Origin of the sequence: Desertibacillus haloalkaliphilus (genome assembly GCF_019039105.1) — a bacterium.
Lineage (GTDB): Bacteria > Bacillota > Bacilli > Bacillales > KJ1-10-99 > Desertibacillus > Desertibacillus haloalkaliphilus.
Genome location: NZ_JAHPIV010000004.1, coordinates 1 through 57,671, shown reverse-complemented (window position 1 = coordinate 57,671; position 57,671 = coordinate 1). Strand labels below are relative to the sequence as shown.

General features: G+C 40.1%; 51 protein-coding genes and 2 other RNA genes (1 of these 53 running past the window's edge). 13 read left to right on the top strand and 40 right to left on the bottom strand.

What is annotated here, in order from left to right; genetic code table 11:
• The 16 genes from KH400_RS05575 to KH400_RS05500 all read right to left on the bottom strand — a co-directional run.
• A protein-coding gene (locus tag KH400_RS05575; RefSeq protein ID WP_217222761.1) for a rod shape-determining protein crosses the window boundary here: on the bottom strand, positions 1–886 show its 5' portion. Its footprint begins 161 nt before the window's first position; the window shows 886 of its 1,047 coding nt (coding positions 1–886); it begins with the start codon at positions 884–886; its stop codon lies beyond the left edge, outside the window.
• 433 nt (positions 887–1,319) lie between these two features.
• Complete coding sequence (locus tag KH400_RS05570) at positions 1,320–1,739, bottom strand: YuzC family spore coat inner layer protein (protein ID WP_217222759.1); 420 nt, start codon at positions 1,737–1,739, stop codon at positions 1,320–1,322.
• 155 nt (positions 1,740–1,894) lie between these two features.
• On the bottom strand, positions 1,895–3,031 hold the full coding sequence (locus KH400_RS05565) for a THUMP domain-containing class I SAM-dependent RNA methyltransferase (protein ID WP_217222758.1): 1,137 nt from the start codon (positions 3,029–3,031) through the stop codon (positions 1,895–1,897).
• A 147-nt stretch (positions 3,032–3,178) separates the two neighbouring features.
• An RNA gene (rnpB, locus tag KH400_RS05560) (RNase P RNA component class B) lies at positions 3,179–3,569 on the bottom strand.
• A 105-nt stretch (positions 3,570–3,674) separates the two neighbouring features.
• An RNA gene (gene rnpB / locus KH400_RS05555) (RNase P RNA component class B) lies at positions 3,675–4,064 on the bottom strand.
• An 85-nt stretch (positions 4,065–4,149) separates the two neighbouring features.
• Entirely contained in the window at positions 4,150–4,548 is a 399-nt protein-coding gene (locus tag KH400_RS05550) for a reverse transcriptase-like protein (protein WP_217222756.1), read from the bottom strand.
• Positions 4,549–4,755: 207 nt separating this feature from the next.
• Positions 4,756–5,478, bottom strand: a complete 723-nt coding sequence (locus KH400_RS05545; RefSeq protein WP_217222754.1) for an amino acid ABC transporter ATP-binding protein — start codon at positions 5,476–5,478, stop codon at positions 4,756–4,758.
• Positions 5,475–6,137, bottom strand: coding sequence for an amino acid ABC transporter permease (locus KH400_RS05540; protein WP_246589395.1), 663 nt, complete (start codon positions 6,135–6,137; stop codon positions 5,475–5,477). Before KH400_RS05540 ends, KH400_RS05545 begins: the two co-directional genes overlap by 4 nt.
• Positions 6,138–6,197: 60 nt before the next feature.
• Entirely contained in the window at positions 6,198–7,049 is an 852-nt protein-coding gene (locus KH400_RS05535) for a transporter substrate-binding domain-containing protein (RefSeq protein ID WP_217223122.1), read from the bottom strand.
• Positions 7,050–7,217: 168 nt separating this feature from the next.
• Positions 7,218–8,012 (bottom strand): nitrilase-related carbon-nitrogen hydrolase, encoded by a 795-nt coding sequence (locus tag KH400_RS05530; protein ID WP_217222752.1) that lies wholly within the window; start codon positions 8,010–8,012, stop codon positions 7,218–7,220.
• 14 nt (positions 8,013–8,026) lie between these two features.
• Positions 8,027–8,338 carry a cell division regulator GpsB gene (gene gpsB, locus KH400_RS05525; RefSeq protein WP_217223120.1) on the bottom strand — a complete coding sequence of 104 codons (312 nt, stop codon included), beginning with the start codon at positions 8,336–8,338 and terminating at the stop codon, positions 8,027–8,029.
• Positions 8,339–8,513: 175 nt separating this feature from the next.
• Positions 8,514–9,077: an SLOG family protein gene (locus KH400_RS05520; RefSeq protein WP_217223119.1), complete on the bottom strand. Its 564-nt coding sequence runs from the start codon at positions 9,075–9,077 to the stop codon at positions 8,514–8,516.
• 84 nt (positions 9,078–9,161) lie between these two features.
• Positions 9,162–9,404, bottom strand: coding sequence for a CotD family spore coat protein (locus KH400_RS05515; RefSeq protein ID WP_312889065.1), 243 nt, complete (start codon positions 9,402–9,404; stop codon positions 9,162–9,164).
• 115 nt (positions 9,405–9,519) lie between these two features.
• Positions 9,520–9,807: a hypothetical protein gene (locus KH400_RS05510; RefSeq protein WP_217222748.1), complete on the bottom strand. Its 288-nt coding sequence runs from the start codon at positions 9,805–9,807 to the stop codon at positions 9,520–9,522.
• Positions 9,808–11,085, bottom strand: a complete 1,278-nt coding sequence (locus KH400_RS05505; protein WP_217222745.1) for a ribonuclease H-like domain-containing protein — start codon at positions 11,083–11,085, stop codon at positions 9,808–9,810.
• Positions 11,075–13,366: a DEAD/DEAH box helicase gene (locus KH400_RS05500; RefSeq protein WP_217222743.1), complete on the bottom strand. Its 2,292-nt coding sequence runs from the start codon at positions 13,364–13,366 to the stop codon at positions 11,075–11,077. The genes KH400_RS05505 and KH400_RS05500 overlap by 11 nt, the downstream gene beginning before the upstream one ends.
• Before the next feature lie 148 nt (positions 13,367–13,514).
• Between KH400_RS05500 and KH400_RS05495 the strand changes: the two genes are divergently transcribed.
• Positions 13,515–14,030: a DUF3189 family protein gene (locus KH400_RS05495; protein ID WP_217222741.1), complete on the top strand. Its 516-nt coding sequence runs from the start codon at positions 13,515–13,517 to the stop codon at positions 14,028–14,030.
• Positions 14,031–14,091: 61 nt separating this feature from the next.
• On the opposite strand, the gene ilvB is transcribed toward KH400_RS05495, so the two are convergent.
• From ilvB to KH400_RS05475, 4 genes are all read right to left on the bottom strand, one after another.
• The gene (gene ilvB, locus KH400_RS05490; RefSeq protein WP_438821105.1) at positions 14,092–15,804 is read right to left on the bottom strand and encodes a biosynthetic-type acetolactate synthase large subunit; all 1,713 of its coding nucleotides are present in this window, start codon (positions 15,802–15,804) and stop codon (positions 14,092–14,094) included.
• Positions 15,805–15,892: 88 nt separating this feature from the next.
• Positions 15,893–16,966 carry a butyrate kinase gene (gene buk / locus KH400_RS05485; protein ID WP_217222737.1) on the bottom strand — a complete coding sequence of 358 codons (1,074 nt, stop codon included), beginning with the start codon at positions 16,964–16,966 and terminating at the stop codon, positions 15,893–15,895.
• A gap of 107 nt (positions 16,967–17,073) precedes the next feature.
• Positions 17,074–18,015 (bottom strand): phosphate acyltransferase, encoded by a 942-nt coding sequence (locus KH400_RS05480; protein WP_217222735.1) that lies wholly within the window; start codon positions 18,013–18,015, stop codon positions 17,074–17,076.
• A gap of 278 nt (positions 18,016–18,293) precedes the next feature.
• Positions 18,294–19,769, bottom strand: coding sequence for a protein adenylyltransferase SelO (locus KH400_RS05475; RefSeq protein ID WP_217222733.1), 1,476 nt, complete (start codon positions 19,767–19,769; stop codon positions 18,294–18,296).
• Between the two features lie 352 nt (positions 19,770–20,121).
• On the opposite strand from KH400_RS05475, the gene uvsE reads away from it, so the two are divergent.
• Positions 20,122–21,075 (top strand): UV DNA damage repair endonuclease UvsE, encoded by a 954-nt coding sequence (gene uvsE, locus KH400_RS05470; RefSeq protein ID WP_217223117.1) that lies wholly within the window; start codon positions 20,122–20,124, stop codon positions 21,073–21,075.
• Positions 21,076–21,261: 186 nt separating this feature from the next.
• On the opposite strand, the gene KH400_RS05465 is transcribed toward uvsE, so the two are convergent.
• From KH400_RS05465 to KH400_RS05445, 6 genes are all read right to left on the bottom strand, one after another.
• Positions 21,262–24,597: an S-layer homology domain-containing protein gene (locus tag KH400_RS05465; RefSeq protein WP_217222731.1), complete on the bottom strand. Its 3,336-nt coding sequence runs from the start codon at positions 24,595–24,597 to the stop codon at positions 21,262–21,264.
• A gap of 193 nt (positions 24,598–24,790) precedes the next feature.
• A complete protein-coding gene (locus KH400_RS05460) occupies positions 24,791–25,543 on the bottom strand; it encodes a ThiF family adenylyltransferase (RefSeq protein ID WP_217222729.1) in 753 nt (250 codons plus the stop codon).
• 3 nt (positions 25,544–25,546) lie between these two features.
• The gene (moaA, locus tag KH400_RS05455; protein ID WP_438821104.1) at positions 25,547–26,572 is read right to left on the bottom strand and encodes a GTP 3',8-cyclase MoaA; all 1,026 of its coding nucleotides are present in this window, start codon (positions 26,570–26,572) and stop codon (positions 25,547–25,549) included.
• A gap of 15 nt (positions 26,573–26,587) precedes the next feature.
• A complete protein-coding gene (locus KH400_RS26375) occupies positions 26,588–27,490 on the bottom strand; it encodes a substrate-binding domain-containing protein (protein ID WP_312889064.1) in 903 nt (300 codons plus the stop codon).
• A gap of 62 nt (positions 27,491–27,552) precedes the next feature.
• Positions 27,553–28,503 carry a molybdenum cofactor synthesis domain-containing protein gene (locus KH400_RS26370; RefSeq protein ID WP_312889052.1) on the bottom strand — a complete coding sequence of 317 codons (951 nt, stop codon included), beginning with the start codon at positions 28,501–28,503 and terminating at the stop codon, positions 27,553–27,555.
• Positions 28,504–28,515: 12 nt separating this feature from the next.
• Complete coding sequence (locus KH400_RS05445) at positions 28,516–29,748, bottom strand: molybdopterin molybdotransferase MoeA (protein WP_217222727.1); 1,233 nt, start codon at positions 29,746–29,748, stop codon at positions 28,516–28,518.
• Positions 29,749–29,902: 154 nt separating this feature from the next.
• On the opposite strand from KH400_RS05445, the gene KH400_RS05440 reads away from it, so the two are divergent.
• Together KH400_RS05440 and KH400_RS05435 are read left to right on the top strand one after the other, a co-directional pair.
• Positions 29,903–30,178, top strand: coding sequence for a ubiquitin-like small modifier protein 1 (locus KH400_RS05440; RefSeq protein ID WP_217222725.1), 276 nt, complete (start codon positions 29,903–29,905; stop codon positions 30,176–30,178).
• Positions 30,179–30,187: 9 nt separating this feature from the next.
• Positions 30,188–30,448: a MoaD-like domain-containing protein gene (locus KH400_RS05435; protein WP_217222723.1), complete on the top strand. Its 261-nt coding sequence runs from the start codon at positions 30,188–30,190 to the stop codon at positions 30,446–30,448.
• A 59-nt stretch (positions 30,449–30,507) separates the two neighbouring features.
• On the opposite strand, the gene KH400_RS05430 is transcribed toward KH400_RS05435, so the two are convergent.
• Entirely contained in the window at positions 30,508–32,331 is a 1,824-nt protein-coding gene (locus tag KH400_RS05430) for an aldehyde ferredoxin oxidoreductase family protein (RefSeq protein WP_217222721.1), read from the bottom strand.
• A gap of 179 nt (positions 32,332–32,510) precedes the next feature.
• Here KH400_RS05430 and KH400_RS05425 point away from each other — a divergent pair, with 179 nt between their 5' ends.
• The gene (locus tag KH400_RS05425) at positions 32,511–33,575 is read left to right on the top strand and encodes a ThiF family adenylyltransferase (protein WP_217222718.1); all 1,065 of its coding nucleotides are present in this window, start codon (positions 32,511–32,513) and stop codon (positions 33,573–33,575) included.
• 115 nt (positions 33,576–33,690) lie between these two features.
• On the opposite strand, the gene KH400_RS05420 is transcribed toward KH400_RS05425, so the two are convergent.
• From KH400_RS05420 to KH400_RS05400, 5 genes are all read right to left on the bottom strand, one after another.
• On the bottom strand, positions 33,691–34,425 hold the full coding sequence (locus KH400_RS05420) for an ABC transporter ATP-binding protein (protein ID WP_217222716.1): 735 nt from the start codon (positions 34,423–34,425) through the stop codon (positions 33,691–33,693).
• On the bottom strand, positions 34,422–35,120 hold the full coding sequence (locus KH400_RS05415; RefSeq protein ID WP_217222714.1) for an ABC transporter permease: 699 nt from the start codon (positions 35,118–35,120) through the stop codon (positions 34,422–34,424). The genes KH400_RS05420 and KH400_RS05415 overlap by 4 nt, the downstream gene beginning before the upstream one ends.
• A gap of 23 nt (positions 35,121–35,143) precedes the next feature.
• Positions 35,144–35,968: an ABC transporter substrate-binding protein gene (locus KH400_RS05410; protein ID WP_217222712.1), complete on the bottom strand. Its 825-nt coding sequence runs from the start codon at positions 35,966–35,968 to the stop codon at positions 35,144–35,146.
• 295 nt (positions 35,969–36,263) lie between these two features.
• Positions 36,264–36,872: a WxL domain-containing protein gene (locus KH400_RS05405; RefSeq protein WP_217222710.1), complete on the bottom strand. Its 609-nt coding sequence runs from the start codon at positions 36,870–36,872 to the stop codon at positions 36,264–36,266.
• An 80-nt stretch (positions 36,873–36,952) separates the two neighbouring features.
• Positions 36,953–37,996, bottom strand: coding sequence for a DUF916 domain-containing protein (locus KH400_RS05400; protein ID WP_217222708.1), 1,044 nt, complete (start codon positions 37,994–37,996; stop codon positions 36,953–36,955).
• 95 nt (positions 37,997–38,091) lie between these two features.
• Between KH400_RS05400 and KH400_RS05395 the strand changes: the two genes are divergently transcribed.
• The 5 genes from KH400_RS05395 (at position 38,092) to KH400_RS05375 (ending at position 43,634) form a co-directional block, all read left to right on the top strand.
• Positions 38,092–38,844 (top strand): WxL domain-containing protein, encoded by a 753-nt coding sequence (locus KH400_RS05395; RefSeq protein ID WP_217222706.1) that lies wholly within the window; start codon positions 38,092–38,094, stop codon positions 38,842–38,844.
• 208 nt (positions 38,845–39,052) lie between these two features.
• Complete coding sequence (locus KH400_RS05390; protein ID WP_217222704.1) at positions 39,053–40,717, top strand: FAD-binding protein; 1,665 nt, start codon at positions 39,053–39,055, stop codon at positions 40,715–40,717.
• Position 40,718: 1 nt separating this feature from the next.
• The gene (locus tag KH400_RS05385) at positions 40,719–41,018 is read left to right on the top strand and encodes a 2Fe-2S iron-sulfur cluster-binding protein (RefSeq protein ID WP_217222702.1); all 300 of its coding nucleotides are present in this window, start codon (positions 40,719–40,721) and stop codon (positions 41,016–41,018) included.
• A gap of 372 nt (positions 41,019–41,390) precedes the next feature.
• On the top strand, positions 41,391–42,521 hold the full coding sequence (locus KH400_RS05380; RefSeq protein ID WP_281418643.1) for an acyltransferase family protein: 1,131 nt from the start codon (positions 41,391–41,393) through the stop codon (positions 42,519–42,521).
• A 30-nt stretch (positions 42,522–42,551) separates the two neighbouring features.
• On the top strand, positions 42,552–43,634 hold the full coding sequence (locus KH400_RS05375; protein WP_217222698.1) for a serine hydrolase domain-containing protein: 1,083 nt from the start codon (positions 42,552–42,554) through the stop codon (positions 43,632–43,634).
• 83 nt (positions 43,635–43,717) lie between these two features.
• On the opposite strand, the gene KH400_RS05370 is transcribed toward KH400_RS05375, so the two are convergent.
• Positions 43,718–44,584 (bottom strand): polysaccharide deacetylase family protein, encoded by an 867-nt coding sequence (locus KH400_RS05370; protein ID WP_246589393.1) that lies wholly within the window; start codon positions 44,582–44,584, stop codon positions 43,718–43,720.
• A gap of 131 nt (positions 44,585–44,715) precedes the next feature.
• Positions 44,716–45,462, bottom strand: a complete 747-nt coding sequence (locus KH400_RS05365) for a YheC/YheD family protein (protein ID WP_217222696.1) — start codon at positions 45,460–45,462, stop codon at positions 44,716–44,718.
• 178 nt (positions 45,463–45,640) lie between these two features.
• Between KH400_RS05365 and KH400_RS05360 the strand changes: the two genes are divergently transcribed.
• Positions 45,641–46,807 carry a YheC/YheD family endospore coat-associated protein gene (locus tag KH400_RS05360; RefSeq protein ID WP_217222694.1) on the top strand — a complete coding sequence of 389 codons (1,167 nt, stop codon included), beginning with the start codon at positions 45,641–45,643 and terminating at the stop codon, positions 46,805–46,807.
• Between the two features lie 86 nt (positions 46,808–46,893).
• Here the strand turns inward: KH400_RS05360 and KH400_RS05355 are convergent, their stop codons facing one another.
• Positions 46,894–47,313, bottom strand: coding sequence for a hypothetical protein (locus KH400_RS05355; RefSeq protein WP_217222693.1), 420 nt, complete (start codon positions 47,311–47,313; stop codon positions 46,894–46,896).
• 231 nt (positions 47,314–47,544) lie between these two features.
• Here KH400_RS05355 and gnd point away from each other — a divergent pair, with 231 nt between their 5' ends.
• On the top strand, positions 47,545–48,960 hold the full coding sequence (gene gnd / locus KH400_RS05350) for an NADP-dependent phosphogluconate dehydrogenase (protein WP_217222692.1): 1,416 nt from the start codon (positions 47,545–47,547) through the stop codon (positions 48,958–48,960).
• 178 nt (positions 48,961–49,138) lie between these two features.
• Here the strand turns inward: gnd and KH400_RS05345 are convergent, their stop codons facing one another.
• Positions 49,139–49,762, bottom strand: coding sequence for a cyclase family protein (locus KH400_RS05345; RefSeq protein ID WP_217222690.1), 624 nt, complete (start codon positions 49,760–49,762; stop codon positions 49,139–49,141).
• Between the two features lie 18 nt (positions 49,763–49,780).
• Entirely contained in the window at positions 49,781–51,280 is a 1,500-nt protein-coding gene (gene zwf / locus KH400_RS05340) for a glucose-6-phosphate dehydrogenase (RefSeq protein ID WP_312889048.1), read from the bottom strand.
• Between the two features lie 252 nt (positions 51,281–51,532).
• On the opposite strand from zwf, the gene KH400_RS05335 reads away from it, so the two are divergent.
• On the top strand, positions 51,533–51,775 hold the full coding sequence (locus KH400_RS05335; RefSeq protein ID WP_312889047.1) for a DNA alkylation repair protein: 243 nt from the start codon (positions 51,533–51,535) through the stop codon (positions 51,773–51,775).
• Positions 51,776–52,158: 383 nt separating this feature from the next.
• Here KH400_RS05335 and KH400_RS05330 read toward each other — a convergent pair whose 3' ends face one another.
• From KH400_RS05330 to KH400_RS05320, 3 genes are all read right to left on the bottom strand, one after another.
• Entirely contained in the window at positions 52,159–54,018 is a 1,860-nt protein-coding gene (locus KH400_RS05330) for a site-specific DNA-methyltransferase (RefSeq protein WP_217222684.1), read from the bottom strand.
• A gap of 25 nt (positions 54,019–54,043) precedes the next feature.
• Positions 54,044–56,515: a DEAD/DEAH box helicase family protein gene (locus KH400_RS05325; RefSeq protein ID WP_217222682.1), complete on the bottom strand. Its 2,472-nt coding sequence runs from the start codon at positions 56,513–56,515 to the stop codon at positions 54,044–54,046.
• 129 nt (positions 56,516–56,644) lie between these two features.
• Entirely contained in the window at positions 56,645–57,619 is a 975-nt protein-coding gene (locus KH400_RS05320) for a group II intron reverse transcriptase (RefSeq protein WP_217222680.1), read from the bottom strand.
• Positions 57,620–57,671: the final 52 nt, after the last annotated feature.

The window sequence follows — 57,671 nt, the reverse complement described above, 5'->3', positions numbered from 1 at the left end:
AAAGGGCTCCTCCACCTGCTAGCACAACCCCTTGGTCGATGACATCTGAAGCCAATTCCGGAGGGATTTTTTCTAAGGTATTTTTGACAATTTCAACGATTGCATTCGTAATCACAATGAGTGCTTCGTAAATATCGGTAGATGAAACAGATACAATTTTTGGTAACCCTGTCACTAAATCAAGGCCTCTAATTTCTTTATATTCATCTTTATCTGGTTTCATCGCACTGCCAATTTCGATCTTTAACGTTTCGGCTGTTTGCTTTCCGATCCAAATGTTATATTTTTTCTTTACATGTTGAATAATCGCTTCATCCATATCATCGCCTGCAATTCGTAATGATGAGCTCGTGACAATGCCACCGTAAGAAAGGACACCAACTTCTGTTGAACCTCCGCCAATATCAATCACCATGCTACCGTTTGGCTCCCAAACAGGAAGTGAGGCCCCCATGGCAGCTGCGAATGGTTCTTCAATTGTATAGACGTTGTGAGCCCCTGCTTGTTTAGCAGCTTCATGGATGGCCCGTTTTTCTACTGGTGTCGTACCAACAGGGACACAAATCATGACATTCGACTTTCGCCAATTCATAACGTTCAATAGCTTCCCTTTATTCTCAAATGCTTTTTTCATAAAATAACGTATCATCGTTGCGGCAGTGTCGTAATCGGCAATGACACCGGATTGCATCGGTCGGACGGAAACAATATGGGATGAAGTACGGTCCGTTAATTGTTTTGCTTTTAAACCGATGGCCTCAACCGTTCCGGTATGCATATTTTTGGCCACGATCGATGGTTCACGTACGACAATACCGTTGCCTTTGACGTACACCAATGTGTTTGCTGTCCCTAAATCGATACCTATGTTATATCTCCCAAACATATCATTTCCCCTTACCTATTAAATTGTTTTAAACCTCTTGGTAAGATCTAAAATCACTTCATTTTATGTTTTATATGGGAAATAAAGAATAATTTCCTTGTTTATTTGTGTTTTCTTTTTCGGTAAAAAGTGACATTCCAAGTATTAAGCTTGTCTCGATGATTTGTACAATAAATATAATTCCTCCTAAAAAAGTAAGGCAGTCATATTGTATGGAGGAATTTTTAAAAAATAATAGGTGAATATTGTTAAAAGGAGGACAAAAAGAACCGCCAGCTAAAGTCGCAACGTCCTGTGTGTCGAACGTTTAAGAGGTGTAGCTAGGAGCCGCAGAACGTATACTAATTATCGCACGAGCAAGCATACGAAGAACATCGACAGTCATCTTTATCGGATTTTTTGAACACCCTTTACAAAGGGAAACGTTCACCATTTACCAACGAAGCCTCATCACAAGACGACAACAGTGCATACCGTTTACCTCCTGATTCATTTCAAAGGTAACAAGATCTGGGTTAAAAGATGTTTTGACCTCTGTTGGAATGCCGACCTCTTTAATCAGACGATCAACCTCATCGAAATCCGATCGCTGGGCAGCATCCATGATTTGATGAGAGAATTCCCGGTCATTTGAAATCGCGGTTGTTAGCCTACTAGCACTGTCAAGCAATTGCTGGGACGCTGAGGCGGAGTCCATAAATGATGAAGGATCAACGTCTGGGAAGGGACGTTTCCTACGACGATTTTGGTTATAAATCGGATCATACCTTATTACCTGTGGATGGAAGCACATACGTGTAGCAGGGAGATACATCGAAGGCAGAGCGAACGGATATAGATAATAACCATACATAGCGAATCTCCTCCTGTTTCTTACGATAGTTCACTTTATGTATCAAAGCATATCCATGTTCATCATGATTAACATTGTTTATTTTGAGGATTGTTTGACCTAAAAAAGAGTCACTTCAAAAGGTGCATACCTTTGAAGTGACTCTTTTATTTCGGTTACTTTTTCGGAGGCCTTGGCCCCCAATATTGGTAATAGTCTGTTTTGATATTTCCGTTGTAAAGTTTCCGTTTCTTTGTAGCTTTCTTACCGTAAAGATTTTCAAATCCCTCATGTGAGGTAAGAACATAGAATGACCATGTATCAAGTCGCTTAAAATTTTCACCCATATCTTGATACATTTGTTCAACTTGTTCACGTTCTCCAAGCCGTTCTCCGTAAGGCGGATTCGCAACAAGGCATCCATATTCTAAATTGGTTCGAAAGTCTTTTACTTGCATTTGCTTATATTGAATTAGATCTCCTAAACCAGCTTCCATTGAATTGTTCTTTGCTAATTCAACCATTTTGTGGTCAATATCTGAACCAAAAATTTGCAATGGCTGATCGTAGTTCGCAAGGTCTTCTACCTCTTGACGGGCTTTGTTCCAACGGTCATCCCCAATCCAGCTCCAGTCTTCAGAGACAAATTCTCTATTGAAGCCAGGGGCGATATTCTGACCAATAAGTGCAGCTTCAATTGGAAGCGTCCCTGACCCACAAAACGGATCTGCAAGTGGTCGGTCTGGATGCCAATTTGTGAGCTTAATCATCGCTGCAGCTAACGTTTCCTTTAATGGGGCTTGACTATGTAAATAGCGGTAGCCACGTTTATGTAATCCAGTACCAGTTGTATCAATGGTTAATGTGGCAACATCTTTATGAAGAGCAACTTCAATACGGTATAGTGCACCATCTTCTTTGAACCAGTCTGTTTTATACCGTTTCTTCATACTTTCAACGACTGCTTTCTTTACGATCGCTTGACAGTCAGACACACTAAATAATTTTGATTTTACAGAACGACCGATAACTGGAAATTCGCCATTCTCCGGAATAAGATCTGCCCATGGTAATTTTTTTGTTTTCTCGAATAGTTCATCAAACGTAAAGGCTTTAAATTCACCGACCTTTAGCTTGACTCGATCAGCTGTTCGTAACCATAAATTTGAGCGACATATAGCGCTTTCGTCTGCTTCATATGTAACTTTTCCATTGTCAACTTGAACATTTTCATATCCTAAATCGCGTACTTCTTGTGCAACTAATGCTTCAAGTCCCATTGTTGCGGTTGCTATTAACGTAACTTTTCCCATGTGTAAACTCCTTGTTATTCGATTCCATTTTAAACATGCTTCCCCTATTATAATCGTTCTATGTAGTGAATACAAACGGTGCTTTTAAGGCAAATAAAAAAGCCCTTTACGGATAAGGGCTTGCTGTAATCATAATCATAAAAAGCGCTCGATAAGCCATGTTTTGTCCCATCGTACTACAAACGGAATGACCCTCGTACTCCGGTGGCAATCATCTGTCTACAGGTGAAATGGATCACCTGTCCTTCTGTCTTCGTTGAGTTCCGTCAAGAAGGTGCCCCTACCAAATTTTGGGTTTCTCGCTCGAGGGGTTTACCTCGTTCCACCTCTTTCATTTCTGAAAGAGCTACGTCACTGTGGCACTTTCAAAGGATTCACACCATATCGGAATGACTTAGGTGCTTTCCTTGCCGTTAGTTCAGTTGAAACCGAACTACCCTAGCTTATTATTTCGCTAGGCACGAACACTACGACCATCTCAGGTCGTGCGAGCATGGACTTTCCTCTACATCAAAAGATGCAGCGATTACCTGAACGCTTTACGCTTATGATTAAAGACATATTCTATTATAACGATTACACTCACATTAAGCAAGTGGTAATTTCTGTTGTAAGTCTACAAGATAAAACTCGATAAATAACGTTCGATAAGCCATGTTTTGTCCCATCGTACTACAAACGGAATGACCCTCGTACTCCGGTGGCAATCATCTGTCTACAGGTGAAACCGATCACCTGTCCTTCTGTCTTCGTTGAATTCCGTCAAGAAGGTGCCCCTACCAAATTTGGGTTTCTCGCTCGAGGGGTTTACCTCGTTCCACCTCCTCCATTTCTGAAGGAGCTACGTCACTGTGGCACTTTCAAAGGATTCACACCATATCGGAATGACTTAGGTGCTTTCCTTGCCGTTAGTTCAGTCGAAACCGAACTACCCTAGCTTATTGTTTCGCTAGGCACGAACACTACGACCATCTCAGGTCGTGCGAGCATGGACTTTCCTCTACATCAAAAGATGTAGCGATTACCTGAACGTTATTAAATTTTATCTCTCGCTGTTGACAATAGTAAGTATAGCTTAGAGTTCTACGTAAGTTCAAGCGGGAATTGTTTCCATTCACTTACTCAGTGGTTTGATTTAATTGGATCGCACGTTTTGATAACTCGTCCGCTCGGTTTTGTTTACTTGGTACCCATTTCATAAAAAAGAGTTCGAGTTGCTCAATTTTTGCTAATGCTTCATCAAGCAGAGGTTTGTAGGTTTGGTTCTTTACATAACGCTTTTCTATCGCTGCGTCAATTAATTGTGAATCGGTACGAAACGAAACGGTCGTTATCCCTTCATGTATGCAAATGTCTAGAGCATGTAATAACGCGTAGTATTCCGCTTCATGGTTAGACATCGTACCTAATGGAATCGTATGGCGGTTGACTTCGCCATTTTCTCTTTTGATAAAGATCCCTGCCCCTGAAGGTCCAGGATTCCCGGCACTTGCCCCATCGATATATACTTCAACCAATAACAATCTCCTCCAATTTATTGCCTATTTAATCTAGACACGACGATAAAAGGTCGTACACTTTGCTAAGCGAAAAAGGTGTTTACCTTTTTGGGTAACACCTTCTCTGCTTAATCATAGCATGTGCTATGTCGTAATGAAAGATTATAAGAGACCGTTCAACGAGTCTGTTCAAAAAAAGGGAATCCCCCCTATTTTGAACAGACACTATAATAATTTACTTAAGAAGGATTGAGTTCGTGGGTGTTGAGGATTTTCGAAAATTTGTTCCGGTGTACCTTCTTCCATAAAAATGCCTTCATCAATGAAAAATACGCGGTCCCCAACTTCCCTGGCAAACCCCATTTCATGGGTGACGACGACCATCGTCATGCCCTCTTCGGCTAATTCTTTCATGACATCGAGGACATCACCGACTAATTCCGGGTCAAGTGCTGAGGTCGGTTCATCAAACAACATGACCTTTGGATTCATCGCTAGCGCTCTTGCAATAGCGACCCGTTGTTTTTGTCCACCAGAAAGGCTTTCAGGATATACGCCAGCTTTATCTGCTAAACCTACTTTCGCGAGTAACGGCTTCGCTATTTCTTCAGCTTTTCCCTTTGTCATCTTCTTTACTTTTAGTAATGCTAACGTAATGTTGTCCAACACAGTCATATGAGGAAACAGGTTGAAATGTTGAAACACCATTCCGACCCGTGATCTGACATCATTAATATCTACTTTAGGGTCCGTTAAATCACTACCATCGACAATAATTTGGCCTGATGTCATGTCCTCAAGTAAATTTAAACAGCGCAAGAATGTGCTCTTTCCTGAACCTGAGGGGCCGATAACACAGACGACCTCTTTTTCATGGATTTCAGTTGTAATTCCTTTTAAAACCTCTGTATCACCAAAAGATTTACGTAAATCTTTAACTTTTATCATACATCTAACCTCCGTTCAATATAGCGTAATAACAACATCGATGGAATGGTAATAATAAGGTACATGACACCGATCATAAAATAAGGTTCAAAATACGTAAATGTTGTACTTGCATATTGACGACCTTGGTAAAGAACTTCAGCAACCGCGATAACGGAAAATAATGACGTATCTTTCAAGCTGATAATAAATTGATTGCCTAGCGGGGGGATCATTCGTTTAAATGCTTGTGGCCAAATGATGTAACGCATCGTTTGTGTTGGTGTTAAGCCGAGTGAACGCCCGGCCTCCCGTTGCCCTTTGTTGATGGATTGAACACCACCACGGACGATTTCGGCTATATATGCACCAGCGTTCAGAGCGATAGCGATAATCGATGCAGTAATTTTATCAAGATTAATACCAAATAAATCCGACAGACCAAAGTAAATAAATAATATTTGCACGAGTATCGGTGTTCCTCGAATAACTTCAATATATACGGTAGCAATCCCATAAATGAGCTTATTTTTTGAAAGCCTGGCAATCCCGGTGAATGCACCAAGGACAAAGCCAATCGCTACCCCAACGATCGTAATTAGTAATGTCAGTTTGATTCCTTCGTATAAATAGGGGAGTACATTGATAAAGTGGTTAGCCATCGTTTCACCTCTAATCATTGTATACTCTTACTTAGTCAAAAAGCGTGACAACGATTTGTCACGCTTTTTGAATCATCCTTACATTCCGTCTGGTCTCTCACCAAACCATTTTTCATAAATGTCACCATACGTGCCATCTTCCATCAATGTGTCTAAAGCTTCATCTACCTTCTCTGTTAACTCAGAACCTTTCGGAAATGCCATTCCGTACTGCTCACCTTTAAGAACGTCACCAACAGCTACAAGCTCACCACCCGTTTCTGTATCAGCATAGTAAAGAACGTTTGGTACATCATATAGCACTGCGTCCGCTCGCCCAGCTAATACGTTTTGGTAAGCCTCAGTAATTTCCGGGAAAGCCTCAACATTTGCATTTGTGTTTTCATTTAAGAAGTCTTCACTTGTCGAGCCCGAACGTGTAGCGACAACCTTTCCGTCAACATCATCAATGGATTGAATATCTTCTGTGTCAGCATGAACAGCTAAAATTAAACCAGCATCATAATAAGGTTGAGAGAAGTCGATAGACTCTGCTCGCTCTTCTGTAATCGTCATGCCCGCAATCGCAAGGTCAAAACGCTCAGAAGCGATGGCCGCTACAATTCCAGCAAACTCCATTTGTTCTAGTTCAATTTCAAAGCCAGCTTCGTCAGCGACCGCCTGTACGAGATCGATATCAAAGCCAACAAGTTCACCAGTTTCTTCATCTAGGTATTCAAATGGAATGTAGTTATTGTCTGTCACAACGAGGTATGTATCTTTTTCCTCCGCTGTTGCATCACCTTCATCAACATCCTCTTCACTTCCTGTCGCATCCTCTTGTGGAGCTGGTTCTTCTGTTTCCTCCGTTCCTGCATCGTCTCCTGTCCCGCATGCGGCGATCATGGCAATCATGAGTAGAAAGACGAGAAATAAAAAAAACTTTTTCATCTTCATTTGAAATTCCCCCTTTTGTAGAGCCTTTTTTACATCGTACTCTCGCGCTTAGGATGATATTACAAATTGTAATAAAATTTTAATATTTTTGAATATTTAATTAACATGAGGGAGGGTTACATAAAAAAATAAGTGTCATTAGACGTTGTCTAGTGACACTTGTTAATTCTCCGTATAACCTCCTGGCGTTAATTTTTTTGGAAAGTCATCTAAATATGGAATTTGTTTGCGCGCTTTTGTGCATTCACTTATATCAATTGGTACTTTTAAAATGTCTTCGTTTGATTTAGATGCTTCAGCGAGAACTTTTCCAGTTGGATGAACGAGTTTACTTTTCCCACATGCTCCTTCACCTACTGTATTTACCCCTAGGATAAAGCATGTATTATCTAGTGCACGTGCAGGTAACTGCACGTCCCACCGAATTTCAGCCTCTTTGCTCCAGACAGACGGAGCTAATATGAGATCGACCCCCTGTAGGGCCAACAGTCGTGCAGGTTCAGCGAACTCGATATCATAACAAATAAGCACACCAATTTTACAAAAATCCGTTTGAAAGACACGGTACATATAAGGTCCCGCTGTAAAGGTTTCCCTTTCCTTTCCCCATAAGAACGATTTCCTGTGCAGACCTAATACAGTTCCTGATCGATTAATCACGACCGCTGAGATAAAGAGATTTCCACTTTTAATCTCAGGAAATGAGCCTACAATCACAACATTTAATTCTTTTGCTAGTGCTTGGAGCCATTGTACAAAGTTTCCATTAGAAGGCTCAGCAATGGCAAAGAATTGCTCCGTTGTAAGGTGGTAACTAGAATAACTGAGCTCTGGAAAACAAATAATTTGAGCCCCTGCTGCTGATGCTTCTCGTATCTTTTTTTCCATGGCTATACGGTTTTGATTTACGTTAGGTCTGTTCGATTTCATTTGTATGGCAGCAACTGTAACCATCATCTAGTCCTTCGTTATTAATCATATAATTTACTGCCAAAGACCTTCTTTTCTAAGTTAGAAAGTCGTTGCAAAATATCATAATTCGTACTACCCGCTGATACCGTTTGACGGGTAGACCGCGTTTGAGGTTCCGATAGCTTTTTTGTTTGTTTTCGTAATTGTTCGTTTTCTTGTTCTAATTGTTCAATTTTCTTTTCGTATAGTTCATAATCTTGAATGACTATATCCAAGAACTTATCAACTTCGTCTTGATTATACCCTTTAAGGCTGGTTTTAAATTCTTTGTCTAATATATCCTTTGGTTGTAATCGAACATCGTGATTCATTGTCATATTTATTATCACCTCGTCATCTACATATCAAAATTGACCTGCTAATACATGACCGCACGCCATGAAAAGGTTACAAACCTAATCGGTGGTGTGACACGTAAAAGCTGGTTTGATTTACACGTATTACTTTATTTTTTCAAAAGATAGAATAATTGTCAATTTGTATTTGTTAATTCCAATAATCAGGGTTAGCTTCTCGTTCTTCCTGATCGATCATTTCAAGGTCGTCAGGGGTAATAAAGAAGATCTCGTATCCCTCAGTTTCCTGCCTTTTTTTTGCTGGAGTCAGGTAATAGGACGGTGAACCTTGTTTTTCTTCATCATATAGAACAACAAGAGCATCACTTTTGGCAATTAAGTAATCATTTTTCAACTTTAACTGTGCAGGGCTTGTATACTCCCTTTTGGTAATACTCTCCGTAAAATCAGCTTGCTGATATACTTCTTGATAGTAGGCTTTTGTTTTTTCGTTCCAGCGATCCTCTTGATTTAGGAAAGGTGTTAAGATCGCTAGCTTCAGGTCTGGATATGTTTGTTTTAGAGAAATTGTTACCTCTCCTGCCCAAAGTTCAACCCCTAGTTGACCAGAGATAATGACCCATTCAAGTCCCTCTTCAACAAGCTGACTTATTTTGTTTTCAAGTGCTTTTTTTATGTAGGTGACCCATGGGTGCTTTTGATCAAAAATGCCTAATTCATGAGACTTGTATCCTGTGACTGTTACCACTTTTATCATATATTCATCTATTCCTTTCAATTCTTGATAGACAAAGGAAATAGCGAACTGATTTTAGTTCGCTATTTCCTTACATTTATATTAGAAGAACGGACGACGTGGTGGGAAGCCCGGGCGCGGAGCCGGTGGATGACCCGGCGGGCAATGGAAATGCTGGTGGCTTACCGTATCAGCGAATGACTCCGTGTGTGGGTAGCTATGCATGTGCTTATAGTGATGATGTGTAATGTTCTTCGTGTGGCTAGGATGAATTTCCGGAACAATATACTCACATCTGTGATGTCTCTCATTATAGCGCGTTGGGTGAACAACAGGCGGTAACATTCTTGGTCTTGGTCTAGGCCAGAACATATCTCAATTCCTCCTTTTGTCTAGGTTCACTAATACCCTATGTAAGGAGCATTGAACATGTACTAGTACAATCACCTAAATTTGACTGTTACAGCATATGGTTGAATATCGTTCCACCACTTACAGCGTTACTAATGCCGTTCATAACCATAAACGTTAGGCCAATCATTAAAAAGAATAAAACTAATAGATATCTAACCATTTCCATCTCTCCATTACTTTTCTCTAAAGATAGTTTAATGATTTTTTTAGCAAACGACAACTGTTTTATGTTGGGATTATTCGTAAGGTCAAAATAAATAGAAAATCGTTGATAAAAATCGAAAATGCGCCCTTTTTGCGCTTCCCCAGGAAATTGAAAATACGAAATTTTCACTTATTTCCGCACTTCGATTTTCTTCGTTAAACGTTCTATTCGTTTGATAAAAGTAAGACGTTCTGCATTTTCTTGTTTTTTGAGCAATCTTTCCTTTTCTCCCCATAGCTGATACGCCATTTTTGCATAGGTTAGTGCCTTTTCATAATCTTTGCTTTGGTGTTCATAGATTTTAGCAAGTTCAATCGCATACGTTGGTTTTGGATAGGGACTTCTTTCAAGTAAGTGTTCCCAAGTACTAGCAGCCTTGTCATACTTTTTTTGTTTTTTATTCAGTAACGCAATTGCATGTAAGGCTTGATGTTTAACAGGCCCTTCAATATCTGCAGCTTTTTGATAAAATTCGTAGGCTGTTTCTACCTCGCCAAATTGTTCATACCAACGGCCGATTTCGTATGCTTCCTTCGCTGAAACATGGCTTGTTTTAACGTCAACTAATTGGTTCGTTAGATGCGTATATAGTCCCATCAACGATAATACATCCCATTCGTTATGGGTTAACACACCCTCAACAAACCTTGGATCCTGTTCATTTAAAAAGTCAAAGTACAACATCGGGGCAAGATAGCCCGGGGTATCATTTGTGCGCGTAAACTTAAGAATATCCTGTTCTACAACCGATAGACGGCATGAAGGCAGGATCTCTTTCCATAATCGTCTTGAGCCATGTAGCAAATCGAAGTGTCCAAATGATGGCAGCTTCGGCACTTCATTTCTAACAAATGTATGGCGTGTCTTCAACTGTGGCCAATCAAAGGCTTTTCCATTATATGTGACTAAGTTCTCTAAATTGCCTACATCTGTTAAAAAGTGATGGTAAAGAGCGACTTCATGGTGAGGGCCAGGCAAGAAAAACTGTTTAACAATTACTTTCTTATTCTCGATTCGACTATAACCTAAGAGAAAAATTGTATTACCAGTTCCGCTACTTAATCCCGTTGTTTCCGTGTCAAAAAACACTAAGTCGCTTGCCTCTTTTCCTTTAGAAGTTAACGGATGAGAGGCTTCAACCTCATTCCACCTTTCGATCGCTTCTTGTAATTGTTGAAATTGATAACGTCCATGCCAGTGGTCAAGTGGGTATTCGACTGTTCGAAGCAATGTGTATTGGTCGTCAAAAAACAGTGGAGTGGCTCCTAGCGCTTGCCATTGTTCTAGATAAGGCACGTCGACTGTTGCCTTGTTAGCTTTTTCAGTTTTCTCCTCCAGTGACGGTGTTTGTTTTTCTTCGATTTGTAGGTGTTTTTTATATCGGTTTAACTTGCTCTTAATTGACATCTTTATCGCTCGTTTCTACAACAGTAATTAATTGAAGAACCATATCTTTCACGTTTTTTCCTACCTCTTCGGTAGTACCGACGCAAGACGGACATCCTTCTGTGCACGGGCATTTCTGAATTAGTGATCGTACTTCTCGTAAAATTTCATGAATATTTTTATACACTTGTTCTGAAAGTCCGACTCCACCTGGGTAACGATCATATAAAAACACAGTTGGAAGTTCGGAATGTACGGCCTTTATTTGTGGCACGACATGTAGATCGGAGCGATCGCACATTACAAAGACGGGGGCAACATGACGAAGTACGTTCGCAAGCCCCATTAATGCTTGTTCTAGTGGGTCTTTGCCATACTGCTCGACAATTTCATGAGAAAAGCTAATCCAAGCCGCGTTTGTATGAAGTTCTTCTTCTGGTAAATGAATTGGGCCTGATCCGATATTTTCAAAGGTAGATAGCTTTATTTTTTTGAAAATGGTCGCCATCGCATTGACCATGACCTCTCCGAAAGCAATCGTTGATTTCGGTAATTCCTTTTGGTTATCCACTTCGAGGACTTTTAATTGAACGGCTAAGTTTGCATCAGTATAATATTCGACATCGACTTCACGCACATATGCCTTTTTTTCATCCCAATCTAGTTCTTCTACTTGGTACTGTACCCCTTGGTGTAAGTAAATCGCTTCATCATGAAGAAGCGTCATCGCACTAAAACGATCCATCTCTCCAATCACTTTACTATTTGAAACATCACTGATATCAATGATAACGACATTTTCTTGAGAGGCTGATCGCAAGCTAATGTTGTGGGCTGGGAACGAATCATTCATCCAGTACCATTTATTTCCTTGGTGATGAAGAACTTGTTCTTCTGCTAAAAATTCAACGATCTCCTCGATCTCAACACCATCAAATAGCTCACCTTCCTTAAAAGGCAGTTCATAAGCTGCGCATTTTAGGTGGTCAACAAGAATCACGAGGTTATCGGGATTAATTCTTGCCGATTCTGGCGTACGCTCAAAAAAATAATCAGGGTTTTGAATCACATATTGATCAAGTGGCGCCGAGCTTGCGACTAGAAAGATAACGGACTCGTCAGCACGCCGCCCCGCTCTCCCTGCCTGTTGCCAAGCACTAGCAATGGAACCAGGGTATCCAGTCATAATACAGACTTGAAGTTGGCCAATGTCAACACCAAGTTCTAACGCGTTTGTACTAACAACACCGACGATCTCTCCATTACGTAGACCACGCTCAATCTCACGTCGTTGTTTCGGTAAATACCCACCTCTGTACCCCTGGATGGATTTTGCCTGTAACTCTTTTTTCGTCAACTCCTGTAAATGACTCAAAATCACTTCAACACGGACACGGCTACGTGCAAAGACAATCGTTTGAATCTTCTGTTGTAAAAATTCCTTAGCTAGACGATTAACTTCTACGGTCGCACTTTTGCGAATGTTTAACGGTTGATTGACTATTGGCGGGTTATAAAAAACAAAATGCTTTTTGCCACGCGGTGCACCGTTATTGTTAATCAGTTTCATGTCTGTACCAGTTAACTCAGTAGCTAATTGTTTTGGATTGGCAATCGTTGCTGACGTACAAATAAAGGTAGGATTACTTCCATAGAAGGCACAAATCCTTTTTAAGCGCCGAATCACATTGGCGACATGACTACCAAAAACACCACGGTAGGTGTGTAATTCATCAACAACGACATACTTTAAATTTTCAAACAATGATACCCACTTCGTATGGTGAGGTAAGATCGCAGAGTGTAGCATATCGGGATTTGTAATCACGATATGACCTGCTTTTCTTACAACTTGGCGAATTGCTGGTGACGTATCGCCATCATACGTGTAGCTCTTAATATCAATACCAATCTCATCTATGATTTCATTTAATTCACTTTTTTGATCTTGAGCCAACGCTTTTGTTGGAAATAAGTAGAGCGCGCGGCTTTCTTCATCATTAGCGATTTGCTGAAGAACAGGTAAGTTATAACATAGTGTTTTACCGGAGGCTGTTGGTGTTACCGCAACAATGCTTTGTCCGGTTGCGGCTTCTTCAAACGCCGAATATTGATGTGTATATAGCTTTTTAATTCCACGCCGCTCTAGCGCAGATCGAATACGTCCGTCTACTCGATCCGGGAATGGACGCGTAACAGCTTCTTTGGCTTCAATTTCATGCCAGTGCACAATTTGATCTTTATATTGCTCATTCGTTTGTAAATTAACTATGAGTTGATCTAATCCTTTTCTAAACTCCATCTTCTTCACCTCAATACAGGTCTCCCTCTATTGTAGCGAATAGATGTTTGTTTTTCTAGCATTTAAATGATGTTATCGTGTATTAGTGATCATCTTCTGGTCAAACTATCAATTATGAAATGATTGTTTGTTCTAGGAGGAACAGCGAGTGATTTACGTCTATAATTGTTATGCCGGGACGCATTCATCTGCATTAGCTGCTGCTTATCACCTTAATAAAATCCCTCGTGACCGAACGCCTACAAAAGAGGAGATTTTAACAATTGATATTTTCAATAAACTAACATCAAAAGATATGGGTAAATTAATATATCATGGAAACGATGAAAGTAATCACCCAGTCTATACGGTCGGTAGAGGGAACTCAAAAGCTGTTGTTCCTGCATTGAGTGGGTTAGTTGATATCCTTCACCAGCATGGTCAAACAGATGAAAAAGTCATCTTTTCTAATGCCTCACCGACCGTACCGTTAGCGATGACCTTTGGTGGTCTGTTTTCTCGCCGTCTTAAGATTGATTTTATCGGTGTTCCGTTACTTATAAAAGGCGCGAAACAAGCCTATGATGACATTGCAAAGCTCGTTGAGAAAACAAAAGAAGTCGCTGCAACAACGGAAAATCAAGTTGAAGTACTTGATAATAAAGAGTTTGAAGCTATTCAATGAAAAGAGAAGGCTACCCCACTAGTGAACTAGAATGTAGACTGTTGGGGCAACCTTCCCATATTTACGTTTGTGAAGCCTTTTCGGCCTTTTCAAGCATGGCTGCTTGATTGCTTGCACCAGGAGGAACAATTGGGTACACATTCCCTTCTTTTTTGACATTGAACTCCATTAAAACAGGGCCAGATGTGGTAAAGGCCTTTGAAATAATTGCTTTTGCCTCCTCCTCATCTTCAGCACGAAAACTATTGATTCCATACGACTCCGCCAAACGTAAATAATCTGGTGAAGAAATTTTAACGTGAGAATACCGTTTTTGGTAAAATAATTCTTGCCATTGTCGCACCATACCTAAATATCCATTATTAATAATGACAATCTTAATGGGGAGCTGATAACGAGCGATTGTGAGCAACTCTTGAACGTTCATTTGAAAGCTTCCATCGCCACTAATGCATACAACTTGCTTGTCTGGATAGCCAGATGCGGCCCCAATTGCTGCTGGCACCCCGAATCCCATCGTCCCTAACCCACCAGATGTTAAAAACGAACGTGGGGATGTAAAACAATAATTAAGTGCCGTGAAAATTTGGTGTTGTCCAACATCTGTAGCGATAATTGCCTCCCCATTGGTCACCTCGTTTATCCATCGAATCACCCCTTGTGGCTTAAGAATGCTATCTGATTTGTTATATTGTGGTGATTGCTTTGGCCAAGATGCTGTTTCGTGGATCCAATGCTGGTGATCGTTAGGGTGTAGATAAGTGATGAATTGCTGCAAAAATTCTTTAATATCAGCAATGACAGGAAGATCAACGGTAATGATTTTATTAAGTTCTGCTTGGTCAATATCGATATGAACTTTTTTCGATTGCGGAGAAAACGCACTAATTTTTCCTGTAATACGATCGCTAAAGCGGACGCCTAAACTAATTAAGAGATCTGCTTTGTACACAGCTCTATTTGCCGCAATTGTTCCATGCATACCGACCATGCCTAAATGTAGATGGTGATCGGATCGCAGTGCACCAAGTCCCATTAAAGTGCTCACAACTGGAATGTTTGTTCTCTCAACGAGCGAGTGTAAGAGTTCGCAAGCGCCGGACGAAATCACACCTCCACCAATTAACAGCACAGGACGTTTTGCCTTATTAAGTTCAGTAGCTGCTAATGAGATCATGTTTTCAGGAAGTGGATGAATCGAATGTTGGTAATTTGACACCTTTTCAGATGAAGTTTCCACTGCTCGTGGAGCTGATAATAACTCTTTTGGAATCAGGAGGACAATCGGCCCGGGACGTCCCGATAGCGCCAGAGAAAATGATCCAGAAACGAGGCGTGAGATATCGCCTGCTTCTTCGATCATACATACATGTTTAGCGACTGGGTTGACGATCCCATTGCCATCTAATTCTTGAAATTGATCGGAACAATTGTTCTTATCCGACACATGTGCGGCGATCACAACGAGCGGAACCGAATCCATATAGGCTGTAGCTAGCCCGGTAATCGCATTTGTTAGGCTAGGCCCCGCGGATATTATCGCGACACCAGGTTTACCTGTTGCCCGTGCGTAACCATCCGCAGCATGGATGGTCGCTTGCTCATGAACCGGTTGTATACAGTCAATATCATGTGTAGAGCTTGACAAGGCGTGAAAAATTGGTAACGTAGGTTCTCTCACCTGTCCAAAAATAATGGATGCTTCCTCTCTTTTTAATGCGTTCAGTAATTGATCAGCACCATTCGCAACGGTTTCTGTATTCAAAATGTACACCTCATTTTATTGTATTCGTTTTAAAGATATATATCAGACGCACGTTCACCGTGGTTTCGTTAGGCTTCCGATGTCTTGTGTGGTTCCGTTATTCATACCTATTTACGGGTTCTTGTTCTAATAAAACTCGCAGTGCCCCTAAAGCTAATGCTTCGAGCTCTTCTTCTCCCGGAAATGAATAGATGGGCGCTAGGAATTGGACGCGTGATATAAGTTCATTAACGACGTAGTCGGAGAAGGTGATGCCTCCAGTTAAGAGGATTGCATCGACTTCCCCCCCTAATACAGTTGACATGGCTCCGATCTCTTTTGCTATTTGATAAATCATTCCATTAACAACAAATGTTGCCTGTTTATGACCACGGTTCATCTGCTCTTCGATTTCAGTGAAATTTTTTGTACCTAAATAGGCATATAGGCCACCTGTTTTCGTAATCCGATCTAGCAATTCGTCTTCAGTATATTTCCCTGAAAAGCAAAGTTTCACAAGCTGTTTAGCTGGTAAGGTTCCCGTTCGCTCTGGGGAAAATGGACCTTCGTTGTTGGCGTTATTCACATCGATAATCTTTCCACCCCGCTCGGCCGCTATGGAAATTCCAGAACCGAGATGTACAATAACAAAATGTAAGGACTCTCGGGGCTTATTAAAGTACCTAGATGCTTTTCTTGAAACGGCTTTTATATTAAGTGCATGTAACTGACTTTGCCTCTCAACTTCAGGAATGCCGCTTAAACGGGCAATGTCGCTGAGCTCATCAACGACAACCGGATCAACGATATAGGCAGGAATATCGTGGTTGTCTCCAATTTCAGCAGCGATGATTGCTCCTAAATTGGAAGCGTGTTCTCCAAAACGTGAACATTCTAAGTCGTCAATCATTTGTTTATTAATCAGGTACGTACCACTTTTTAATGACTTTAGCATCCCGCCACGTCCAACAACCGCAGATAGGTCAGCGCATGAAATCCCATTTGATTGGATTGCGTGTAGGACTTCCTTCTTACGGTAATCCTTTTGTTTTATTACATTAGCGAACGTGTTCAAATCATTCTCATCATGTTTTATCGATGTGCGAAATATTTCTTGATCTCCTTCATAGAGTGCGAGTTTTGTTGAGGTTGAACCTGGATTAATGGCTAGTATCTTATATTGATTGTTCATAAAATTCCCCACACCTTTTGCAATTTTTAGTAGCCTTGTATCCATTGATGCTCGGTTGTTAGCTAGCAATTCTTGATGTTGTCCCTTTGCTATAGATAAAATGTTTCCTATTGACCATTTATTTGCAGGAGATTTTCTATTGTTCTTTGCTCGGTTACAGAGAGAGCTACTAATGCAATGGATGCCAGTTTTGCCAAGGGAGAATCAGATCTTGAATTTAAGATCAGTGGCACTTTAGCCCCTAGAACCACGCCTGCCATAATTCCTTTCGCATAATACGTGATTGATTTTGCAAAAATATTACCGGCCTCAATCGTTGGTACAACAAGTAAATCTGCTCTTCCATTTACCTTACTGTCAATGTTTTTATGAGCTAAAGACTCTGGACTAATGGCTAAGTCAAGTGGTAGAGGCCCTTCAATAATTGCCCTTGGGTACGTCCTTGATAGTTTTCTTGTCAGTCGTGCCCATTCGGTCGTCACAGGCATTTTTTGATTGATTTGCTCGTTAGCAGACAATAAAACGACTTTCGGTGAGGGAACACCAAAACCGTCCAAAAACTCAATTGCATTCGAGACGATTTGTTCCTTTTGTGAAACGGTAGGAGCTATGTTTAAGCCCCCATCAGTCATATAAGTAATATAATCGACGCCAGGAATTTCAAAGGCTGATAAATGACTAATGAGCTTCCCGGTTTTCAGGTTGAGGTCTGCATGAAGAACACTTTTTAAGAAAGGAGTACTGTTAACAAGCCCTTTCATAATGGCATCTGTATACCCTTCATCTGCCAGCTTGGCAGCCAAGTATGCGGCTTCCTGATCTGAATCAGCCGAAAATATTTCATAGTTATTGCAGTTAAAATTGATTTGATTTGATAACGCTTCGATCTCGTTTTCCCGTCCTATTAACACAGGTGAAATGATTCCGTGCTGACAAGCTTCCTTTAAAGCTGATAATACATGACGATCATGAGCAGCAGCGACACTTATTTTTACCGGCGATCCCTTCCTAGCGTGAGTGATCATTTCGGAAAAATTTTTAAAGCGCATATGAATTCCTCCATTACTCGTACGGTTTATATGATCTGGTAGTTATGACTGTTATTCGTTTAGTGAAATATCACTATCTTTAGTTTATTGAAAAAACATAAAAACAGATATGAAATCCGTCACTGTCGATTAAAAAAACTCCGAAATCCAAACGCTTCACTTACTTTTTCGGTTGAGCTCGCTTGAACTCAAACAAACCCTAATGGATTCGCTCCATTAGGGTTTGTTTATTTAATCTTATACAATTAGAGATTCGCCCCTTAGAATGATCATTGTGCTCATGTACCACAATACGTACGGTAAGGACGATCGGATGGTTCAGGTGGAGTGCAATACTCTTCTTGGTCTTCAGTATAGGCAAATGGACTTGAAAGCACAGCGAGAAGTCGTTTCATTACACTGTAGTCCCCGTTCTCTACGGCGGCGTCAAGAGCCTCTTCTACCCGATGATTACGTGGAATGACCACAGGATTATGTTTACGCATTAATTGCTGAGAATCTTCATGAGATTCCCCTTGCCTGCTTCGTCTCGTTTGCCAGAGTTCATACCATTTTTTGAAATCATCTGTACTTGAGAAAGTCAAATCTTCATAGTTTTCCATTGTTAATGCTCGGAAGGTATTGGTGAAGTCTGCTTGATGCTTCTTCATCATTGATAGAAGTCCCTCAATAATGGATTCATCCTGATCGTCTGCTTCAAATAACCCGAGCTTGGCTCTCATTCCCTCCATCCAGTAATTACGAAACATCTCACTGAAGTTCGATATCACATCTTGAGCGAGCTTAAGGGCCTCTTCTTGATCATCTTGTAGGAGAGGTAATAAGGTTTCAGCAAACCGTGCTAGATTCCAACCACCAATATAAGGTTGATTGCCATACGCATAACGACCTTGTACATCAATTGAACTGAATACGGTTTCTGGGTCATAGGTATCCATGAAGGCACATGGACCATAATCGATTGTTTCTCCACTCAAGGTAACATTATCCGTGTTCATGACCCCATGAATAAAGCCAACCAGTTGCCATTGAGAAATGAGCTTAGCTTGACGTTTGGTGACTTCTTGAAGCAATGAAAGGTAGCGTTGTCCATCTGATTTCAGGCTAGGGAAATGTCGCTGAATCGTATAGTCAGCCAATGCTTTTAGGTCTTTAGAATCGCCAAATCTTGTGGCATACTCAAACGTACCAACACGAAGGTGACTTGAAGCTACACGTGTTAAAATAGCTCCAGGTAAGTCCGTTTCACGGATGACGGCCTCACCGGTTGTCACAACGGCTAAGCTCCGCGTTGTAGGAATCCCAAGAGCAAACATAGCTTCACTAATGATGTATTCGCGCAGCATCGGCCCAAGTGCCGCACGACCATCACCACCACGGGAGTATGGCGTTCTTCCCGATCCTTTTAGTTGAATATCTACGCGCTCGCCGCCAGGGGTCATTTGTTCACCGATTAACACAGCTCTTCCGTCCCCTAGCATGGTAAAGTGACCGAATTGATGCCCAGCATAAGCTTGAGCAAGAGGTGAAGCTCCCTCCGGCACGTCATTTCCAGCAAAAATGTTAACAGCTTCTTCGTTTCTGAGTGTTTCTGCCTCTAGTCCAAGTGATTCGGCTAACTGATCATTTAAAATCACTAACTCAGGGGAACGTACAGGGGTTGGCTTTTGTTCTGAAAAAAAAGTTTCTGGAAGGCGAGCGTAGCTATTATCTAGGTTCCACCCTGTTTTGTTGATTTCATTACTATTTGTCATTGGATCTCCTTCTCTTCTAATTTTTCTTTGACAGCTATTTATTTGCAACTTGTTAAGACAGGTAGGAAAAATGATGTAATGAAAGCGACTCAATCACTAGTAGGGTCTACTTCTTGCATGCTTCCTATACTGTCTACCTTGATGAGATGGCCCCCCACGTATATTTAGACGTGAGGAATTCTTGGTTTTTGTTTCCAATCTCTAGTTTACAACATCACCCAACACAAAACGCAAGCAAGACGAATTGAATGATCGCTAAAAAGAATAAGCTTTTTAATCATGAACTTCTGAAGTTGGCTTATACTAACTGGTATCTTCTCTTTTTAACACGCACTATAAGGTGGAATGAATGATGATTTTAAGATTCGGATATGTATCTACCGCTCTTTCACTTTGGGAGGCTTCACCTTCACGAACCTTAACATTTACAAATTGGAAGAAACTAAACGAGGAGCAACGGAAAGAAAAGCTCTACTTTGCGACCGAGCAGAACCTAAAAAATACACTACGGGCACTGCATTACAATATTGCACATGGTATTTCTGTTTATCGTATGTCATCATCACTTGTACCACTTGCCACTCACCCGGAGGTCAAATGGGATTACTTAACGCCGTTTAGTGGGTTGTTTAAAAAAATTGGAGAATTGGTTGCCGATTCAAAATTGAGAGTGAGCTTCCATCCAAATCAATTTACGTTATTTACAAGTCCGAAAGCACACATAACGGAAAATGCCATTATTGATATGAGGTATCATTACAGCATGTTAAAAGCGATGGGCTTACATAAAGAGGCGACGATGAATCTCCATGTTGGTGGTGCTTATGGGGATAAAGATGCTGCAGTAAGTCGTTTTCATCAAAATTTTATAAAATTAGATCCTGAGATACGACAGCAAACAACACTCGAGAACGATGATAAAACGTATACTGCTAAAGAAACATTACGTGTATGTGAGCATCATTCGATCCCATTCGTTTTCGATTATCATCATCATTGGGCAAACCCTGGAAAGGAAGCATTTGAAGAACTGTTACCGAGAATTTTTGCGACATGGGAAGGTACAAAAAAGAGGCCGAAGTTTCACCTTTCATCACCGAAATCAGAAAACGAATATAGAGCCCATGCTGAATATGTTGATATAGACTTTGCCCTCCCTTTTATTAAGGCACTTAAATCATACGGTGAATCTGCAGATATTATGATCGAGGCAAAAGGAAAAGATAAGGCTGCATTAACATTTGTGGAGCAATTATCAAAGGTACGTGGGTATAAGCGGATTGATGGAGCGACAATTGAGCTGTAGTTCATTATCTTGATCGCTATTAAGGGAGGCATGCAAAGAAGATTGTCTATAGCATTGAAAATAAAAACTGATGAGAAGATCTTGACTTCTCATCAATTTTTTTTGTTTTTATCTCTATTGGACCTTGTTATTTGAATGATCATCATCTACATGCAAAGTCTTTTTTTGCAGGCAAACCATAAATCTCTATGTTAGCTCTTCTCCATTAATGGCAGTGAGATTACCGTTTTCGTAGCTTGCTGAAATCACATACCAAGCTCCATCTACATTATAGTAGACATTCACACTCCCATCGGTATCCTCAGTTTTATTCAAGTAGAGCTTATTCGTTCCGTCATGAGGGACTTCAACGATGGATCCGTCCGTGCCTTGCCAAAGAATTGGTTCGGCATCAGTCGGAGCGAAATCTTCTGCGATCGTGACACCCCAGTATTGCTCGTTAACGTCGGTGACTTCACCAATGGCAGCTGTAGTTGGAGTGAGAGTTACATCTGTGACACCGTCGTTATTTACTTTAACGAGTTCACCACTAACATAAGTCGCCGAAATGACATACCAATCCCCGTCGACGTTATAGTAAACATTCACTGTACCGTCAGTCTCTTCGACTTTGTTTAGGTAGAGCTTATTCGTCCCGTCATGAGGGACTTCAACGATTGAACCGTCTGTACGTTGCCACAGAATCGTTTCGGCATCAGTCGGAGCGAAGCCTTCAGTAATCGTGACGCCCCAGAGCTGCTCGTTAACATCGGTAACTTCCCCAATAGCCGCCGTAGTTGCGTTTCCAGGTGCAACCAATGGATCCGTGACATTGGTGACATCATTCCCATTGATGGCGGTTAGCTTGCCATCTTGATAAGTGGCAGAAATGACGTACCAATTCCCGTCGACGTTATAGTAAACGTTCACGGTGCCGTCAGTCTCCTCAGTTTTATTCAAGTAAAGTTGATTCGTTCCGTCATGAGGGACTTCGACGATTGAACCATCTGTACGTTGCCAAAGAATTTGCTCAGCATCAGTTGGAGCGAAACCTTCAGTAATCGTGACGCCCCAGAGCCTCTCGTTAGCCTCTGTGACTTCTCCAATAGCGGCCGCAGCTGGGTCTTCCGGTGCAACCAATGGATCCGTGACATTGGTGACATCATTGCCGTTGATGGCGGTTAGCTTTCCATCTTGATACGTGGCTGAAATGACATACCAAGTCCCATCGACGTTATAGTAGACGTTCACCGTGCCGTCTGTTTCCTCGGTTTTATTCAAGTAAAGCTGATTGGTTCCGTCATGAGGAACTTCGACGATCGACCCATCTGTGCGTTGCCACAGAATCGGTTCTGCATCAGTCGGAGCGAAGTCTTCCGCGATCGTGACACCCCAATATTGCTCGTTAACGTCGGTGACCTCACCAGTACCCGCTGTAGTCGGAGCGAGAGTTACATCCGTGACATCGTCGTTATTTACTTTAACGAGTTCACCACTAACATAAGTGGCCGAAATGACGTACCAAGCGCCATCGACGTTATAGTAGACATTCACCGTGCCGTCAGTCTCTTCAGTTTTATTCAAGTAAAGTTGATTCGTTCCGTCATGAGGGACTTCGACGATTGAACCATCTGTACGTTGCCAAAGAATCGGCTCTGCATCGGTTGGAGCGAAACCTTCGGCAATAGAGACACCCCAAAATTGCTCGTTAACGTCGTAGATCTCGCCAATACCCGCTGAAGTCGCATCTTCTGGTATTTCTATTACGTCCTCATTTACCGGCTCAGCATCTGGGTTTGCGGTATCGTTAATTTTTTGAATCCTCTTTTTAGCTTCATCAAAATTTGTTATTGCATTTTTAGCTTCAGAGCCTTCAGGTAGAGCTATATTATCAATACTAGTCATTTCGTTAATCGTCACTCTTGAATCTTTGTTAGTAAATTCAACCTTTTCAACATTCCCTTCGATTCCTAGCGTAAGTGCCCCTTCATTAACCACTCTTAGGTTGGTGACTCTTGCCTTTCCAACTAGATTTACAGGTTTTGACGTATTAACTTCAAGATTAGCTATATTTCCATTTAACTCAACCTCTGAAGCCCCCTCATTAATGAAAAATTCAGGAACAACCGTGTTGTCATCTCCATTAAATACAGCGTTTGTATTCGCTGTAAGCCTTGTGAAACTAGATTCTTTGGAATCAAAACGAAGGTTGCTTTTATTAATTATCACATCACCAAGTGCAGAATTCTCAACCGTTACTCTTAATCCGGCATCATTCGTAGCGGATTCGGCAATCGATGCATCTGTACGTATCCCCTTAAAAATGGTTTCTCCGTTTATTGTTACATTATTTAATGACAGACTGTTTTCAAGTTCATCGCCAACGATAAGGTCATTATTGATCGTCACGTTATTCAGTGCTAAATAATCTCCGCTTATTATTAGCGGTCCATCAATAATGGTATTCTCACCATCCAACTGTAGATGACCGTTTAACGGATCCTGTTCCGTAGCTTTGTCTTCTCCAGAATTTGTAATTTCTAAATATCGAATTTTTTGCACGACATTGTCTCTATCAGTTAAAGCATAAATAACGGCATTAGATAATATATCTTGGTTATTTTCATTCAGAAGACCTTTTGCATCATCAGAAAGTGGAAACTCATTTCCATTAATTGTTACTGTTGAATTAGAGATCCCTTCTATAGGTGCTTTCCCATCGGTCGAGCCAAATAAATCAACATTCATTGAACGATAAATAAATGTAGAAGCTTCGGCACGTGATGTGTTTTCTCTTGGTGCAAACTCTGTGTCACTGATCCCTTTTGTGATTTCAGATTCATTAATTGCTGCTATATATTCTTTAAACCAATCACCATCTGTTACATCAGTAAATGGTAAATCTGCATCTGGATTTTTCTCTAGATGATTGTAGGCTGAAACAATCATTTTTGCGATTTCAGCCCTAGTAATTTCTTGGTTAGGTTTAAAGGTATTATCTTCATACCCTTTAATGATGCCTTCTTCCTTAAGTGCTGCAATCACACCATAATACCAACCGCCCTCAACATCATCGAAAACCGGTTCTCCTACAGTGCGCTCGGTATCAAGATTTAAACTCCGTGCTAACATCGCAGCAGCCTCAGCCCTAGTCACGTCCCGATCTGGTGCGAAGGTGCCATCACCATAACCTTTTAATATTCCTTTTTCATACAAGACATTTACGGGATCAGTATAATATTTTCCCTCGATATCATTGAATTCGAATATTGCTGCTTCAGCTGCCGCTGGGGATCGTTCTGGTAGACCGAAGGCAAGAGAGGCAATAAGCAAAGATCCTGCCATTACCTTAACCGTTGCATTCTTTAGGTTAGGCATTTTAGAACTGATATAGCTCTTTGCACTTTTTTCTAAATCGACTTGTTCCTCTTTGTTTTTACTATTTAGTTCTTCAGCAAACTCTTCATTTGGCAAATCTAAATATAAAGATATGACTAATTCGTTATTTTCTATTTTAATTTCGTGCTTTTTAAATTGATACATTTTGAATAACTCTCCTCACTTTGTCAAGTTATTACCAATTAAAGATAGGTTCTGTTTAAAGTTGGTATCTTATGCATCACTTACATTTTGAGGAGAGCGCGGTAGATCGCGTTCTTCTTACCTAAATAATGTAAAAGGATCCTGTAGCTCTCCTACTGACAAGAGCTACAGGATCCTAATTAATCACTTTTATTCAATTACTTTCATGTAATGAAGGATACACCTTCGCGCCACAGCATAGACACGCTTCTTTTGGTTGTTCGAAGGGCTTGAGAAAATTTTCATTATCCCAACTGTTCATGGTTAGTAAACCGGGTTGGATCGTTTCTTTCTTACCAACAAGGTACTTAATGGCGTCGAGAGTTTGGAAACAGGCGACAATATCACTGATCGGTGAAATAACCTTGCCGGGCTTACGTACTTTTTTAGTAGTCGAGTCATTTACTAAACATCGTAAACATGGTGTTTCTCCCGGAATAAATGTTGCCTGTACTCCTTTGAACCCCACTGAATCACCATAAATATAAGGAATCCCTGCTTTAAAGCAGTAATCATTCATTAAAAGTTGTGCATTGACATCATCTGTTCCTAATAAGATGAGATCGACATCGTCAGCAAATTTCGAAATAGTGGAAGGAGTAATATCAGAAATGATCCCCTCAATGTTTACGCTTGAATTAATTTGTTGAAGCTTTCGTTCAGCTATAGCTACTGTCGAAAGCCCCTGCCTCTCGTCTTCTTCGTCGTATAATATGTGGTGCTGATTGGTTCGGCGATCATCGTCTACAAAGCTCACGTGACCAATACCAGATCGAACGAGGTGATTGACGACGACGGTACCTAATTCCCCCATTCCTACAACGAGCACTTTACTGTTGTTAAGCTTTTCTTGACCTACTTTACCGACATGGTTCAAAAGGATTTGCCTTGAGTATCTGTGATCCATCCCTTATCCCCCAATATGAGACATTTCAACCTTATGCCGCTTGATTCCAGGAGTATCTTTTAACCTGATTTCAGAATAATGATCATCACGTTTGCTCCAGATGTTTTCGAGCAACTGGATTAACTCTTCATCACTCGCTCCATTGCGTAATGGGGTTTGAATATCGTGTCCTGATGAAGCAAATAAACAGGTATATAAATGACCTTCTGCAGATAGTCTCGATCTCGTGCATGAAGAGCAAAACGCTTGTGTGACTGAAGAGATAAAGCCAATTTCAGCATCGGTATCTCTGTAACGGTAGCGAGTCGCAACTTCACCAAAATAATTTGGATCAACCGGTTCGATCGGCATTTCTTCATTGATTAAGCGGATAATTTCCTTTGATGGGACGACATTTTCTAATTTCCATCCATTTGTATTACCGACATCCATAAACTCAATGAAACGTAAGATGATTTTTCGATCACGGAAATAGCGTGCCATAGGGAGAATATCTTCAACATTCATCTCTTTTTGAACGACCATATTTACTTTTACCTTTAATCCAGCCTCAAGAGCTGCATTAATTCCGTCAAGAACTGTTTGAACACGATAGCCTCTGCCATTAATGCGGGCAAATCGTTCATCATCTAAGCTATCTAAACTAACAGATACTCTGTGTAACCCAGCATCTTTTAGAGCCTTTGCTTGATTAGGTAAAAGTGAGGCATTTGTCGTCATGGCGATATCTTTAATGCCGTCGACCTGTGAAAGCATGTTAATCAGTTCAGCTAAATCTTTTCGAATCATAGGTTCTCCACCAGTGATACGTAGCTTTTCCACCCCTAATTGTACAAATATCTTGACTAACCTTGTAATCTCTTCAAATGTAAGCAAACGGTCGTGGGGAAGAAATTGAAAGTCAGGGCCAAAGATTTCTGCGGGCATACAATAGTTGCAACGAAAATTACACTTATCGGTAACCGAGATTCGTAAATCGCGGAGGGGTCTATTTTTTGCATCGATTGTTTTTAAGTCTGCCATATTCATCTCACCTCTCCTACGTTATAGATAAATCGCTTTACCGGTCTCCTCCATTTTATAACCGCCTAAGACTTCTAACTGATTACGAAACGCTTGTGATTGAATCGTTTCAACGATGGTTTGACCCTGCTTACTCTCGTAAAATTCTTGACTCATTACTAAATCATAAGATTCATAGGAAACTGGCACAAAATCTAGTTGTAGAGCATTCGCCGCAGCATATACACCGAGCCCCGCATCAGCTGAACCACTTTTTACAGCTGCAGCAACACTTAAGTGAGAATACATTTCACGGTTATAGCCTTCGATCTTGTCGGGCTCAATGGTTGCTTCCTTTAAAAGATAATCAAATAATAATCGCGTTCCTGCCCCTCGTTGGCGATTCACATATAAAATCTCTTTTTCTATCATATCGTTAATCGATTGAACTTGTTTCGGATTTCCTTTTGGTACAATCCAACCTTGCTCGCGTTGTAAAAATTTAAGGAGAACGACCGGTACATTTTTTAAGTACTGTTTCAGGTAAGGGATGTTGTATTCACCAGATTCACTTTGCAACAAATGAATCCCAGCGACGTGAGCCTCTCCTTTTCGAATCGCCATAATGCCTGCCATACTTCCTGTATGAGAGGAAATGACCTGTTGTGAAACATCTTGCTCTTTGATTAAAGATGACAAGACATCAACGGATAAGTCATGACTCCCAGAAAATAAAATAGACTGCTTGATTTGTTCTACTGGCTTATAGAGCTCAACCTCAACTTCTTCGCCCTGTTCATACCCTAAGCTGTTGCTCGGGACAACAAGCAACCCATCAGCTCGAACGAGTGACATGGTTACACCAGCTCCCCGTGTTAGCGGATTGGCAATATATTGGCCATTGACATAGCCGATATTCATACGGATGAAATCTTCAGAGCCCATCCCAGACACAATTCTTCTACCAAGCTTAACGTTTAACGTTTCACGCTTTGGAACAGGTACCCCTAGTAATCACATAACAATGGTTGAACAAACCATTCTAAAGAGAGGTAAGCGGATACCGGATAACCAGGAAGTCCGATGACAATCGTGTTGTCCACTTTTCCTAATACAACGGGCTTTCCTGGACGAGCCGCAACCCCATGAGTATACACCTCTCCAAGCTCATTAATAATATGAACGGTATAGTCCTCAGACCCTGCTGATGAGCCTGCATTTACGACGACGATATCAGAATCATCTACCGCATCTTTAATTGCTTTTTTTAACAGATCTGGATCGTCTTTTGTGATCCCTCTATGAACAGGCAGACCTCCCCATTCTTCTATGTGGTTTTGAAACACCGTACTATTAAAATCAATGATGTCACCGCGCTGGACGTTGACCGTTGGCTGTACTAATTCATCTCCAGTCGGGATGATCGATACAACAGGCTTTTTGACAACTGCGACCGATAGGATTCCCCCGGCTAATAAAGCTCCTAAATCGACTGGTCGTAAGCAGTGGCCTTGGGGGAATAACATCTCACCACTAACGACATCCTCTCCAACAGGACGAATATGTTGCCATGGTGTCGCCGGTTCAATGATCTCAATCTTCCCTTGGCCTAACTCTTGGATATGTTCAATCATAATGACAGCGTTATAAGGCTCTGGGATTGGATCACCTGTATCAACGTATGCAAACTGTACTCCTTCTTGTAAGTGAAGTGGTCTTTTCTCATGAGCCCCATACGTATCCTCGGCATGAACGGCTATTCCGTCCATGGCAGAGGCATGGTAATGGGGCATCGAAAGAGTAGCATAAATTGGCTTGGCGGTAACCCTCCCTCTTGCTTCTGATGTAGGAACGATCTCGACCTCACGTTCAATTTGAAACTGATCTAGTAATTGTTTCAATGCTTGTTCTCTTGGTTTATCTTCTAAATAGATTTTTCTTTTGATTTGACCGCTCATCTGACTTTCCCCCTAGCGAAATAAATAAACCGAAACAACTTCACCTTGACGTATTCCCTCTTTTTCAGAAGGGATTTCAACCATTCCATCACTTTCAACTAATGTTGAAATCAACCCTGATTTCCCTAATACTGGATAGGCCCACCATTGATTGTTCTCATTTTTAAGTTGTACCCGGATATAATCCGATCGTCCAGGGCTAGATGGTAGGTTTTGCGAAAGGTTCGCTTCAACAGCATTAGGTAGTTCATGTTCAGTCGAACCATTTAAAAGGTGGATTAATCGCTCTCCGAATAATTTATAAATAATGACGGCAGATGCTGGGTGGCCTGGGAGTCCAAGAACTGGTTTTTGGTTGGCCATCCCAAAAATTGTCGGCTTTCCTGGTTTAACAGAGACCCCGTTTACAAGGACACCCGGCTCCCCTAGAGCAGCAATTACATCTGTCGTATAATCCTTCGTTCCTACCGAACTACCGCCAGACATGACTAATAAGTCTACTTGGTTATAGAGCTCTTTTGCTTTTGCAAAAAACGATTCGTAATCGTCAGGGACAATTCCGCCATTGACCAAGTCAGCTCCTGCTTCCTTCGTTAATGTCGAAATCGTCAATTGATTTATATCGCGTACTTGGCCCACCTGCAACTGCTCGGTATCATAAGGCATAATTTCATCGCCTGATGATAAGTAGCCAACTATGACTTTGCGATAAACCTGAACGTTGGCATGACCGACGGAGCCGAGGATGCCTAATTCTTGGGATCGTAGCTTCGTCCCTTTTTTTAAGAGAATTTCATTTTCTTTTACATCCTCACCGACGGATATAATGTTTTCCCCTGGTGCAACTTCTTTATATGTATTTAAAAGTCCATCAATGTCTTCACAATGTTCAATCATAATAATACTGTCACAGCCGGGTGGTATCATCCCCCCGGTTGGAATGTACATCGCTTCACCATCTCCTAATGGTGTGGTGACTTCTTCACCCATTTTGATCTCATTTGTCAATGTTAGAAAAGATGGCATCGATTCAGAAGACCCGAATGTGTCTTTTGAATGGACAGCATAACCATCGACGGTTGATCTGGCAAATGCTGGTACATTTTCTTTTGATACGATATCTTCTGCTAAAATATAACCACTTGCACCGCCTATTGGTAACGTAATTACTTCTGAAATAGGCTGTACATGACTTTTAATGATATCTATTGTTTCTTCTACTGTTTTGACGTTATAAAATAACAACCTGCTACCTCCTTTGGTAAAACAGCTATTTAAATGTTCATTCGATAAAAGACCTACCTTTTCCTTCTTTTATTAAAGATTTAAAATTATAAGAATAGTATTGAGAATGTACGCTATTCATATGATAATAAAGAAAAGGACAGGGGTGAGAAATTTGGATATTAAAGTATTTGCTAACTTTAGAGACATTTGCGGCGGAAAAATAGTATCAATTAATATCGTTGATGGCGACTCGATTTTAAACGTTCTTAAACAATTAATCTCTCGTTTTCCTGAGATGAAGGAAGAGCTCTTTACTGAAGCCTATGAATTAAAACCATTAAATCATGTGTTTATAAATGGAAAAAATATCATCTACTTAGATGGACTTGATACAAAAGTTTATCAAAAAGATCTTGTAGCCCTCTTCCCTCCTGTTGCTGGGGGGTAATGGGACTATATGTATAAAAAGGAATTAGAAATTAGGGGGATTTCTAGACAATCAATCATTGAGTATTTAGTCCAACTAGGTGGAGAACTAGAAACGAAGGACCGAATTTCATGTGAACACTGGACATGTGAAGTTTCTGCGGAAACATTCGTTGAATTGTTTCGATCTGAAGTTCCTGTTGTTCATGTTTTATTTTCGGCTGAGTCAAAAGACGGATTAGCTGACATTGTTCGAGGGTTCCGTTTGAAAACCTTTCGTGCAGGTGGATAAAAACTACAAGATAACCCTCAACCATAAAAGGTGTGAGGGTTATCTTGTATGTGTGCCGTTTAGGCACCGATTTCAGCTTCAGGAATATCTAGTTCCTTTAGCTTCTCAGAAGGTACAACCCCTTCTTTCCAGCCTCTTACTGAGTAGTACTCTTTTAACATCAACTCAAGATGGCTGATTTCACCTTTTGATCCTCCCTCAGCGGGTTCAGTTAAGAAGCGCGTCGGTAATGTATCAGCGTCTCCTTCAAAGCCGGCAAGGTTATTAAAGTAACGTTCAAGGTTATAGACTCGTTCACCAATTTTCATAATGTCGTCACCTGTTAAGTCGATACCAACGACTGCTGAATATTGTTCAGCATATAGGTCAGGGTTCTCTGAAAATGAAGAGAACTTACATAAATCAAGTGAATCCGAGAACGCATGAAGGTCTTGGAAGGTTTTTAGTAATTCACCTTTCCCTTCTGGCTCAAGTCGGTTTGTCGGCTCAGGAACACCTGCGATTTCACTCGCAACGGTATAGCCGCGTAGGTGACAGCCACCACGGTTACTTGTAGCAAATCCTAGGCCGATCCCTTGAATCCCACGAGGGTCATAGGCAGGAATCGCTTGGTTCTTTACAACCATGGCCATATTTTCATCACCAAATTGCTTTGCTGCTCGGCCCGGTCCATCTGCTAATATATCACCAATACCTTCTCGATTGACAATCTTTTCAACCCAGGCAATCATCGTATCGACATCGCCCCAGTCTAGTCGATCTTCCGTTAATCCTTTTTCATACGCTTCCATCGCTGTTGAAAACGCATTTCCTAACTCAATTGTATCCATTCCATATTCATTACAAAGGTCAATCATAAAAGCGACAGCTTCTTTATTCGAATGTCCACAGTTTGGTCCTAACGCCCATGCGGATTCATATTCAAAACTCTCTACTCTTGTTTTGTATTTACCATCTTTAACTTCGACTTCAATCTTACATGCGACTGGACAGGCATGACAGGTAGGGTCTGCAACTTTTAGGTCAGCGTTTACACTTTCACCACTAATTTGATCAGCGGTCTCCCAGTGACTTCGTTGTGAGTTCTTAGAAGGCAATGCACCAACTTCGTTTACGATATTCATTAGTACGTTGGTACCGTAAACAGATAGCCCACCTTTTTTCGGTTTCGTCAGTGCTCCTTCCATTAATGCTTTCAAGCCACTTTTGATCGCTGTCGGGTACTTATCAGGTTGAGCAGGCTCAGGCATATTGCCTTTTTGAGCAGCTTTGATGACAATGGCTTTTAGGTTTTTAGAGCCCGCAACTGTACCTGTCCCCCCGCGGCCAGCAGCACGATCATCTTCATTCATCCATCCTGCATATTTTACGAGGTTTTCCCCAGCTGGACCGATCGTCATGACACTTGTATCTTTTCCATAACGATCTTGTAAGGTCTTGATCGTTGCTCTAGTACCCTTACCCCATAGCTCAGTAGCATCTCTTAACTCAGCTTCACCGTCTTCGACATAAAGATAAACAGGGTTTGAGCTTTCGCCGGTAAAAATGAGGTTATCGAACCCAGCCCATTTTAGGCGAGCGGCTGTCCAACCGCCCATGTGTGAATCTGTAATGGTTCCCGTTAATGGCGAGCGGGTGACTGTGCATAGACGTCCACTCATATGAATTCTTGTACCTGTTAACGGTCCTGTCATGACACATAGCATATTGTCTGGAGAAAGAGGATCAACATTATAAATTTTGTGATCCATTAGATATTTCACACCTAATCCTCTTGCACCTACATATTTGACAGCATCATCTTCGTTCATTTGTTTGTAATCAATTGTACCCTTTGATAAGTCTACCCAAGCTTCTTTATTTTTGTAACCACCTAGTTGCATAGTATCCCTCCTTAATTTCCTAGTATCAATTTGTAAATTTCTACATAAAAAGAAAAATTCCTGCAATCTTTTGAATCTTTTATCCGTTGGTTTGGAAAAGAAATTGTGATATCCTCATACTAATTATATTAGCTGATTTTTCCAATTATTCGATACTGTTCAAAAAAGGGGATGCTTTTTTGAACAGACATATAAAAGGAGTCATGGTTATGCTACTATCTCGTCAATCGACCGATTCAAAACAAGTATTCATTTGGCCTGAGCTTGAGAAAGACCGGAAGTTATTGGGAAGTAAGACCGTCACGATCATAGGAGTAGGTGCATTAGGAACGGTAGCAGCACACCATTTTGTACGAACTGGTGTGGGGAACATACGCTTGGTGGATCGTGATTTCGTTGAGGAAAGCAATTTACAAAGACAAATGCTCTTTGACGAAAATGATGTGAAAGCAAACACTCCTAAAGTGATTGCAGCCAAAAAGAAGTTGGAACGGATAAACTCGAATGTAACGATTGTGTCACTGATTCAAGACGTAAATGCGACAACCATTGAAGAAATTGTTGAAGGCAGTGACGTAATCATCGACGCGACAGATAACATGGAGACGAGATTTCTCATTAACGATGTAAGTGTGAAGCATGATATTCCTTGGATTTATGGAGGGGCGATTCACACGAGGGGAATGTTTTTTTCTGTGATCCCTGGTCATACGCCTTGTTTGCGTTGTTTATTCCCAACGTCATCTCAGAATCATGGTGAAACATGTGATACTGTCGGGGTGTTAGGACCATTGGTTCACATCATTGCTTCCTATCAAGTCACTGAAGCGTTGAAGATTTTATTAGATTATAAACAGAACAGGAACCGTCATTTAAACCAATTAGAAACGTGGGAATATGATTTTGATGGGTTACCAATTGAACATTCTCGGAACCCAAATTGCGAATGTTGTGTAGAAAGAACATTTAATTATTTAAATCAGCAGTCAAATCAATTATTGATATCTCAGCTTTGTGGGCGTGATAGCATACAAATAACCCCAACTGAAACGATAAGGATTGACTTGAAGGCATGGGCAAAGAAATGGAGACCACTTGGGGATGTTACATGTACACCTTTTTTATTACGACTACATTACCAAAATTACCAATTGACTTTATTTCAAGATGGACGACTCCTCATTAAAGGGACAGAAGATGAACGAGAGGCGAAAAAGTTATACTCAAATCTTGTAGGGAATTGAATGCCTTAATCTATGAAGTGTCCTTAAGCTAGGGCGATGTGACTAAATCAAAACGAGGCCGTAACAAAAAGGTTTGTTTTACCTTTTGTCACGGCCTCGTTTGTCCCGTCCCCCATTAGATCGTATAGAGCTCCTTCCACTTGTTTAAAAATGGTGATGTGTCATCATTAGGACTAGCGATGACTTCACTTGTTTTACCGTACTGTTTAATTTCCCCATGTAACAGCACACATAGACGTTCAGTTAGTTGTTTAATTTCAATTAAATCATGACTAACAAAAAAAGTAGTTGTTCTTGTTTGGTTTAAAATCTCTTTTAAATCTTGCAGTAGCTGTACCTTTGTCGGAACATCTAAGGCGGAAAAAGGCTCATCTAAAAAGACAACTTCAGGTTCGAGAATAAACGCTCGGGCTAAATTTACGCGTTGTGCCTCCCCACCAGATAATGTGTGTGCATGCTTTTTTGCCAAGTGACTAATGTTAAATTTTTTTAACCAATAATCGACCTTTTCATGAATCACTTTCTTTGATTCTTTCCTCAATTTTAGGCCGACCGCAACATTTTGTGCGACAGTTGTATCAAATAATAATGATTGTTGCATGGCAACAGCAAACTTTCTCCGAAGCTCTAGTGAAAACGACTCTACATCCTTTGCTTCTTCTCTGTAATAGATTGTTCCTTCACTAGGTGCCTGCAAGAATGCTAGCACTTTGAGTAAGGTACTCTTCCCTGCACCATTTGGTCCGATCATACCAACGATATCCCCTTCTACTAATGAGAACTCAGGGATGTTGAGAAGGAGTTGTTTATTCATTGATAGTTTTACATCAGTTAATTGGAGAATATTCATACGTTCTCCTTCCTTTGTTGTAATGACGTTAAAATAAACGTAATGATAAAGGCTAGCGTCATTAAAATAAATGAGAATGCAATCGCAATTTCGAAGTTGCCTTTTGACACTTCCATAACCATCGCTGTCGTCAGGATTCTCGTCTCTCCTTTTAAATTGCCACCGACCATCATTGCTGCACCGACTTCAGCAAGAACTCGGCCAAGTCCTGCCATAATTGCTGCAAAAATGGCTAGCTTTGTTTCTTTGAGCAGGAGGGTAACGGTTTGAAACCGTGTCGCTCCTAAGGCCTTAATTTGTAAAAGCATTTTATGATCAAGCTGTTGAAAGGCTGAGGAGGTTAACCCAATGATGATCGGTAATGAAACCAATATTTGAGCCATAATGATTGCTTCAATCGTATACAGAAAGCCGAACTGACCAAGAGGACCGGAGCGCCATAATAACATCGTGATATAGAGCCCCGCGACCACAGGTGGTAAGCCCATTCCAATGTTCACGAATGTTAAAATCAACCTTCTCCCAGGAAAGGTTGTTAAACCTAATACGATCCCTAACGGAAGTCCAATGATCGTACTAATTAAAATCGCAGTAAAACTAACACGTAATGTCGTTGCTGTAATGTCGAAAATTTCCCTGTCGCCTGTGATGATCATTTGGATCGCTTGATTTATACCTTCAATAAATAAGTCCATGGCGGCCACTCGCTATCCTTTCTTTATTCTGTATAAGGAATGAACAAGGATTGTCCATAGAGATCGATTCCGAATTCTTCGACCACAGCTTGAACGGGTGTACTAACCATAAATTCGACAAATAATTGAGCTTCTGTCCCATTTACATGGGAATGCTTCTCATCATTGACTTGCATAACATGGTAAATGTTGAACAGTCTCTCATCCCCTTCAACATGAATGACGATGTCATCAAAGTTCTCCTTGTGTGCTAAATAGGTTGCACGATCGGTTAATAAGTAAGCTTCTCTTTCCACTCCTACTTGTAGTGTACTCCCCATCCCTTGGCCTGTTTCGTCATACCAGCTTTCGTTGAATGGAGAACGATTTGCACTTTCCCATAATGTTAATTCTTTTTTATGAGTACCTGAATCATCCCCACGAGAGGTGAAAGCGGAACTAGTTTCATAGATTTTTTCCATGGCATCACCAAGGGTTTCACCATGAATGTTAGCTGGGTCTTCTTGTGGGCCAATGATTATAAAATCATTGTACATCACACGTTTTCGATTGATAACATCCTCACTTTCAACTAATTCTTCCTCAGCTTCGGGAGCGTGTGTGAGTAAGACATCGGCCTCTCCCTTTTCCCCCATCGCGAGGGCTTGTCCAGTCCCGACTGCAATGGTTTTGACATTGATGTTGTGTTCTTCCTCGAACATTGGGATTAATTTATCGAGTAAACCACTATCCTCAGTACTTGTCGTTGTTGCTAGGATTATTTCTGAAGCAGATTCACTGGTTTGATTTGTGCAGCCTGTACTAATAAGTGTGATCAGAGTTAATAAAGTGATTACTATTGGCCTCATTCCGTCACCTCTCTATCAATTTTTAATTGGCTTTAGTTCCCATTAATTACTACTTTAAGATAACGCAATTGTCAAAACAATTCAATAAATCTTATTTCCAATTTTAGATAAATCTATTGGTTAGAATGGATATAAGAAAAAGGTAACATATTTGAGGGGGTGTTTTGATTTGCTGAAATGACAAAATCGCCTTCTACAACATGATATAGAGGCGATCGTTGATTGCTAGATGTGTGTATCGATTTTTGGAATTTGGAAATTTACATTAGTATCCAAACATGAGGCATATATGTAATTAAGATGGTCCTTGTACAATTGTCCATGTAATAGTTCCTTCATATCGATCATTTTTGTTAGGAATGACTGTATCTGGTATGTTTAACTCAAGTGATTTGGGAGCGAAAGTGATAGTGTATGAACCCATCCCTGTATCTTTACTTGCAGAAAGGATGGTTACAGGTTCAGTTTGGTCAATTTCTGTTGAATTCTCACCAATCCAAACAGGTCTTGGCCCTGCCCCTATTCCTTTTTCAACCTGAGCACCTTCTCTTGATAATGAAAGTGATCCGGATGGTAACACATTAGGTTTTTCTTCTCCTTCAACTACTTCTTTAATTTGACTTGCCTGTACCATGACATCCCATCCGGCACCAGTACCTGTTGCATCTACGATATCGAGGCGACCAAGGTCAGCATATCCGTAATTTCCATTATCTTGTACGTGAAATTCCACATAATTTTTAGTCGGGGTTATGTATAGAGGACCGGAAGTTATGTTCACTTTCGTTATTGTTTGTTGATTAAAGGAGTATGCTGTACTTTGAGAAATGAGGAGTACCCCGACAAGCCATAAAAAGAATAATATGTGATGATTAGTAGCATTTTTGTGACTGTTAATTAACATTCATTTTCACTCCAATTTTTTTATTTACACTTTATTGTATCGTTACTAAAAACACCTCCTTCCATAGTAATTGTTTCCATTTACGTATTTCGATTTCTTGACCAAATGAATACTATGCCAACAAGTATTACACCCGTTAAGGCACCGATCAAAGCCCAAGCCCATGCCGGCATGCCTTGTTGCGGCTGTGCTACATCAGGCATGACTCTCTCGACATATTCTTGAATTTCCTCATCGTCAATCGTGAATTCACGTTGCTCAACGATCTCCTCTTGATTTACGTCTGCAGCAATTCTTACTGAATAATCACCAGGCTCTAATGTTTCTGCTTGCCAATCAATAGGGTAGCGAATCCTAGTACTTGGAGCCATTTTAAATGGTCCAAATTCTCCCGCAAATAATACATCGCCGTCTACATTCATAACTTCATATTCACCTGTGAAGTTATCTTGGATGCTATCAGCTTCATTGAGCATTTCGATGTATACCTGGGCTTCAGTTGGTAAAAAACCAGCTTCACCGATTGAAAATTGTGGTTCAATGGATTGCGGGAAATTCAATTGCATTGCCATTGCAATGGCAGTTTCGGTTCGAATGGAAAAGCTAGCCTCTTCTTCATCTTCTTGAGCCATTCGCTCTTCCTCTTCAGCGGTTAAACCATGCGAAGAAAAGATAATACCGCCTAATAAGGTACCTTCTTCACGATTAGGCACATTTAATTCTATTTCAACTTCCTCCGTTTCTCTGGCAGGGATTGTTATTGATTCGACAACATGTATATGTTCTGCTAATTTGACTTCATCACTAAGGATAACCGTGTTTTCTGAATCGAGATCTGTTTCGTATAACATTCCTCCCCTTGGATTCGTATAGCCGTTGGCTGGCCGCAGATTAACGACGACTTCCTCCTCCCGGTTATTTGTAATATTTACACGTAAAGCCTGTGTATCCTCTGGTGTAACATCTAAACTAAAATAGCCTTGGATACCCGGTGTTTGATTATCTGGATAAACTGGCTCAACTGAAAACGGCATCGCGTTTTGTTGTGCAATCGTTTGAGCCCCTCCTGTTAATATGACTGTAAAAAAAAGTAACGCAAACAGTACGGATCTATACAATTTCATGTAACCCCTCCTTAAAATGCTGTTTTTATCGTACCCCGATGAATGAAAAAAATAAGTAATGGAATAGTAAAAGAAGCAATGAAAGGAGGAGACAAATGAGTATTTTTTCTCACCAAGAAATTAGACATGAAGAAAATGATTATTCAACATTGATTTTGTATATTAATCCGAGAGATTTTATGGTTGAATTTGCAAATGAACTTGGTATTGAACCCAAAAATGAAATTAGTACACAAGCAATAAAACATGCCAAAAAACATTTCCCAGACTTAAAATTAAAGACTATAAAGGTCATGGTTGGCTCTTTAGTATTATCATCAGTTATTGCATCCCCACTAATGCTTACTGACCGAGCTCATGCTTCTACTACTGATGATACTAGAGCGGAAGTTACAGGTGGAACATATGAACTCGGGACCTTAACAGTTGGAACATTTACGGCTGTTGTCTTAGATGGTAAAACACAAAACACTTTTTCAACAATTAACGCTTTTCCAGTAGGAGATGCCACTGGTACAGGAGGTGGATGGAATGTAGTGCTCAAAGCATCACCGTTTACCCTTGAAGGTACGGAACATACACTCCCTGAAGGTTCCCTGACGGTTTCTGCTCCAACAGTCGAGAAAGTAGATGAGGGCTCATCATCACTTGAGACCATTACAAGAAGCTCAGGGCCGATCGATACGGCTGAAGGGATTAAGGTTTTAAGTGCAGCAGATGGTGGTGGTATGGGATCATATAATGTATCATTTGATGATAAGGCACTTGATTTAACATTATTACCTCGAGATGCTCGTTCAGGTACGTATACATCAACGATTACGGCAACACTTAATGTTGGTCCATAATAAAAGATATTGATATCTAGGCATATTAAAAATGCAGCATTAGCCGCTCACGGATTTGCTGCATTTTTTTGTACAAGGTTTTCGCTTGAACATATAGTACGGTTAAAATGTTTGTAATGTATTCGAAAAATGATTATCATGTCACAATAAAACATGATCTAAAAAACTTTTAGAGTAGTGAAAAATATTAGAAAAAGAGTGTGTGCTTATGAATGAAATCAAAACAGATATTTTAATCATAGGATCAGGTGCAGCAGGTCTTACAGCAGGTGTCTATGCCGCACAATTACATAAAAAGGTCCTAGTCATTGATAAAGGCGCTGTAGGAAAAAGTGGATCGACTGTGGGCGCTGTACAAATGGCGGGATTAGGTGAATGGTCTAATCCCCTAGATGATGAACGCGCTTATATGCGTGACATTGAAAATAGTGGGCGCGGATTGAGTGATCCGGCTCTTGCGAAAACTCTAGTAAATGACATTTCTAAGAGAATTGAAGATCTAACATCTTGGGGATTAAAGCTCGACCGCGATAAAAGCGATCAAGCAGCCGTATATCCTACGGCAGGCCATTCCCTCCCTCGCTCGATTAGTGCTAGAAAAGGAAAAACAGGATTAGGGATCTTACAAACATTAATTCGAAAAGCAAAGACACTCAGTGAGAACCTCCATACATGGAGTGATGTGATTACATTAGACTTGGTGAAATCCTCTACTAGAGTGATAGGAGCAGTTGTATTTGATTTAAAGAAAAACAAACCTTACGTTATCAAAGCAAAAGCCGTTATTCTTGCTACAGGTGGTATTGGTCAATTGTATCCAACGACAAGTAATCCTGTTCAATCAACAGGTGACGGGTACTCCCTTGGTTTAGGAGCAGGTGCTTCCCTTATTGATATGGAACAAGTCCAATTTTACCCTGTTAGTTTAGTAACTCCTCGCTCTGTTGCGGGACTTTGTATTAGCTTTTACCATTATTCTAATCTTTACAATACATTTGGTGAGCGATTTATGGAAACATACGAGCCTGAGACGTTAGAAAATACAACCCGTGATAAACTCTCTATCGCGATCGCATCTGAAGTTGTCGCAGGTCGTGGTTCAGATCATGGGGGCGTATGGTTAGATATATCTTCTCAGTTGGAAAAAGTAAAAAAAGAATTTTTACATGAGTTTAACATCTGCATGGATCGGGGAATAGATTTAACACATGGTTATGCTGAGGTCGGACCGGCTGCCCACTTTATGATGGGAGGCGTTCACATTGATGTAAACACAGCGTCTTCTGTGCCAGGTTTATATGTGGCCGGGGAAACCGCTGGTGGGCTCCATGGTGGTAACCGACTTGGAAACAATGCGCTAACAGAGTGTCTTGTATTTGGAGCCAAAGCTGGTATTAATGCTGCATGGGAATCAAATAATTACGAGGATCAATCAACGGTTACGGCAGAAGCACTTAGCCCATTTGCTACAAAGTTATTAGATACAATGTCAAGATCAGTGTCAGGTTCAGTAAAGTCTTATCAAATCAAGCAGCGAATACAGGAGATATTGGGAACGCATGTAGCCGTTTTACGTACGGATGAAGGTCTGAAGCAAGCGGCAAAGCAACTTGAAGCAGTCGATGACCTACTTGATCAGGTGGAAATGAGCACGGAAGTTAACTATTCAAGAGAATTGATAGATTATGTTGAAGGAGCTCATATGCTACGAACAGCGAAAGCGATCGTCGGAGCAGCCCTCCATCGTAAGGAAAGTAGAGGGGCTCATTTTAACAGCGATCACCCCTCCCCTGCTTCAAACATATATCACACTTTCGTTACGAAAGAAAATGAACAGGTAGTCATTCATACATCCCCCAAAGGAGAGAAATAAATTGAATAAACTAGCAGTGAAAATGGAACGTCAAGCAAGAGGGGTTCACCATTTTAATATTGAACATCGTGATGATATGACGGTATTAGACGTTCTTGAGGAGATTTATCGAAATCATGATGCCAGTGTGGCGTACAGATTTTCATGTCGAATCGGATTATGTGCAACATGTATGATGATGATAAATGGAAAGCCAGGCTTAAGCTGCATGAAACGTGCTGAGCCGGGTTGTGATGGAACAATGTCATTGGCGCCTTTTCTAAAAGGTAATACGATTCGAGATTTAGTAAAAGAAGTCTAACCTATCACTTTAATGGTCTATGTGAAATGTGTAAAATCGTCAAAAACTATGTAAAATGTTTAGCGTCGGACATCATAGACAAGCGATTTTTATATAGGTATTTCACTTTTTGTTATTACTGTTTTACCCTTACAGACGCCGTTTGTGAGCACTTTGTAAGTTGGTGAGAAAAAACCAAAGGATGCAAAATGAACAATGATTACATAGGTCTTGGCCTTCTTCAAAACGAAAAAATTATATGTTAAATTGGTATCTACAATCATATTTTCACAGTAGGGGTAGTTTAACACGTAATCATATTTCGGCGATATTTTCATATGAAAGTGGTCACTACTGTTATTCATACAATAAAAAAGAAAGTGTTGAGTGAATATGGGGAAAAAACATTTATATGAAATATCCTTTCTGAGAAGCTTTGCTTGTTTGAGTATTGTATTTCTACATTCAATTGCTTGGGGAATGGAACACATCCAAGTAATGGCCCATTTACCAGAAATTGCTCAAGTGATCCTAGATTCGATGAATGTATTTTTGTACTACGGTACACCAACATTTATTTTTATTACAGCATTCATCCTCGGCTATAGTTATCGGGATAGAGAAAATTTGTCAGCAACTAGTTTTTTGCTCAAACGGTTTAAGTTTATTTTGGTACCTTATCTTTGTATGGCCGTTTTATATGCCTTGCCATACACACTGCTATCTACAGAGCAATTTTTGCTTAAAGTTTTCTTGAATGCGTTTATTGGTGACTTTCATGCCTATTTTGTTCTCATAATTTTTCAGTTTTATTTTTTGTTTCTCATTTTTAAGAAGTGGCTTGACCATGGGTCTCTAAAGCAAATTCTTGGGTTATCCCTGATCATAAATATTGCGTATTTGGCATTCTTTAATTTCACATCAGCACCTTCTCTGCCATTTGCAGATTACATTTGGGAACGATATTATTGGGTGCCTTTTCCAGGCTGGATCTTTTATTTCACACTAGCTTATTATATCGGTACGAATTATCAATGGTTTAAGGCTATGCTATTGCGCTATAAAACATGGGTAATCGTTGCACCATTGTTAAGTGGCGCACTAACATTATATTTATATCATAGTGGATTACTTACAACTCATAGCTCAAAACGAATCGACATTATTTTACACACATTCAGCATTATTGTGTTCGTGTTGTATATTGCTCTGAAGTTGAAATCGATACCACGTTTTTTTATTGTTGTAAGTGATTATTCCTTTGGCATTTATTTATTGCATACACTATTTATGTCTGCATTAATTTTAGTTATCGATACAACAGCCATTGATTTAGGGTTGTTGACATTCATTATTTTATTTGCCGGCAGTACAATGGCTTCAATGGTTAGCGTCCATTATTTAAATAAATTAAAAATCGGAAAATATATCGTAGGGAAAGTAAATGTAAAACAGAGAGTGAAAGTAGATGAACCATCAACGGTACGTACGCGTGCGCGTTCACTTTTTGTTAATTACAAATAATTGAGAACAGACAACGTAAGGATGAAATGGATGGTAGCACAGAAACAGAGGTTGTTTATCGTGATCATAGGAATCGTCTTAATTATCATATTTGTCTCTTCTCTCTCTGAATCAAGAGAACGTATAACAAGTAAGGTAGAGTCGACTTGGCTCTACCATGGCAGTCCCGAGGAGGCTGGTTTTTCATCTGCGCAACTTGACGCAGCGAAAAAATATTATGATTCAATAGGTTCAACTGCTGCAATGGTCATTTATAATGGTAAGGTTCTTGTTAGCTGGGGGGATGTTACGAAAAAGAGTAATATCCATTCGGTGAGAAAGAGCTTATTGAGCGCGTTATACGGCATCCACGTTGCTGAAGGTACCATCAACCTCCAATCATCATTAAAACAGCTGAATGTATCTGACCATATGGAGTTGACAGAACAAGAAAAACAAGCAAGAGTCGTCGATTTATTAACTTCACGCTCTGGTGTGTTTCTTACAGCAGGTCAAGAATCATGGTTAATGAGATGGAAGCGACCAGATCGTGAGGTTTATCCACCTGGCTCACACTTTTATTATAATAACTGGGATTTTAATGTATTAGGTACGATTTTTACAGAACGAACACAACGTGACATATTTGAAGAATTTAAAGATCGGATTGCTGACCCCATTGGCATGGAAGATTATACAGAAGATGATTGGTTTTATAAATTTGAGTTAAATCGCTCGCTTCACCCTTCTTATTTATTCCGGATGTCAGCAAGGGATATGGCAAGGTTTGGTCAGCTCTACCTTCAAAACGGTGTTTGGGAAGGAGAGCAAATGATTCCAGTCCAATGGATTGAAGAAAGTACATCAGTACATACACCAACAGCAAATGCCCCGTATGGCTATGGTTATATGTGGTGGGTCGCCGATTCAGGATATTTTAGAGAGCTTGGTCTCTATTCAGCGATCGGCAGGTACGGACAATCAATCGATATTATTCCGAGTGAAAACTTAGTTTTCGTACATCGTGTTGACTCCGATAAATTATGGAACCGAGCGTTTAAAAACGTTAGTGATCGTAAACGGTTAAAATTATTAGAAATGATTTTAGATGCAAAAATGACAAATGAGTTGTAATTTAAATGATACCTGGCACGTTAGAGAAGGGGTGTCCTATAGGTGAAATTTAGCCTAATAGGACACCCCTTCTTTTTGATTGACTACCTTGCGTACGGAATGGAAATCAACTCAGGGACAGTTACAAATTCAAATCCTTGCTCTTGTAATGTGGGGATGATTTGATGAAGGGATTCGATTGTGTTGGTTCGGTCATCATCCCACTCACCACCGTCATGCATGAGAACAATTGCCCCGGGATGAATATTACTTATGACATTGTGAGCAATATCCTCTGGAGGAAATTCTCGCCAATCCAATGAATCGACTGACCAGCCAATAACAGAGTAATCCATCGCTGCTAGCTCCTCCACTAATTCATTGTATAAAAATCCATATGGTGCTCGAAATAGGCGCGTCCGATAGTTAATAATATTCTCAAGTGTCTCTTCTGTTCGTGTGACCTCTCTACGCAACGTCTCTACATCCTCTTCCACGACAAAATTTGGATGCCAAAACGAATGATTTCCAACAATATGTCCTTCATTGATCATTCTTGTGACTATCTGTGGATATGATTCTGCTCTGGCTCCCATCACAAAAAATGTAGCTGGAACACCGTATTCACTCAATACATCGAGCACTTGTGGTGTAAAGCGAGGGTCCGGGCCATCATCAAAGGTAATCGCAATTCTGTTGTCCGTTGCTGGCCCTTGTAAAACAACAGTTTCCGGATATCTTTGTTGTAAGATAATATTTGATACCGGTTGTCGTGTTTCTTCTTCAGATCCTCCCTCTAGTTCTGGAAAATCTTCATCTGGTTGCTGACGTTCGTCATCGTCATTCCACCACCATTGCTGTTTGTGATCCCCATTGTCTACTTCATTTGCATGTCCATAGGGAATGACTGATCCTTGAAACATGAAAAAAAGTGCGATTGCTAATCCCCATAGTAAAAATTTGTTAGTCATATGTCTGTCTCCTTATCCTGTATTTTACATTGTTAGTTTTCATTTAAACTGTAAAATTATTCTTTAATTACTAAAATTATATTTAATGGTAAAATACGGTAAATGAAATTTACTACACCGCGACGTGATCACTAGCTCTCTAGTTCCTTGTTATATCTCTTTACTTCCATAATCGTTCGATACATTGAACGGTCTTTCAATTTTTGAAAGCCGCGAAAACCTGGTCGCGCATTCGCTTCAATCATCCAAACACATCCATACCGATCAACTGCAATATCAATTCCCCAAATATGATGTTCTGTAAATCGTTCACCAAGTCGCTGAGCTGTCCTTAGTGCTATTGAATGAACCAGTGCTTGCATACGTCTTTGTCCTTCACCTACATTTAATGTTAGCAACACTTCCTCTACTGGAAGTACATCTGCTTTACTTTTTAAATTAGTAATAATAAGCCCTCGTTTTGCTACTTTTGCATATTGACCAGTGATTTCCCAGTCGTGATCAATTTTCCTTTGCACCATCACACGTAAATCAAAAGGTCTTTCATTAATAGTTGCTAACTCAATATATTTCTGGACAATATAGCACTCATTCGCCGTTACCTTTTGCAAATAGTCAATAAGTAAACTTATGTTAGAAAAAGTTTTAACAACGTCATCACACTGGAACCGATAGCGATCCATTATTTTTGAAATTTTTAGAACGCCATTGCCGTGAACACCTAAATTCGGTTTAACAATTACACTCCTGTACTTATGTAACAGGTGACGAAAGGTACTCTCAGTATACAAAAGGGTTTCAGGAAAAAATGAAGCGAGCCAATTGTCTTGAGATAAAAACCGATAGCTTTGTAGCTTGCCAACCGTTCTAGCATTCATGTAGATTCCCCTCCTGCCCTTTTGTAGCACTAAAACACTACTATAATATATGCTATGTTCTCGATTTCGTTTTGGGCTCACTTGAGAAAATTTGTGCACTTTTTTTCATTTCTCTAGGTATTTGCCGTGCATTTCATTGGGGAGATACATAAGGTAAAACAGATAAAGGGGTGATCTGATGAGAGCCATAACTTTCGAACCCATTCGAATTGGTGTGCTAATTAGACATCAAAGAATTAAAATGCTAAAAAAGCAACAGTTTGACTTTCGAAGCTATAAACGAATGGAATTATTAGCAAGAGCTAGTGTCACGCAACATGCAACGTTATATTTCTTTTCTGGTCGAAGTGTAAACTATAAGTCTAAAACAGTTAAAGGTATTTATTATGATGTTGAATCAAATGAGTGGAAGATGAAGACCTTCCCATTCCCTGATGTTTTGTATGACCGTCTTGCATCGCGAGATAAAAGAAGTTACTCACAAAAAGTTCGAAGTGTATTTAACACACATAAAATCAAAAAAATTAATTCAAGATCATTTTTTGATAAATCCGAAATTTACGGTAAACTACAAGAAAACGAGCAAGTCTCTATGTATATTCCAGAGACAAAGTCTTCACCCACAAATGATGATCTCCAGGAATGGTTAAAAATGTACAACACGGTATATCTCAAAGGAATTAGAAGCGGACGAGGACGTTCTGTTATGCGTATTGAAAAAATTGATGATCAAAAATATAGGTATAGTTCGTTTCGTGATGAACTTGAAGAAGGCACCGCGATCAGCTTTGGAGAATTAGAAGTGGTGATTCATCGTTTTTATCAAGACCGTCCCTATATTATCCAAAGAGCCATTAACTTATTGGAAGTCGATCAACGTAAAATTGATTTTCGTGCTGAATTACAACGCGATGGCAATGGAAAACTAACGATTGTTGGTATCACTGGACGAGTGGGTCAGGTGCATTCACCAATCACCACGCACGCATCTGCGTATAAACTGGAAGACCTCTTTGCAGATGTGTTACACTATGACATCGAAAGAATAGAGGTTTTAAAAGAAAACATTGACAAGTTTTTATATAATATGTATGTAGCTATTGAGGACCTCTATGGTCCGTTTGGAGAAATTGGGATCGATTTTGGTATAGATCCGGACGATAATCTCTGGTTTATTGAGCCAAATGCAAAATCAGCGAAAGTTTCGTTACTAAGTGCTTACGACGAGCAACAATATTATAAAGCATTTTTACATCCAGTCGCCTATGCCAAGCATATAGTAAGAACACCTGTCCACTCTCCTGTTGCAATGAATGGTTGGATTCGTTTATCAGAATATAACTAATCAACGAAAAAAAGATAAATCCATAGCCGCGCTTATCAGTTCGACTTAGGATTTATCTTTTCCTATGACACGACTACTAGCTCTTGTTAATTTGCCTCGTCTTTGATCGCATGTTCTAAAAGGTGATCCTCATCAATCGTATCATTTATACTGTATTGATCGTCATAGGAACGATACGTAAATACAATTTGCTTTGGTGTTTGGATGGATAGAAAGAGAACCTTTTCATTCTCTTCTCCTCTCGTTTCCATATAGAATAAGTAATCACCTGCACGCAACCGGTAAAACTGGTAAGTGATGTTTAAAAGATTTCGTTTCTTTTTACGCGTATCTGGGTGATGACGGATTAATTCAGTGATTTCGGCGATCGTTAATGCATTTCGATCGAGGATCCCATCGAATGTACCTTTAACCGCATGAGCTGTATCGCCAATCACTTCTTTTGCTTTTTTCAGTAATGGTTGTAAAAAAGTAGCCATAAATTTCCCCCGTTTCAATATGTTCATTCTTATTCTCCCCCGTTCATAGCGATATCATGTGAAATAATTGATCCCTGTATGGAGTTCCATATTAAACGCTTTATTCCTTTTTTTCACCTACTCATTCAATCAACATGATGAAGTGATTTGTTAGAAACTTAAGAAAATAGGATAAAACTTGAATAAAATCAGGTTTTTGTGGTATGTTCAAATCGACATACTACAATTATATTTCGACAAGAAGGGACGTAGCAAATAATGGGAAAACAACAAATTGGAGTTCTCGGTGTAGGCGTTATGGGGAAAAGCTTAGCGTTAAACTTTGAAAGCAAAGGCTACTCTGTTGCACTACATGACATCTCAGCAGAGAAAGTCAAACAAACTGTGGATGAAAACCAAGATAAAAATCTCATTGGTACATATAGCATAGAAGAGTTTGTTAACTCACTTGAAAAACCGAGAAAAATCTTACTTATGGTCCAAGCTGGTGAAATTACTGACAGAGCCATTGAGTCAGTCCTTCCTTACTTAACAGAAAAAGACATTCTTATTGATGGTGGAAACACAAATTACCCTGATACAATTCGACGTAATAAGTTTTTAGCAGAAAAAGGTATTCACTTTATCGGTGCTGGTGTATCTGGTGGCGAAGAAGGTGCACTTAAAGGACCTTCAATTATGCCAGGTGGACAAAAAGAAGCATATGAATTGATCCAACCGATGTTAGAAGATATCTCCGCAAAAGTAAATGGAGAGCCTTGTTGTACGTATATTGGTCCAGATGGTGCAGGCCACTACGTCAAAATGGTGCATAATGGAATTGAATACGGTGACATGCAGCTTATTTGTGAAGCCTATTCTTTACTAAAGCATGCTGTTGGACTTACGGCAGATGAAATGCATGAAGTGTTTTCAGAATGGAACAAAGGTGAATTAGATAGTTACCTTGTCGAAATTACAGCTGATATCTTCACGAAAAAGGATCCTGAAACAGGTCAACCACTCGTTGACGTGATTCTTGATTCGGCTGGTCAAAAAGGAACTGGTAAATGGACAAGTAAGGACGCATTAGACCTTGGCGTATCACTTCCAATTATCACTGAAAGTGTATTTGCACGCTTCATTTCTGCTATTAAAGAGGAACGTGTAAAAGCAAGTAAAATCTTAAGTGGCCCTAGCCAGCAACCATTGACAGAAAACAAAGAAGAAGTCATTGAAGCTGTACGTCAAGCTCTTTATTTGAGCAAAATTTGTTCGTATGCCCAAGGGTTCGCACAACTCAAAGCAGCAGCAGAGGAATACAATTGGAATCTTCAATACGGTGACATCGCGATGATTTTTAGAGGTGGCTGTATTATCCGTGCTGGTTTCCTTCAAAATATTAAAGACGCTTATGATCGTGACCCTAACTTACCAAACTTATTATTAGACCCTTATTTTAAAGACATCACTGATAGGTACCAAGGGGCTCTACGTGACGTGATCTCGATTGCTGTTCAACGTGGGATCCCAATTCCGGGACTTACAAGTGCGCTTTCTTATTTCGATAGTTATCGCCAAGAGACGCTTCCGGCGAACTTATTGCAAGCACAACGTGATTATTTTGGAGCGCATACGTATCAACGAATTGATAAAGAAGGAACGTTCCACACAAACTGGTTAGAAACAGAATAAACATCCTAACAGGACTGTCCGATAAGGGATTTAATCCCTATTACGGTTAGTCCTTTTTCAATCCTCAAATTCACTTCTCTTCTTCAGTACGAATCCCCTTCAAAGGCGGTACGAGTAAGTACTCCTTTTTTATTATTAAAAAAGCTGACTTCGAGAATACCCGAAATCAGCTTTTTCATTATTCTACTGTTACACCTTCCATCAAGATCACACGTGCAGGTGAAGCGTCTGTTCCAACTAATTTTAATGGTGCAGCGACCATGACATACTCGCCTTCCTCCACTTCTTTTAAGCGTAAGCCCTCGATGACGATGATATCAGCGCCAAATAACGCTTTATGCGTCGGGTGCCCAGGTTGAGCTCGCTCCACACCAAGGGCATCAATTCCAACCCCACGAATTCCTCTTTCAGCTAAAAACGCAGCGGCGTCTTCTGCTAAAAAGATAAATTCAAAATTAAAGTTTTCATCAAATGAATTTTTTGTTTTAAACAGGATAAAATCGCCTGACTCAATATTTAATCCCTCTACATCTGCTTTAGAAATTTTTTCGTTAACAGATGTGAGATCAAATACCTTTGTTTGTCCAACCAATTTATCAAGATCAATCGTTTCAAACGTAGGACCATCATTAATCATATGTAACGGTGAATCAATGTGTGTTCCTGTATGAACATCTAATTCTAAACGTGACTCTGTAACGTGACCGTTCGTTTCTGTCTTTATTTTCGGTTGCTTCTCTTCTTTGTTTTTATAGACTGGCATGCCCTCAAAAATTGGAGCACTGATGTCGTAAATTTTCATGATTATCATCCCCCTTGTTTAAATCGAATATTTCCCCTCATTATTGACAGGCCACCAATGGAATCCGTCTTTTTCAAGTAATTGCTTGGCCTCCTTCGGTCCCATTTCACCAGCTTGATACGTGTGCAATCCTTCTTGATCCTTCCATGCTGCTGAAATGGCATCAATAAATTTCCAAGATAAGTAAACCTCATCCCAATGTGTGAAGTTCGTTGCATCACCGATCATGCAGTCATAGATTAGACGTTCATAAGCTTCTGGCGTATTGGCATTATCAATCGTATTATTAGAATAATCCAGCTGAACGGGTGTCGTCTCACCAGTCGGACCGAATTTTTTGCCGTTAAGGATAAGAGTGATCCCTTCATCTGGTTGAATATGAATAATTAATAAGTTCGGGTGAATTTGTTCCTTATCAGTCACGTACAAATTCATCGGCAATTCTTTAAATTGGACAACAATTTTTGTTGATTTTAAGACCATGCGTTTCCCTGTACGAATATAAAACGGAACTCCAGCCCAACGGAAATTATCAATCATTAGTTTTCCGGCAACATAGGTTTCTGTTATGGACTCAGGATCAACGTTTGCTTCACTACGGTAACCCGGAACTTCATCGCCATTAATTTCACCGGGTCCGTATTGACCTCGCACGAAATAATCTTTCACTTCTTCAGGTTGAACGGGTCGCAGTGCACGTAGCGCTTTTATTTTCTCACTACGGATCTCATCTGTTGTTAAGTTAATCGGTGGTTCCATAGCCAACAACGAAACCATTTGCATCATATGGTTCTGAACCATGTCACGAAGAGCACCTGATGCTTCATAATAACCACCACGGTCTTCAACACCTAATGTCTCACTCGATGTGATTTGGATATTGGATATGTAGCGGTTATTCCATAATGGTTCAAACATTGCATTTGCAAAACGAATCACTTCAATGTTTTGTACCATTTCTTTTCCTAAATAGTGGTCAATACGATAAATCTCTTCTTCTGCAAAAGCTTCGCGGATATTATCATTTAACTCTTTTGCTGAAGTAAGATCATGACCAAATGGCTTTTCAATCACAAGGCGTGTCCAACCCGGTGTGTCTGTAACTCCTTGCGATTTAAGGTTTGTTGCAATCGTTCCGAAAAATTCAGGTGCCATTGCCATATAGAAAATTCGATTGCCTGGAATGTTGTACTGGTCATCTAACCGAGTGAGCATATCATTTAACTCTTTGTACGATTGGCTACTGGTTACATCAAACGGTAAGTAATAAAAGTGGTTACAAAACGCTTCGATCGTTTCAGTATCTGCGTTGGCTTGGTCTTGGATGGATTCCCTGACCGTTTCTCGTAACGTTTCATCTGTCCATGAACGTCTTGCGACACCAACGACAGCAAACTCTTCTGATATTTTACCTTTCTTGTATAAGTTATAGATGGATGGGAATAGTTTTCTCTTTGCTAAATCCCCTGTCGCTCCAAAGATAACAATGGTTGTTTTCGGTTTGTTAGTTGTATTCACGTCGCATGCCTCTCTTTTTTTGTTATCAATAGTATGTATGCTATGGTATTCTTTTACACGATGAACTGTCATTCATACTTCAGTTTTCCCGCTTAGGTGGAAAATTAATCATCGTATGGATTAAAACACTAGTTTGTATTTTATAGTTGATATAGCGAATCGTCAAATGATAACAATTTGTGACAACGATATCATAAACATCAATTTTTTGGAGATCATATAAATACCATGTTGAGAGAGGTGGTTTGTGACGTGACTCGCTATTTATGTCCGAAATGCAGAACGAATCGTTCACGCTTTAATATCATCGAACAAGTCGCTACTTCAGTTAAAATTGACCCACAATCAGGGGAAATTGTTGAGCGCTATACGAATGACAATCTTGATCCCTTCCATATCCCTTATCGAGGTCCACAATTCCGAGTCCAATGTGGCGTGTGTGGTTTAGTTGAAGCAGAAGAACGCTTCGCCAAATCAGCGGAACATCAACCCTGAATAAACACATGATGTTGGCTTGTCTATCATCGTATCCGATCGTGCTTCATGATCGCAGTAAAAGTAATGCGATTAGGTCTATATTTTGGCTTATTCTGTATAAATGGCTTGACTATACCACCCTTCCATAAAAAAACTGCCAATCACCGTATTGGTATTGGCAGTTTTTACTGGCTCTCTTATTCAGCGATTTGACAGAACTTATAAAGTCCCCATGACATTGCAACTGCCATAAATACAGCTAGTGATCCAATTCCGATAATTGCCATTAATGAAACCGCAGTCATTCCTTCTCACTCCCCTTATTCATCATTAACACTATATTTATAGTATCATTGTGAATTATGGAGTGGTTAAGAAAGATGTGACAAAAGTTTGTATTTTTACATTAGAATTAAATACTCTTCTAAATGTTGCTTTAATGTCCACCTTTGCGAGGTTGATAGTGCTTTCCTTAGGCAAATAAATGGTGTTTGTTTGGTTCTTTGAAGAATTTGACCGATCGTCTTGGCATGCAAACATTGATCTAGACATACGTAAGCTTCTCGCTTATGATCAGCAACGGCATAGACATCATTATCAGTAAATGACTCATCGGGCTGTGCATGACAGTGGAGCATAAAGCCTGATTTTAGTAAAACTTCAGTCATCATTTTTTTCTGATCAGCTGTTGAGAGGAGATCATTCTGTTTTTTTGCTACATACGTTTCTAGTAACTCTTTATTTTCTTGAGCTGTTTTATTTGGATCAGGCATAAATTCAACCTGAGAAAAGCTTGATTTCTCTAAGCGATATACATCGAAACCACTTTGATAACGAGTGATAACACGTTTCATCCGCTCTTGTGTAATTTCACTTATCTTCTCGAATCCTGCTCTGTAGGCGGCTGTACTTTTCTTGATCAATTCAGGTAATTGAACTAACAATACACGTTTATTCGCCCCGTGTTCTAGGTTATAATCGACAACGGCTTCACCAGTCGTTCCTGATCCGGCAAAAAAGTCTAAAATATATTCCTCATCTTCCTCCTTTGACAATACAAGCTCTAGCAAATAATGAATCAACTCTTTCGGTTTCGAATAGTCAAATAATCTTTGCCCTAATACATGTTCTAAGTGTTTACTTGCAGCCGTGCCGGAGAATTTATCGATGACTCCAAGAGGCCGATTCGTACGTTCAATCGGATGTCCTTCATTATCACATTTTAAATATTGTTTCGTATAGACAGCCCATTGGCCGTGACGATCTTTCTTGATTTCAATAAACCCATGTTTGAGGCCCCAATCTACTTTTTCCCGTGACCAGCGCCAACATGCACGCTTGTCTTTGTATGACGGGTGAATCAATGTCCCATCTGGTGCTTGAATCGGAAAATCTAATGCCTGTGAATATTGAATGCTAGCTTGATTTAACTTTTGTAAGTAATATTGGCCACGTTCGGCGACATACTCATCCGAAAGTGTATAGCGCTCTCGGTTCGAAATATCAACCCCATGAATGGTGAGTTCTTCAGTCTCTTTTGCATAACAAAGAATGTATTCATGCTTGATGCGAAAATGTTTACTATCAGACCCTCCCCCTCCCTCTTTATTTTCCCAGATGATATTAGCAATGAAATTCTCTTCTCCAAATACATCATCTAGGATTTTTTTGAGGTTATAGAGTTCATGATCATCACAGGAAACAAATATCGCACCATCTGCTTTTAACAACAGTCTGGCAATGAGGAGGCGGCTGTACATCATCGACAACCAATTGCTATGATAACGACCGGACGTCTCAGTATTAGAATCAACCTTCACACCATTGTCGGTCACACCAAGCTCTTCCCAATACGCTTGTTTATCTCGTTTAAATTGATCACGATAGATAAAATCTTTCCCCGTATTATATGGGGGATCAATATAAATCATTTTAATTGACTCGCGATACGCTGATGAAAGTAACTTTAATACTTCTAAATTTTCACCTTCAATCAGGATATGAGGTCTGTCTTTTGCACCGAACGATCTGTGTTTGACTAATGTCGCTTCACTCGGAGTAAATGCCTCCCGTTTTGCGTTTACTTTCCCATTCCAACGAAATTCATACACATCTTGTTGCTGCTCTCCAATTAAGTTTTGTAACTCTTTTGGGTTCAGTTTCCCATCCTTCGTAAAAAGGTCAGGAAACAAATTTCTTAAACGATCTAAGCGTTCTTGTTTATGGTCCGGACTTTTCGGAACGCTTGCGTCGAGCTTCACGCAAATCACCTCTTTTCTACCAATGTTATGTAAGCGTTAATTGTTCAAACTCGTTCATCGCATGTTGAAGTCTCTGCTGTTCTTCTGCTGTTAACCTCGTAGCGTTTACGTTGTTTCGTTTTAATTCAAGAAGTAAGTAGCCTGGTTGCTGCTCCCTCTTCACAATCAATGCTAGGTTGGGCTGGTAATAGCCAATCGGTGTTAAAATAGTATTTTCTTTCGGTACGTGATATGTGGAAATAACCTTTATATGATCGGTAAGATTCCTATGCTCTCCCTTGTTTCCCATGTGTACCACTGAGGCACCGATATCAACTACACGTACAGTATGATCAAGTAGGATTGTCCTCAGCCTCTTTATTGCCTCTTGAACAAATAAACGGGGATTTTTAAAGATCGATACACCATCTAGCGTTTTAAGAATGTCCACGACCGCCCACACAGAAAGCTCAGTTTGATCACTGATATCCTGTACAAGATCAATAGGCATCTGATCTATCGTTAACCCATAATCTGGTGCGAACAAACGTTCCTGGTTTGGCTCGCTTGCAAGGTCATTCAGTCGAGTTATCGAAACTTCCGTATGATGATCCGGCAGGCATATCGTATGAAGCTCTTCTTTTGCTCTTGTTATAACGGTCTGTTCATCAATCGAAGTGATGGCCTGTCTATGTTTTTGAATTCTCGATAAAAATTGATGAGTGTTGTCATTGCTACTTTGAGAAGTTTCACTTATTGCCACATTTCTCTTCCCTTTATGAGTATGGTGGAACTTGCTTCCCTCAGTCTTCGAGCCATAACTTTCGTTGATTTCTCGTTGATAATGGCTAACAAACGTTTCATACGATTCATTGGCGATCACTGTCAGTAGATTGATTTCGTTCCCTTCTTTTGTGTTAGGATGATCGTATTGACGGATGCCATGCTCATTCACACAAATTCGTAAACCTCTACCGATTTCTTGTCGCTTTTTGATTTCGCTGTAGGATTGATTTAATGTCGCAATTGTAAAAATGTTAGGGTTATCCCACCCAACCCCAAGCGCCGAATGGGTGAAGATAAATTCGACTTTATTATCAAGCGATAATAACTGTTCCTTTTCTTTTAAGATTAAATTGTAGATTTCTTTGTTCTTTTTCATCGCATGAGTACTGTCTGTATACTCTTGTTTCGCTGTCTTCGCAAAATAATAGCCCTGAACATTTTCGACTTCAGAGTGTCTCAGCACCTTTCCAGTGAGTTCTTGTACGATGCTTTTGTATTCTTCTTCAAATAGTAATTTAATGACGCCATCATTAACGTAATTGGACACCTTATCAATAAAAACTAATGATAAACATTTGATGCCCATCCGGTTAAGGATCACTTTCTTTTCAAGGTGTTTACGAATCAACCAATGTAACTGGTGCCGAAAGATCGTTTTCATATCACTGGCCTTTTGCTTCTCAATCACATCCATTCCATTGGTAAAAGCACAATGATATCTCTGATCGACATCACTCCTATATATACGTTCGATCGTATACGGTGCATAGCTCGTGTTTTTCGTTTTAGTCGCTAGGTTATCACCTACGTTCAACCAACTCGTTTCTTTCCATGCATACGTTCCAGCTTGAAAGCGCCAGGCCTTCAATTTCACGCGGAGAGGGTTCGTTTTCACGCGTGATAATTCGATTTTCATACTAGCTTCATCGTTTCTTTCAATGACTGATAAAACTTCAATTTTTTTTACGAGCCCTTTTCTGTATGCCTCATAAGGTGTAAGGCGGAACAATAAATTTTTGATCTGTTTATGAGTAGCTGAATAGCGGATTTTACAAAGTGGCTTCATCGTCTCAAGCCGTTGCTGTGAGTTAGGTGTATCCATACCTTCTTGTGGTTCATCCATGATAATGATTGGACGGGTTTTTCCGAGAGCTTCTAAAAATGACAGGCCCGCAATTGAATCATCTCTCATTCGTTGATTTAAAATTTTATCGTCTGAAGCAAATGACTGTAAGGTTGTGATCATAATTTCAGGCTCAAAACCCGTAATAAAATGTTTGAGTCTACTCATTTTTTTTCGATGATAATGAAAATAATTGATGGCAAAGCGATAACGTCTTTCTAATTGCTCTGAAAACCCTTCTAATGTGTTAAGAACACTTTCTCTTACTGCAATAGAAGGTACAACTATGATGAATTTTGAAAAACCATATTGCTTATGTAATTCATAAATCGTACGAATGTAAGTGATGGTTTTACCAGTGCCAGTCTCCATTTCAATGCAATAATCGCGATCGTCTGTCAAGTGGCCTTGATGAAAATCAAGTTGATTATCTTTCATGATGCGTTTGACATTGTTATGGATGACCACCTCTGAAAGACTACATTGATTTGCTTGAATGCCAAAATGAGAAACATCATTAATGGTATGTTTTTCTTGTCCATCGAATAACGAAACAACCGAGGCAATTGCTCTGTTTTGATAATCAAGTTCCTCTAGCTTAAATTGCATATCCACCACCCAAGTCCGTTATAGTGTCGGGTAGGGCAGGGATGTTACCATCCCTTTCCCCCCTAAGAACCGTACGTGTCCCTTTCAAGACATTCGGCTCAAGCATGTTTTATAATTGTCTTGGTTTTGTTAATTAATTGTTTCTATTAAATTTTTGAAATTTGGGTCTTCCATTTCTAAGAACATCCCTTGCCTTTGTCTGTTCCTAAGCTTCTTAGCTATTGCTAATTGCTTAGTAGTTGGAATTGGACCTTTGGCTGGGAAGTCTATGTGGTGCTTTGTGTGACATGAAATATGAACGAGTTTCAGGTTTTTGTATGTGTCTTGTCCACCTTGACATTTTGGTATCATATGATGTCTTTCTAGACCTTTAGAAAAGTCGACTATAGAGTTGCCACATAGTGGGCATTTATAGTTTTGTAACTTCGCCATCTTTTGTCTAGAATCTACGTTGTTGTTGAAACTCTTGATATCTCTATTCTCAAAGTACTCTTTGAGCTTAGCGTCATATGGTGAGTTGTATCCTAAAACCTTCTCATGTCTGATAATGGAAGTCCAAGCCATTTTGATTATTTGATATCTGCCATTGGTTACTAACCACTTATCATTGCTTTGTCCGTTTTTGTCTGGTTGAAAGTATTTCTTCTTAATCCATTTCCATGACTTTTTCGGATGCAGTTTTTGTAGGAATTTCACCGTTAGCTTGAAAATATATGCATCCATATTATTGAATGCTTTTTTGCTTACGACTCGTTTCCAGTGGTTTGCGTATCCTCTGATGACAGGTAGTAATTTAGAAATTAAGGCATCAACATTGTTACCTGTTTGTTGAATGAATACTTCCTTAATTCTAGCCCTAGCTTTTTTCATTGTTTCATTGCTTGGTTTGATAATCGTCTTATGTGACCCGTTTTTCTTATAAAACTTGCGGAATGTGAAACCAAGAAAGTCAAATCCGTTGGTTAATTTCGTAACCTTCGTCTTATCCTTTGCTAGGTTAAGACCACGTTTTCTTAGGTATGGTTGTAACTCAGCGTATAACGACATTGCCTTTTCCTTTGTTTCGCATAGTACGATAAGGTGAGTAGCCCAAGGGAATCCCACCCTTAGGCCCTCTCAGAACCGGACGTGAACCTCTCAGCTCATCCGGCTCCCA

Coding starts and splice junctions, on each gene's coding strand:
- KH400_RS05570 (WP_217222759.1), bottom strand. CDS start 1,739: ATGTATGGTTATTATCTATATCCGTTCGCTCTGCCTTCGATGTATCTC.
- KH400_RS05565 (WP_217222758.1), bottom strand. CDS start 3,031: ATGGGAAAAGTTACGTTAATAGCAACCGCAACAATGGGACTTGAAGCA.
- KH400_RS05545 (WP_217222754.1), bottom strand. CDS start 5,478: ATGATAAAAGTTAAAGATTTACGTAAATCTTTTGGTGATACAGAGGTT.
- KH400_RS05540 (WP_246589395.1), bottom strand. CDS start 6,137: ATGATTAGAGGTGAAACGATGGCTAACCACTTTATCAATGTACTCCCC.
- KH400_RS05535 (WP_217223122.1), bottom strand. CDS start 7,049: ATGAAAAAGTTTTTTTTATTTCTCGTCTTTCTACTCATGATTGCCATG.
- KH400_RS05530 (WP_217222752.1), bottom strand. CDS start 8,012: ATGATGGTTACAGTTGCTGCCATACAAATGAAATCGAACAGACCTAAC.
- gpsB (WP_217223120.1), bottom strand. CDS start 8,338: ATGAATCACGATGTTCGATTACAACCAAAGGATATATTAGACAAAGAA.
- KH400_RS05515 (WP_312889065.1), bottom strand. CDS start 9,404: ATGTTACCGCCTGTTGTTCACCCAACGCGCTATAATGAGAGACATCAC.
- KH400_RS05505 (WP_217222745.1), bottom strand. CDS start 11,085: ATGTCAATTAAGAGCAAGTTAAACCGATATAAAAAACACCTACAAATC.
- KH400_RS05500 (WP_217222743.1), bottom strand. CDS start 13,366: ATGGAGTTTAGAAAAGGATTAGATCAACTCATAGTTAATTTACAAACG.
- buk (WP_217222737.1), bottom strand. CDS start 16,966: ATGAACAATCAATATAAGATACTAGCCATTAATCCAGGTTCAACCTCA.
- KH400_RS05480 (WP_217222735.1), bottom strand. CDS start 18,015: ATGCGCTTTAAAAATTTTTCCGAAATGATCACTCACGCTAGGAAGGGA.
- KH400_RS05475 (WP_217222733.1), bottom strand. CDS start 19,769: ATGACAAATAGTAATGAAATCAACAAAACAGGGTGGAACCTAGATAAT.
- uvsE (WP_217223117.1), top strand. CDS start 20,122: ATGATTTTAAGATTCGGATATGTATCTACCGCTCTTTCACTTTGGGAG.
- KH400_RS05465 (WP_217222731.1), bottom strand. CDS start 24,597: ATGTATCAATTTAAAAAGCACGAAATTAAAATAGAAAATAACGAATTA.
- KH400_RS05460 (WP_217222729.1), bottom strand. CDS start 25,543: ATGGATCACAGATACTCAAGGCAAATCCTTTTGAACCATGTCGGTAAA.
- moaA (WP_438821104.1), bottom strand. CDS start 26,572: ATGAATATGGCAGACTTAAAAACAATCGATGCAAAAAATAGACCCCTC.
- KH400_RS26375 (WP_312889064.1), bottom strand. CDS start 27,490: ATGGGCTCTGAAGATTTCATCCGTATGAATATCGGCTATGTCAATGGC.
- KH400_RS26370 (WP_312889052.1), bottom strand. CDS start 28,503: ATGAGCGGTCAAATCAAAAGAAAAATCTATTTAGAAGATAAACCAAGA.
- KH400_RS05435 (WP_217222723.1), top strand. CDS start 30,188: ATGTATAAAAAGGAATTAGAAATTAGGGGGATTTCTAGACAATCAATC.
- KH400_RS05430 (WP_217222721.1), bottom strand. CDS start 32,331: ATGCAACTAGGTGGTTACAAAAATAAAGAAGCTTGGGTAGACTTATCA.
- KH400_RS05420 (WP_217222716.1), bottom strand. CDS start 34,425: ATGAATATTCTCCAATTAACTGATGTAAAACTATCAATGAATAAACAA.
- KH400_RS05415 (WP_217222714.1), bottom strand. CDS start 35,120: ATGGACTTATTTATTGAAGGTATAAATCAAGCGATCCAAATGATCATC.
- KH400_RS05410 (WP_217222712.1), bottom strand. CDS start 35,968: ATGAGGCCAATAGTAATCACTTTATTAACTCTGATCACACTTATTAGT.
- KH400_RS05405 (WP_217222710.1), bottom strand. CDS start 36,872: ATGTTAATTAACAGTCACAAAAATGCTACTAATCATCACATATTATTC.
- KH400_RS05400 (WP_217222708.1), bottom strand. CDS start 37,996: ATGAAATTGTATAGATCCGTACTGTTTGCGTTACTTTTTTTTACAGTC.
- KH400_RS05395 (WP_217222706.1), top strand. CDS start 38,092: ATGAGTATTTTTTCTCACCAAGAAATTAGACATGAAGAAAATGATTAT.
- KH400_RS05390 (WP_217222704.1), top strand. CDS start 39,053: ATGAATGAAATCAAAACAGATATTTTAATCATAGGATCAGGTGCAGCA.
- KH400_RS05380 (WP_281418643.1), top strand. CDS start 41,391: ATGGGGAAAAAACATTTATATGAAATATCCTTTCTGAGAAGCTTTGCT.
- KH400_RS05375 (WP_217222698.1), top strand. CDS start 42,552: ATGGTAGCACAGAAACAGAGGTTGTTTATCGTGATCATAGGAATCGTC.
- KH400_RS05370 (WP_246589393.1), bottom strand. CDS start 44,584: ATGACTAACAAATTTTTACTATGGGGATTAGCAATCGCACTTTTTTTC.
- KH400_RS05365 (WP_217222696.1), bottom strand. CDS start 45,462: ATGAATGCTAGAACGGTTGGCAAGCTACAAAGCTATCGGTTTTTATCT.
- KH400_RS05360 (WP_217222694.1), top strand. CDS start 45,641: ATGAGAGCCATAACTTTCGAACCCATTCGAATTGGTGTGCTAATTAGA.
- KH400_RS05355 (WP_217222693.1), bottom strand. CDS start 47,313: ATGAACATATTGAAACGGGGGAAATTTATGGCTACTTTTTTACAACCA.
- gnd (WP_217222692.1), top strand. CDS start 47,545: ATGGGAAAACAACAAATTGGAGTTCTCGGTGTAGGCGTTATGGGGAAA.
- KH400_RS05345 (WP_217222690.1), bottom strand. CDS start 49,762: ATGAAAATTTACGACATCAGTGCTCCAATTTTTGAGGGCATGCCAGTC.
- KH400_RS05325 (WP_217222682.1), bottom strand. CDS start 56,515: ATGCAATTTAAGCTAGAGGAACTTGATTATCAAAACAGAGCAATTGCC.